The 57,671-nt window shown below is 73.9% G+C and carries 48 protein-coding genes (1 of these 48 running past the window's edge); 30 read left to right on the top strand and 18 right to left on the bottom strand.

Translation table 11 applies throughout. The features are described 5' to 3' along the window. The 3 genes from CFP66_RS42770 to CFP66_RS42760 all read right to left on the bottom strand — a co-directional run. On the bottom strand, positions 1 to 525 hold the 5' portion of the coding sequence (locus CFP66_RS42770; RefSeq protein ID WP_094931091.1) for a maleylpyruvate isomerase N-terminal domain-containing protein. It extends 144 nt beyond the left edge of the window; only the first 525 of its 669 coding nucleotides appear in the window; its start codon is at positions 523 to 525; its stop codon lies off the left edge, out of view. 259 nt (positions 526 to 784) lie between these two features. Further along, positions 785 to 1,870: a right-handed parallel beta-helix repeat-containing protein gene (locus CFP66_RS42765; protein ID WP_094931090.1), complete on the bottom strand. Its 1,086-nt coding sequence runs from the start codon at positions 1,868 to 1,870 to the stop codon at positions 785 to 787. Further along, complete coding sequence (locus CFP66_RS42760; protein WP_094931089.1) at positions 1,870 to 2,922, bottom strand: LacI family DNA-binding transcriptional regulator; 1,053 nt, start codon at positions 2,920 to 2,922, stop codon at positions 1,870 to 1,872. The genes CFP66_RS42765 and CFP66_RS42760 overlap by 1 nt, the downstream gene beginning before the upstream one ends. A 186-nt stretch (positions 2,923 to 3,108) precedes the next feature. On the opposite strand from CFP66_RS42760, the gene CFP66_RS42755 reads away from it, so the two are divergent. The 7 genes from CFP66_RS42755 to CFP66_RS42725 are packed head-to-tail and all read left to right on the top strand — an operon-like array spanning position 3,109 to position 11,043. Further along, entirely contained in the window at positions 3,109 to 4,401 is a 1,293-nt protein-coding gene (locus CFP66_RS42755; protein WP_094931088.1) for an ABC transporter substrate-binding protein, read from the top strand. 4 nt (positions 4,402 to 4,405) lie between these two features. After that, positions 4,406 to 5,335, top strand: a complete 930-nt coding sequence (locus CFP66_RS42750) for a carbohydrate ABC transporter permease (protein WP_094931087.1) — start codon at positions 4,406 to 4,408, stop codon at positions 5,333 to 5,335. Then, positions 5,325 to 6,260, top strand: a complete 936-nt coding sequence (locus tag CFP66_RS42745; protein WP_094931086.1) for a carbohydrate ABC transporter permease — start codon at positions 5,325 to 5,327, stop codon at positions 6,258 to 6,260. Before CFP66_RS42750 ends, CFP66_RS42745 begins: the two co-directional genes overlap by 11 nt. Before the next feature lie 25 nt (positions 6,261 to 6,285). Beyond that, positions 6,286 to 7,053: an SDR family NAD(P)-dependent oxidoreductase gene (locus CFP66_RS42740; protein WP_094931085.1), complete on the top strand. Its 768-nt coding sequence runs from the start codon at positions 6,286 to 6,288 to the stop codon at positions 7,051 to 7,053. Further along, complete coding sequence (locus CFP66_RS42735) at positions 7,050 to 8,561, top strand: heparinase II/III family protein (protein ID WP_094931084.1); 1,512 nt, start codon at positions 7,050 to 7,052, stop codon at positions 8,559 to 8,561. Before CFP66_RS42740 ends, CFP66_RS42735 begins: the two co-directional genes overlap by 4 nt. Beyond that, complete coding sequence (locus tag CFP66_RS42730; protein ID WP_198962064.1) at positions 8,561 to 10,429, top strand: heparinase II/III family protein; 1,869 nt, start codon at positions 8,561 to 8,563, stop codon at positions 10,427 to 10,429. The genes CFP66_RS42735 and CFP66_RS42730 overlap by 1 nt, the downstream gene beginning before the upstream one ends. An 11-nt stretch (positions 10,430 to 10,440) precedes the next feature. Next, positions 10,441 to 11,043 carry a DUF624 domain-containing protein gene (locus CFP66_RS42725; RefSeq protein WP_094931122.1) on the top strand — a complete coding sequence of 201 codons (603 nt, stop codon included), beginning with the start codon at positions 10,441 to 10,443 and terminating at the stop codon, positions 11,041 to 11,043. A 25-nt stretch (positions 11,044 to 11,068) separates the two neighbouring features. Here CFP66_RS42725 and CFP66_RS42720 read toward each other — a convergent pair whose 3' ends face one another. Continuing rightward, on the bottom strand, positions 11,069 to 11,761 hold the full coding sequence (locus CFP66_RS42720; protein WP_094931083.1) for a GntR family transcriptional regulator: 693 nt from the start codon (positions 11,759 to 11,761) through the stop codon (positions 11,069 to 11,071). A gap of 111 nt (positions 11,762 to 11,872) precedes the next feature. Here CFP66_RS42720 and CFP66_RS42715 point away from each other — a divergent pair, with 111 nt between their 5' ends. Beyond that, positions 11,873 to 12,763 carry a dihydrodipicolinate synthase family protein gene (locus CFP66_RS42715; protein ID WP_198962063.1) on the top strand — a complete coding sequence of 297 codons (891 nt, stop codon included), beginning with the start codon at positions 11,873 to 11,875 and terminating at the stop codon, positions 12,761 to 12,763. On the opposite strand, the gene CFP66_RS42710 is transcribed toward CFP66_RS42715, so the two are convergent. Genes CFP66_RS42710 through CFP66_RS42700 form a run of 3 tightly spaced genes read right to left on the bottom strand, consistent with a single transcriptional unit; the run spans position 12,760 to position 15,845 of the window. Next, complete coding sequence (locus CFP66_RS42710; RefSeq protein WP_094931082.1) at positions 12,760 to 14,265, bottom strand: tripartite tricarboxylate transporter permease; 1,506 nt, start codon at positions 14,263 to 14,265, stop codon at positions 12,760 to 12,762. The two genes, CFP66_RS42715 and CFP66_RS42710, sit on opposite strands and share 4 nt — an antisense overlap. A 7-nt stretch (positions 14,266 to 14,272) precedes the next feature. Then, positions 14,273 to 14,815 (bottom strand): tripartite tricarboxylate transporter TctB family protein, encoded by a 543-nt coding sequence (locus tag CFP66_RS42705; RefSeq protein ID WP_198962062.1) that lies wholly within the window; start codon positions 14,813 to 14,815, stop codon positions 14,273 to 14,275. A 10-nt stretch (positions 14,816 to 14,825) separates the two neighbouring features. Then, positions 14,826 to 15,845 carry a tripartite tricarboxylate transporter substrate binding protein gene (locus CFP66_RS42700; RefSeq protein ID WP_094931081.1) on the bottom strand — a complete coding sequence of 340 codons (1,020 nt, stop codon included), beginning with the start codon at positions 15,843 to 15,845 and terminating at the stop codon, positions 14,826 to 14,828. Between the two features lie 101 nt (positions 15,846 to 15,946). On the opposite strand from CFP66_RS42700, the gene CFP66_RS42695 reads away from it, so the two are divergent. The 6 genes from CFP66_RS42695 to CFP66_RS42670 all read left to right on the top strand — a co-directional run bounded on the left by CFP66_RS42695 (position 15,947) and on the right by CFP66_RS42670 (position 22,065). After that, positions 15,947 to 16,840 carry a LysR substrate-binding domain-containing protein gene (locus CFP66_RS42695; protein WP_094931080.1) on the top strand — a complete coding sequence of 298 codons (894 nt, stop codon included), beginning with the start codon at positions 15,947 to 15,949 and terminating at the stop codon, positions 16,838 to 16,840. An 84-nt stretch (positions 16,841 to 16,924) separates the two neighbouring features. Next, the gene (gene kdgD / locus CFP66_RS42690; protein WP_094931079.1) at positions 16,925 to 17,839 is read left to right on the top strand and encodes a 5-dehydro-4-deoxyglucarate dehydratase; all 915 of its coding nucleotides are present in this window, start codon (positions 16,925 to 16,927) and stop codon (positions 17,837 to 17,839) included. Position 17,840: 1 nt separating this feature from the next. Next, positions 17,841 to 19,169 (top strand): enolase C-terminal domain-like protein, encoded by a 1,329-nt coding sequence (locus CFP66_RS42685; protein WP_094931078.1) that lies wholly within the window; start codon positions 17,841 to 17,843, stop codon positions 19,167 to 19,169. 32 nt (positions 19,170 to 19,201) lie between these two features. Further along, complete coding sequence (locus CFP66_RS42680) at positions 19,202 to 20,329, top strand: mandelate racemase/muconate lactonizing enzyme family protein (RefSeq protein WP_233160188.1); 1,128 nt, start codon at positions 19,202 to 19,204, stop codon at positions 20,327 to 20,329. Positions 20,330 to 20,396: 67 nt separating this feature from the next. Further along, a complete protein-coding gene (gene mgrA / locus CFP66_RS42675) occupies positions 20,397 to 21,383 on the top strand; it encodes an L-glyceraldehyde 3-phosphate reductase (protein WP_143517591.1) in 987 nt (328 codons plus the stop codon). A gap of 61 nt (positions 21,384 to 21,444) precedes the next feature. Continuing rightward, positions 21,445 to 22,065: an L-threonylcarbamoyladenylate synthase gene (locus CFP66_RS42670; RefSeq protein WP_094931077.1), complete on the top strand. Its 621-nt coding sequence runs from the start codon at positions 21,445 to 21,447 to the stop codon at positions 22,063 to 22,065. Between the two features lie 102 nt (positions 22,066 to 22,167). On the opposite strand, the gene CFP66_RS42665 is transcribed toward CFP66_RS42670, so the two are convergent. Together CFP66_RS42665 and CFP66_RS42660 are read right to left on the bottom strand one after the other, a co-directional pair. After that, complete coding sequence (locus CFP66_RS42665; protein ID WP_198962061.1) at positions 22,168 to 22,473, bottom strand: MoaD/ThiS family protein; 306 nt, start codon at positions 22,471 to 22,473, stop codon at positions 22,168 to 22,170. Further along, positions 22,470 to 23,585 (bottom strand): sialidase family protein, encoded by a 1,116-nt coding sequence (locus CFP66_RS42660; protein ID WP_094931076.1) that lies wholly within the window; start codon positions 23,583 to 23,585, stop codon positions 22,470 to 22,472. The genes CFP66_RS42665 and CFP66_RS42660 overlap by 4 nt, the downstream gene beginning before the upstream one ends. Positions 23,586 to 23,967: 382 nt before the next feature. Between CFP66_RS42660 and CFP66_RS42655 the strand changes: the two genes are divergently transcribed. The 8 genes from CFP66_RS42655 (at position 23,968) to CFP66_RS42620 (ending at position 32,858) form a co-directional block, all read left to right on the top strand. Beyond that, positions 23,968 to 25,596, top strand: a complete 1,629-nt coding sequence (locus tag CFP66_RS42655) for a hypothetical protein (protein ID WP_094931075.1) — start codon at positions 23,968 to 23,970, stop codon at positions 25,594 to 25,596. Between the two features lie 38 nt (positions 25,597 to 25,634). After that, on the top strand, positions 25,635 to 26,864 hold the full coding sequence (locus CFP66_RS42650; RefSeq protein ID WP_094931074.1) for a cysteine desulfurase-like protein: 1,230 nt from the start codon (positions 25,635 to 25,637) through the stop codon (positions 26,862 to 26,864). Between the two features lie 139 nt (positions 26,865 to 27,003). Beyond that, positions 27,004 to 28,050, top strand: a complete 1,047-nt coding sequence (locus CFP66_RS42645) for a diacylglycerol kinase family protein (protein WP_198962060.1) — start codon at positions 27,004 to 27,006, stop codon at positions 28,048 to 28,050. A gap of 6 nt (positions 28,051 to 28,056) precedes the next feature. Next, positions 28,057 to 28,836, top strand: coding sequence for a precorrin-6A synthase (deacetylating) (cobF, locus tag CFP66_RS42640; RefSeq protein WP_094931073.1), 780 nt, complete (start codon positions 28,057 to 28,059; stop codon positions 28,834 to 28,836). A gap of 5 nt (positions 28,837 to 28,841) precedes the next feature. Beyond that, positions 28,842 to 29,600, top strand: coding sequence for a cobalt-precorrin-6A reductase (locus CFP66_RS42635; RefSeq protein ID WP_094931115.1), 759 nt, complete (start codon positions 28,842 to 28,844; stop codon positions 29,598 to 29,600). A 53-nt stretch (positions 29,601 to 29,653) separates the two neighbouring features. Then, positions 29,654 to 30,817 carry an ABC transporter substrate-binding protein gene (locus tag CFP66_RS42630; protein ID WP_094931072.1) on the top strand — a complete coding sequence of 388 codons (1,164 nt, stop codon included), beginning with the start codon at positions 29,654 to 29,656 and terminating at the stop codon, positions 30,815 to 30,817. After that, positions 30,814 to 31,845 (top strand): iron ABC transporter permease, encoded by a 1,032-nt coding sequence (locus tag CFP66_RS42625; protein ID WP_094931071.1) that lies wholly within the window; start codon positions 30,814 to 30,816, stop codon positions 31,843 to 31,845. The genes CFP66_RS42630 and CFP66_RS42625 overlap by 4 nt, the downstream gene beginning before the upstream one ends. Continuing rightward, positions 31,842 to 32,858 (top strand): ABC transporter ATP-binding protein, encoded by a 1,017-nt coding sequence (locus CFP66_RS42620; protein WP_198962059.1) that lies wholly within the window; start codon positions 31,842 to 31,844, stop codon positions 32,856 to 32,858. Before CFP66_RS42625 ends, CFP66_RS42620 begins: the two co-directional genes overlap by 4 nt. Positions 32,859 to 32,888: 30 nt before the next feature. Here the strand turns inward: CFP66_RS42620 and pip are convergent, their stop codons facing one another. The 3 genes from pip to CFP66_RS42605 form a co-directional block, all read right to left on the bottom strand. Further along, a complete protein-coding gene (pip, locus tag CFP66_RS42615; RefSeq protein ID WP_094931070.1) occupies positions 32,889 to 33,839 on the bottom strand; it encodes a prolyl aminopeptidase in 951 nt (316 codons plus the stop codon). Between the two features lie 128 nt (positions 33,840 to 33,967). Next, positions 33,968 to 34,789 carry a bifunctional 2-polyprenyl-6-hydroxyphenol methylase/3-demethylubiquinol 3-O-methyltransferase UbiG gene (locus CFP66_RS42610; protein WP_198962058.1) on the bottom strand — a complete coding sequence of 274 codons (822 nt, stop codon included), beginning with the start codon at positions 34,787 to 34,789 and terminating at the stop codon, positions 33,968 to 33,970. Positions 34,790 to 34,835: 46 nt separating this feature from the next. Beyond that, positions 34,836 to 35,873 (bottom strand): DNA polymerase IV, encoded by a 1,038-nt coding sequence (locus CFP66_RS42605; RefSeq protein WP_233160186.1) that lies wholly within the window; start codon positions 35,871 to 35,873, stop codon positions 34,836 to 34,838. A gap of 129 nt (positions 35,874 to 36,002) precedes the next feature. Here CFP66_RS42605 and CFP66_RS42600 point away from each other — a divergent pair, with 129 nt between their 5' ends. Continuing rightward, positions 36,003 to 37,673, top strand: coding sequence for a S8 family serine peptidase (locus CFP66_RS42600; RefSeq protein ID WP_233160185.1), 1,671 nt, complete (start codon positions 36,003 to 36,005; stop codon positions 37,671 to 37,673). A 4-nt stretch (positions 37,674 to 37,677) separates the two neighbouring features. On the opposite strand, the gene CFP66_RS42595 is transcribed toward CFP66_RS42600, so the two are convergent. Both CFP66_RS42595 and CFP66_RS42590 read right to left on the bottom strand, forming a co-directional pair. Further along, entirely contained in the window at positions 37,678 to 39,138 is a 1,461-nt protein-coding gene (locus tag CFP66_RS42595) for a hypothetical protein (RefSeq protein ID WP_198962057.1), read from the bottom strand. A 98-nt stretch (positions 39,139 to 39,236) separates the two neighbouring features. Next, entirely contained in the window at positions 39,237 to 41,348 is a 2,112-nt protein-coding gene (locus tag CFP66_RS42590; protein ID WP_143517590.1) for a SpoIIE family protein phosphatase, read from the bottom strand. A gap of 163 nt (positions 41,349 to 41,511) precedes the next feature. On the opposite strand from CFP66_RS42590, the gene CFP66_RS42585 reads away from it, so the two are divergent. Together CFP66_RS42585 and CFP66_RS42580 are read left to right on the top strand one after the other, a co-directional pair. Next, positions 41,512 to 45,960 carry a HAMP domain-containing protein gene (locus CFP66_RS42585; protein ID WP_094931066.1) on the top strand — a complete coding sequence of 1,483 codons (4,449 nt, stop codon included), beginning with the start codon at positions 41,512 to 41,514 and terminating at the stop codon, positions 45,958 to 45,960. Further along, a complete protein-coding gene (locus tag CFP66_RS42580) occupies positions 45,957 to 46,493 on the top strand; it encodes a two-component system response regulator (RefSeq protein WP_233160184.1) in 537 nt (178 codons plus the stop codon). Before CFP66_RS42585 ends, CFP66_RS42580 begins: the two co-directional genes overlap by 4 nt. 205 nt (positions 46,494 to 46,698) lie before the next feature. Here CFP66_RS42580 and CFP66_RS42575 read toward each other — a convergent pair whose 3' ends face one another. Beyond that, positions 46,699 to 47,088: a VOC family protein gene (locus CFP66_RS42575; RefSeq protein ID WP_094931065.1), complete on the bottom strand. Its 390-nt coding sequence runs from the start codon at positions 47,086 to 47,088 to the stop codon at positions 46,699 to 46,701. Positions 47,089 to 47,107: 19 nt separating this feature from the next. After that, positions 47,108 to 48,151 carry an AbrB family transcriptional regulator gene (locus CFP66_RS42570; protein ID WP_094931064.1) on the bottom strand — a complete coding sequence of 348 codons (1,044 nt, stop codon included), beginning with the start codon at positions 48,149 to 48,151 and terminating at the stop codon, positions 47,108 to 47,110. Between CFP66_RS42570 and CFP66_RS42565 the strand changes: the two genes are divergently transcribed. Together CFP66_RS42565 and CFP66_RS42560 are read left to right on the top strand one after the other, a co-directional pair. After that, positions 48,136 to 48,792 carry a hypothetical protein gene (locus CFP66_RS42565; RefSeq protein WP_369805277.1) on the top strand — a complete coding sequence of 219 codons (657 nt, stop codon included), beginning with the start codon at positions 48,136 to 48,138 and terminating at the stop codon, positions 48,790 to 48,792. The genes CFP66_RS42570 and CFP66_RS42565 overlap by 16 nt on opposite strands. 216 nt (positions 48,793 to 49,008) lie before the next feature. Then, positions 49,009 to 49,422, top strand: coding sequence for an STAS domain-containing protein (locus CFP66_RS42560; RefSeq protein ID WP_158228437.1), 414 nt, complete (start codon positions 49,009 to 49,011; stop codon positions 49,420 to 49,422). 24 nt (positions 49,423 to 49,446) lie between these two features. Here CFP66_RS42560 and CFP66_RS42555 read toward each other — a convergent pair whose 3' ends face one another. Then, a complete protein-coding gene (locus tag CFP66_RS42555; RefSeq protein ID WP_094931061.1) occupies positions 49,447 to 53,757 on the bottom strand; it encodes a SpoIIE family protein phosphatase in 4,311 nt (1,436 codons plus the stop codon). A gap of 9 nt (positions 53,758 to 53,766) precedes the next feature. Continuing rightward, positions 53,767 to 54,783, bottom strand: a complete 1,017-nt coding sequence (locus tag CFP66_RS42550; RefSeq protein WP_094931110.1) for an SDR family NAD(P)-dependent oxidoreductase — start codon at positions 54,781 to 54,783, stop codon at positions 53,767 to 53,769. A gap of 76 nt (positions 54,784 to 54,859) precedes the next feature. Here CFP66_RS42550 and CFP66_RS42545 point away from each other — a divergent pair, with 76 nt between their 5' ends. The 3 genes from CFP66_RS42545 to CFP66_RS47660 all read left to right on the top strand — a co-directional run. After that, entirely contained in the window at positions 54,860 to 55,222 is a 363-nt protein-coding gene (locus tag CFP66_RS42545; RefSeq protein ID WP_094931060.1) for a hypothetical protein, read from the top strand. 30 nt (positions 55,223 to 55,252) lie between these two features. Beyond that, positions 55,253 to 56,107, top strand: coding sequence for an SDR family oxidoreductase (locus CFP66_RS42540; RefSeq protein ID WP_094931059.1), 855 nt, complete (start codon positions 55,253 to 55,255; stop codon positions 56,105 to 56,107). Between the two features lie 931 nt (positions 56,108 to 57,038). After that, the coding region (locus CFP66_RS47660; protein ID WP_143517589.1) for a DUF222 domain-containing protein at positions 57,039 to 57,671 on the top strand (633 nt) is incomplete at its 3' end.

Genomic DNA, 57,671 nt, shown 5'->3' with positions numbered 1-57,671 from the left:
GCGCGCCAGCGTGAGCGCCGCCGGGGCGGGCGGCGGGAGCACCAGCTCGGCGCCCAGGTCGAGGTGGTGCACGGCGAGCTCGACCGCCCACGTGGCGAAGAAGTCGCCGGTGGTCAGGGCGTGGCCCTGGAACGCCACCACGCCCTCGGGCAGGGACCCGGCCGCGTGGGCGAGCGCCTCTGCGGTCTCCCGCAGGTGGCCCACCGCGCTGGTGGGGACGCGGTAGGCCGAGGCCATCAGACGGACGAAACGCACGTGCGACACGCCGTCGGCGCCGGTCGGCGGCGGGAGCGTCCGCCAGTAGCCCGCGGCGTCGGTGTCCGGCGCCCCTGCGGCGGGGGTGACGACGCCGAGCAGCATCTCCTGCAGCCCGAGGTGCACGTGGACGAGCAGGTCGACCGCGCTCCAGCCCCGGCAGCGGCTCGGCGCGAGCAGTTGCTGGTCGTCGAGGTCGTCCACGGCCACGCGCAGCGTGCGCAGGCCGTCGAGGAACGCGGCCTTTCCGACGTCGTGCTCCACCCGCATTCGGCGAACCTACCGGCGGTGTGATCGACGCTCCGCTCCGGTGGGCGCGCCGTGCCCGGCTCGTGGCGGCGGACCTGCCGTCCTGATTCGACCGGCCGGGCGATCCCACCTGTTCGCCTGGACCGTCGCGTTCGTGGCGGTGGTCGGGTTGGTCGAACTGCCGGACGGTGGCCTGACCGCGTTCCGCGGAACGCGCAGCACCGGCCCGTCGTCCACGTCCGCAGTGCAGTACCTGGCCCCGCGACTCATCGAACAGGTTCTAGCAGGGCCTCGTCGGGACGCCGATGCGGTCGGCGTGGTCGCCGACCACGTCGCCCCCGGTGTTGGCGTGCATGACGTTTCCGCAGATCGCGCCCTGCGGACCGGGGTCCTGCACCTTGATGCCGCCACGGGCGTTGTCGGTGATCACGTTGTCGCGCACGACGGTGCCGATGGCGTCGCCCGGCCGGTCGCCGCCGATGCGCACGCCGGCGGCGGCGTTGTGGTGGATGTGGTTGGAGCGGAAGGTGTTGTGCGATCCGCGCGTGTCCATCGCCCCGGAGTTGCCGTTGCGCGGCAGCTGTCCGGTGCAGGTGTTGAACGCGACGTCGTTGTGGCTCGCGCCCTCCTTGATGTCGACGCACTCGCCGCCGCGGGTGTCGATGACGTTGTGGTGGACGCGGTTGCCGTTGCTGGCGTCGGGTTCCGGGGAGGGGTTGCGGTCGGTCTGCTCGGGTGCCGTGCCGATGTAGACGCCCTCGCCGTTCTGCCCGGTGCCCGTGTTCGGGATCGCGAAGTCGTATCCGCCGCACGGCCCGATCCTGTTGTGCGCGACCAGGCTGCCGGTGGCGAGGTACTTGATCCGCACGCACTCGCCGCCCAGGTGGGCCAGGCGCATCCCGAGGATCCGGGTGCCGCTCACGCCGTCACCCGCCACCGTGCTCACCACGTAGACGCCCTTGTCGCGGTAGCACGCCTCCACCGGCTCCGCGCACACGCGGCCGTCGATGGTGAACCCGCGCAGCGTGGTGTCGTCGTGGTGGATCTGGAACACCCGTCCGGACGTCCCGGCGCCGCGCAGCACCGCATCGCGCGGTCCGCGCACCGTCACCCCGGGACGGACGGTGACCACGTCCTCGACGTAGGAACCGGGGTGCAACAGCACCGTCTCGCCGGTGCGGGCGTCGGCGAGCGCGCGGGTGATCGTCCGGAAGGGGTGGCCGGCGGCACCGGTGCCGGTGGCGTCGTCGCCGCGGGCCGGGTCGACGTGGTGGGCGCGCTCCGGCGCGGGCGCGGGCACTGCGGGGTCGACCAGACCGCCGACGGCCAGTGCGGCAACCAGGACGCGGACCGCGTGGTGGCGCATCACCGGGTGCCCGGGGCGGGGCCGGTCGAGGAGCGCACGACGAGCTCGGGACGCATCAGCAGTGAGCCCCCGGCGGCGGGCTCGTCCTGCTCGATACCGGCGCGCAGGTGGGCGAAGGCGGCGTTCGCCATGGCGGGCAGGGGCTGGCGGATCGTGGTGAGCGGCGGGGTGGCGAGGTCGGCGAGCACGATGTCGTCGAAGCCGACCACCGAGAGGTCCTCGCCCACCTGCAGCCCGGCGTCCCGGGCGCTCGCGGACACCCCGAGGGCGCACATGTCGTTGATCGCGATGATCGCCGTCGGCGGGTCCGCGGCGGCCAGGAGCTCGCGGGCCGCGGCGCGGCCGAGGTCGGGGAAGTCGAGGTCGCCGAAGTGGTCCTGGGAGCCGCCGGAGAACAGCAGGGTGTCGGCCGAGGTGAGGCCGAACTGCTCCAGCGCGGCCTCGAACCCGCGGAACCGGGCGCGACGGTTGACGCTGCGCAGCGAGCCCGAGACGAACGCGAGCCTGCGGTGGCCCAGCTCCAGCACGTGGCGGGTGGCGAGCTCGGCGCCCACCGCGTTGTCGACGCTGATGTTCACCAGCCCGGCGGGGTCGCCTGCCTGTGCCGTGCGGTCGAACGCGATCAGCCCCATCCCGCGCTCGACCAGCGGCAGCACGTGCTCCAGGGAGGGCAGCGAGGAGCAGAGCACCACGCCGCGGATGCCGTCGGCCCAGAGTTCCTCGAGGTAGTCGCGCTCGCGGACCGGGTCGCGCTCGCTGTTGCACAGCAGTACCCGGTAACCGGCCAGCAGCGCCGCGGCCTCGACGTGGCGGGCGAACGTGCCCCAGAACGGGTTCGCCACCGACGGCACGACCAGGCCGATCACCTGGGTGCGGCCGGTGCGCAGGTGCCGCGCCGCGCCGTTGGGGCGGTAACCGAGGCGGGCGATGGTCTGCTCGACGCGCTCGCGGGTCTGCGGCAGCATGCGCTCCGACCGGCCGTTGAGCACGTTCGACACCGTGCTCGGGGAGACCCCGGCCTCGGCGGCAACCTGGTGGATCGTCACACCCATGGTCGCGTTCCTCCAGGTTCCGATGCCGTGGTGCCCTTACCACCCACGACGGCGAGCGGCATGTTGACCGTTGACACCTTCAGCGAGCGCCCATAGTTTGTGCTGCATCGTTGCACCAGTGCAACGTTCTAGTGAGATCAATCCACTCTTCCGGCCGATCCACACCGCCGTGGAAGGAGTCCAGCGATGACCGTCCGACACCGGTCCGTCCTGCGGGTCGTGGCGGCCGCAGCCGCCGGGCTGATGGCGCTCGCCGCGTGCGGAGGTCCGGCGCCAGGTGGCTCGGACACCGGCGGTGAGGTGAGCGGCGAGATCAGCCTGCTCACGCCGATCTTCGAAGGCGTCGCTGGGGCTGCGGTGCTCGAGGAGCAGCTCGCGGCGTTCCGGGAGCGCTACCCGAACGTGACGGTCAAGCCGGACTACACCTCCTACTCCAAGTTGAACGAGAAGTTGACCACCTCGATCGCGAGCGGTCAGCCCTACGACGTGATGCTGATGGGCGTGGGCTGGGTGCCGCCGTTCGCCGCCAAGGGAGTGCTGGCCGACCTCGGGAAGGACCCGGCCGAGCTCGCCACCCGCTTCTACGAGCCGTCCGTCCAGGCAGGGGTGTACGACGGTAAGGTCTACGCGCTGCCGATCATGCTCGACACCCGGTTCGGGATCTATCGCAAGGACTTCTTCGCCGAGGCCGGCCTCACCGAGCCGCCGAAGAACTTCGACGAGCTGCGCGAGTACGGGCGCCTGCTCACCCAGCGCAACCCGGACGGCACGCTTCAGCGGGCCGGGATGGACGTGCTCTCCCTCGACATCCGACAGACCTTCGAGACGATGCTGTGGGCCAACGGCGGGGAGCTGTTCACCCCGGACGGCCAGGTGGCGTTCAACTCCCCACAGGGCGTCGAGGCGCTCCAGACGATGGTCGACATCATCCAGGTCGACCGCAGCGAGGACATCGGATTCACCCAGAACAAGGCCGCCACCGGGGTCGCCCTCGTGCAGGGCCGCGCGGCGATGATGATCGGGCACCACAACTACTGGACCGAGATGGAGCTGACCGCACCCGAGCTGATCGCGCAGGACAAGGTCGGCTTCTTCATGATCGCCAACGAACGGCCTGCGATGTTCCAGGGCGGCACGCTGGCCACGGTCGCGGCCCAGAGCCGCCAGCCCGCGGCGGCGAAGACGCTGGCCGAGTTCCTGGCGAGCGAGGGGCCCGCGCTGGCGGCCAACGAGCAACGCGGCAACATCCCGGCGCTGAAGTCGCTGGAGTCCTCGGAGTTCGTCCAGAAGAACAAGGCGATCCAGTTCGCGATGCAGAACCTCGACGACGCCCACTCCGAGGGCGGCGACCCGGGGTGGCTGGACATCCGCGGCCTGTTCAAGGCGCCGATCGAGAGCGCGATGCTGGGCGAGAAGACCGCGCAGCAGGCGCTCGACGAGCTCGCCGCGCAAGCCTCCGCGGCGCTCGCCGAGGGCTGAGCGCATGACCACCACCGCAGGCACTCCGAGCGCCGCGTCCGCGCGGCACTCGCGCCGCAGGCTCGGGCACGAGCAGCGCCGCGCCGCCTACCTCATGCTCACGCCTGCGGTCGTGCACCTGGTGTGGTGGATCGGCATCCCGACGGTGGCGACGTTCGTGCTCGCCTTCACCCACTACGACATCCTCGCCGGCACGATGACCTTCGCCGGTCTCGACAACTTCGTGGCGATCTTCGGCGACGAGCTGTGGCGCACGGCGATCTGGCACACCGTCGTCTACACGTTCTTCACCGTGCCCGTCGCCATGGCGATCGCCGTGGTCATCGCGGCGTTGCTGAACACGAAGCTGCGCGCCCGGGCCTGGTACCGCACCGCGATCTTCATGCCCCACATCACCGCCACGGTTGCGATCGCCCTGGTCTGGATGTGGATGTTCGAGCCGAACATCGGCCTGTTCAACTGGGTCCTGTCGTGGTTCGGCATCCGCGGCCCGGCCTGGCTCGTCGACCCGGCGTGGGCGATGCCGGCGGTCATCCTGATGAGCATCTGGAAGGGCATCGGCCTGAAGATGGTCATCTACCTCGCCGCGCTGCAGGGAATCCCGCAGGACCTGTACGAGGCGGCGGAGATCGATGGCGCCGGTCCGGTCCGCCGGTTCTTCTCGATCACGCTCCCGATGCTGGGACCGGTCACGTTCTTCGTCTTCGTCATCTCGCTGATCGACGCGTTCCAGGTGTTCGAACAGTTCTACGTGCTGACCCCGGACGGCGGACCGGCGAACGCCACCACCGTGATGACCTTCGAGATCTACAAGTCGGCATTCCAGCGGTTCGACATGAGTACCGCGAGCGCGCAGAGCGTGGTGCTGTTCGCGTTCCTGCTCGTGCTGACGTTCTTCAGCAGGCGCGCGACCGGGAGGGACGATGTCCACTAGAGCCCCGGACCGGACCGTCACGCCGGGCCCCGCGTCCGGTCCGGCCCCCGTGACCGCGCGCCGGACCCGCCCGCGCGGCAGCCGGATCGCTCTGCACGCCACCCTGATCGTGCTGTCGTTGCTGATGATCGCGCCGTTCGTCTGGATGGCGCTGTCCTCGCTCAAGACGCGCGCGGAGATCGTCGCCTACCCGCCCACCGTGCTGCCGCACGACTGGCACTGGGCGAACTACCCCGACGCGCTGGCCTACGCCCCGTTCGCCACGTACTTCACCAACAGCCTCGTGATCGCCGTCAGCCACACCGTGCTCAACGTCGTGATCGCCGCGATGGCCGGCTATGCGCTCGCGCGCGTCGAGTTCCGAGGCCGATCGCTGCTGTTGATGATGGTGCTGGGCGCGATGATGATCCCGACCTTCACCAAGATCGTGCCGCAGTACCTGCTCGCGAAGACGATGCCGTTCTTCGGCGGCAACGACTTCCTCGGTCGCGGTGGCAACGGTTGGCTGGACTCGTGGTGGGTGCTCATCGTGCCGGGCGCGGTCACCCCACTCGCGATCTTCCTGTTCCGCCAGTTCTACCTGTCGCTGCCGCGGGAACTGGAGGAGGCGGCGCGCATCGACGGGCTCGGTGAGTTCGGCATCTTCGCGCGCGTGATGACGCCGCTGATGAAGCCGGCGATCGCCACCGTCTCGCTGATCACGTTCGAGAACAGCTGGAACAACTTCGTGTGGCCGTTGATCGTCACCCGCAGCGAGGACCTGCGCGTCATCCAGGTCGGTCTGGCCGCGTTCCAGCAGGCCGAGCGGACGCTGTGGGAGTTCCTCATGGCCGGCACGGTGCTGGCCACGCTGCCCATGATCGTGTTGTTCCTGTTCACCCAGAAGTACTTCGTGCAGGGGTTCGCCACTGCAGGGATCAAGTAGGCAGGGTTCGAGTGAGGGAGTACGTGTGAGTTTCGATCTGACGGGCCGGCGCGCCCTGGTCACCGGTGCCGGTCACGGCATCGGCGCCGCGATCGCGGAGTCCCTCGCGGGTGCGGGCGCGGACGTCGTGGTGCACTACGGCCATTCCGCAGGTCCGGCCGCGGAGGTCGTCGAGCGGATCGGCGCGCTCGGGCGCAAGGCCACCGCCATCGGCGCCGACGTCACGGTCACCGCGGAGGTGGACCGCCTGGTGGACGAGGCGGTCGGCTTCCTGGGTGGCCTGGAGATCCTCGTCTGCAACGCGGGGCACCTGATCGCGCGCTCTCCGATCACGGAGATGACCGACGAGCACTACAGCAAGGTGGTCGAGGTCAACCTCGGGTCCACCTTCCGCACGGTGCGCGCCGCCGCCCCGCACCTGAAGGCGGCGGGCACGCGCGGCCGGATCGTCACGATGGCCTCGCTCGCCGGGCACAACGGCGGCGGGCCCGGCGCGGCGATGTACGCGGCGGCGAAGGCGGGCGTCCTCGGGCTGACCAAGGGTCTGGCCAAGGAGCTGGGGCCCGACGGCATCACCGTCAACGCGCTGGCCCCGGGCTTCATCGGGGGCACGGCGTTCCACGACACCTTCACCCCGCCGGCCGCCCAGGAGAAGACGATCGCCGGGCTGCCGATCGGCCGGGGTGGCACGGGTGCCGACGTCGGCGGCGCCGTCGTGTGGCTCTGCTCGGACATCGCCGGCTTCGTCACCGGGTCCACCGTCGACATCGACGGCGGTGCCTGGCCCCGGTGAGCCCGACCCCCACGCCGGTGCCGCCCGCCGAACGCGGCGGGTGGTGGCACCAGTACGTATGCCCGGTGCACGGGGTCGAGCTGGAGCACGTGGGACTGCTCGGCGGGGAGTTCCCCGACGGCGGCGCACCGTGCGTCCACGGGTGCCGCGTCGACACCCCGGAGGTACGCGGCGCCTGGGCGGTTCTCGCCCACCAGGCCTGCGCGCGAGCGGTGCTCGCGCTGGCGGGATCGCCGCAGCACCAGGACCGAGAGGGGGCGGCCCTGGTGCTGCGGCGCTACGCCGCGGCGTACTCCTCGCTGGGCGAGGGCACGCACGACGGCGCCGCCGGGTGGATGCTGCGCGGGCGGCTGTTCCACCAGGCGCTCACCGAGGCGATCTGGGCGGTGACGATCGGGCGGGCGGCCCGCCTGCTCGGTGATCCGGTTCCGGAACTGACTGCCGCACTGGCCGACGCGGCGCGCACGGCCCGCGACTCCCTCGTGGCCGACGGGCGGTTCTCCTCCAACTACACGGCCTGGCTGGACGCGGCCGGTGCGGCCTGCACCGGGAAGCCGGAGTGGCTGGAGGGCCCGCACGGGCTCTTCGCGCACGCGCTGGTCGCCACCCATCCCGACGGGTGGGAGTGGGAGGCCAGCACCTACTACCACTCGTTCGTCCTGCGGGCCTACCGGCTCGGCATCGGCGCGGTGCCGGGGGTGGCGGTCCCCGCGGAGGTGACCTCCCGGCTGGACGCGATGAGCCGCGTGCTGCGCGAGGTCGTCACGCCGGGCGGGCTGGTGCCGGCGCTGCACGACGGGCCCTACCGGCGCGCGGAGTGGGACCGCGAGCTCGCCGACCTGGACATGACGCCGCTGCCCGGCCCGCCGGTCACCGTCCACGCCGACGCCGGGTACACGATCCTGCGGGGGAGCGGGCTGCACGCGATCCTCGACCACGGGCCGCACGGCGGCTCGCACGGCCACCTGGACACGCTCTCGCTCTACCTCTACGGCGACTCCTCGCCGTGGCAGCCCGACCCGGGGCAGGTGCCCTACGGCCACGCGCACTGGCGCCGGTACTACGCATCCACCGCGGCGCACCCGACGTTCTCCGTCGACGGGCTCGACCAGGCCGAGTGCGGCGGGGAACTGCTCGAGGCCACGGCCACCGGTGTGACCGTCGCCTGCGGAACGGCGTACGAGGGGGTGCGGGCCGTGCGGCGGGTGGAGCTCGTGGACGGCGCGCTGCGCGACGAGCTGACCGTCACCGCCGACCGGCCGCGGCGGATCGCGCTGCACCTGCGCCCGGACGTGCCGCTCACGGTCCGCACCGGGGCCGGGGTGGTCACCACGGACTGGGACGGCGCGTTGCGCGGCACGCACGCGGCGTCGGTGCCCGCGCGGTTCGTCGCCCGGCCCGGCCCGGGCCCGGCCGACGACCCGCAGCGCACCCGCACGCACGTCGACTGGGTGGCCGAGGACGCCACCGCGGTGACGTTCACGTCGACCTTCCGGTGGGGGAGCTGATGGAGCCGCTGCTGATCGCCGGGCGCCTCGACGAGCTGCGCGCATCGCTGAGCTCCACCCACGCCGCCCAGTGGCGCCGCCTCGCCGAGCAGTGCGACTGGTACCGCGGCCAGACCCCGCCGCCCGAGCACCCGACCGCGAGCATCACCTACCTCGGCCCGGCGGCGGCGAACCTCGCGCTGGCGTACCGGCTCACCGGGCAGCGCGGGTACCTCGACGAGGCGTGGCGCTGGATCGCCACGGCGATCTCCTACCCGCACTGGGGAAAGGCGAAGCTGCCCGACCACGACCTGGATGCGGGCTGGCTCCTGCACGGCCTGTCGCTGGCCTACTCCTGGTTGCAGGACGACCTGGAGGCGGACCAGGCAGCGGCGCTGCGGGAGAAGCTGGAGTTGCAGGGCGAGCGGCTGTACGGGTTCGCCGTGGAGACCGAGGGCTCCTGGTGGTCGTCGAGCTTCTGGCAGAACCACAACTGGATCTGCTACGCCGGCCTGGCCGCCGCGGGCTACGCGCTGGACCGGCCGGAGTGGGCCGCACGGGCGAAGGAGAACCTCGGGCAGGTGCTCGAGCTGTTGCCCGCCGACGGGTCGGACTCCGAGGGCGTCGTCTACTGGCGCTACGGCGTGCCGTGGCTCGCGATCCACCTGGACCTGCTGGAGCGCACCGAGGGCGTCGACTGGTGGCGGCGCGGGTCGTTCGTGGAGAACACGTTCACCTGGCGGCTGCACCAGTGCGCGCCCGGGTTCGAGGAGAACGTCGACCACGGCGACTGCCACGACCGCCGCTCCGGGCACAGCGTGGCGCTGTACTCCAAGCTGGCCTCGGTCTACCGGGACGGGCGTGCGCAGTGGCTGGCCGACCGCGTGGCGCAGCGGTACTTCTGGCGCGAGGCCTACGCGTCGGGCGTCAAGCCGGGGGTGATGGCGGAGGCGTTCTACGAGCTGCTCTGGCACGACCCGACCGTCGAGCCGATCGACCCGTCCGGCGAGGCGACCACCGCGTACTTCCCGGACCTCGGCCAGGTCACCGCGCGCACCTCGTGGCGCGACGACGCCGCGTTCGTCAGCTTCAAGGCCGCCCCCGGCGGCGGGCACACGGCCTGGGACACCGCGGAGCGGTTCCGCCGCGAGCGGGGCTGGGACACCCTGTCCGCCGGGCACCACCACCCCGACGCCGGCGGCTTCGTGCTCGCCGCGCACGGCGCCTTCCTGGCGGTGGACAGCGGCTACAGCAACGAGAAGCGGGCTGCGGAGCACAACCTGGTGCTCGTCGACGGGCAGGGCTGGGTGGGCGAGGGGCGCTACCACGTCTACAAGGACCTGCCCCACGAGTCGCAGCCGCGGCTGCGCGACGTCCGCATCGCCGACGGGTGGGTCCGCGCGACGTCCGGGTCGGCGGCGATGTTCGACCCCGCGCTCGGCGTGCGCCGGGTGGACCGCACGCTCGTCGTCACCCCGCGCGGGCGGCTCGTGCTGCTCGACCGGCTGGCCGCCGACGTGCCCCGGGAATGGACGTTCCTGCTGCACAGCGACTGGCCCGCGGAGGAGGTGGAGGACCGGTTCGCGATCCGCTCGGGTTCCGGGCAGGCCTGGCTCACCACGATCGCGCCGGGCGACGCGCGCGTGGAGCAGGCGGACACGGTGATCGAGGCGAACCCGACGGGGAGCACTCCCAGCCTGCGGATCACGAAGACGCTGCGCACACTGCGGATCAGCACGCCGCGCCGGAGCGAGGCGGTGATCCTCACCGCGATCGAGCCGACGACGGCGCTGGATCCGCGGCCGGCCCGCGCCGTCGCGCTGCCAGGGGGAGAACTGGGCGTGGACTTCGGAGACGAGCAGGTGCACCTGGGCGAGGCCACGTTGTGAGGACCGGGCAGGTGGACGGGAGGGGCGGGACCCGGGGGTGGGAGGGCGTCGTCCTGCGGTGTCTCGAGTTCGTCGCCTATCCCGCTCTTGCCGGCCTCGCGTTCTGCCTGCTCTGCCTCGGGGTGGTGACCTGGCTGCCGGCTCTCGCCGCGGTCGCCTCCGCGCTGCAGCGGTGGCGTCGCGACGACGACTCCCGCTGCTTCACCGGCACGCTCGCCGCGTTCCCGGGTCAGTGGCGAGCGCTCTGGCGCCATGCGCTGGTCTCCACGGCGGTGCTGGCCGCGGTGGTCGTCGCCATCGGGTTCCTCGCCGGGCGGCCGGAGCCGGCGGCGATCCCGCTGCTCGCGGTGCAGGCCGGGGGCCTGGCCGCGTTCGCCGTGTACCACCTGGCGCTGGCCGTGGTCTCGGGCGACGACCCGGGCGGGCCGGCGCGTCGCCGCGCCCTCGTGCTCGCGTTCGGCTCGGGCCGCCGCGGCCTCGCGCTGCTGGCCGCCGTGGTGCTCGCGCCGCTGCTCACCCTGCCGCTGGCCGTCGGCCCCCTGCTGCTCGGCCCGACCCTGCCGGTCCTGTGCGGGCTGCTGCTCCTGGACCGGGCGCGCGCGACGACCTCGTGATCGTCGATCCTGCTGATCACGGGGGTCAGGGCGTCCGCGGCTCCTCGCGGGCGGCGACCAGCCGGTCGAAGGCGCCCACCAGGTGCTTCTCGATCGCCTCGACGGCGGCGGGGGCGGCTCCCGAGGCGAGGATGTCGCGCACCGCCTGGTGCTCGGGAAGGGCGATCTCGTGGAAGTCGCGGCGGGCGAGGTGCCGGTCGCGCAGGAACATCGCGATCTGGCTGCGGATCTGCTGCCAGGACCGTTCGAGACGTCCGTGTCCGGCCGCGCGCACCAGCACGTCGTGGAAGGCGAGGTCGAGCTCGACGGCGAGGTCGGGGGAGTAGTCGGGGGTGAGGCCGCGCATCCGGTCGAGGGACGCGTCGAGGTCGGCGAGGTCGGCCCGGGTGAGGCGGGAGCAGGCCCGCGCGACGGCGAGGCGTTCCAAGGCCAGCCGGAGCGTGTAGACCTCCTCGGCGTCCTCGGCGGTCAGGGTGATCACCTGGGCGCCGCGGTGCCGGCGCTGCACGACCAGACCCTCGCGCGCGAGCTCGACGAGCGCCTCGCGGACCGGTCCGCGGCTCATGCCCAGCGCGGTGGCGAGCTCGGCCTCCCGCAGGTGAGCGCCCTGCGGGAGCGCACCGGTTGTGATCATCTGCCGGATCGCGGGCACCACGGTGGCCGACAGCGCGGGGCTGGGTTGGGTCTCGATGGTGAGCTGGTCGAGCGGCCCGGGCACAGCGACCTCCGACGGTTGATTGTTGACAATTGACTATCTCGAGAATCCGGGTGAGGCTACCGGCGCAGCCCGTGGCCGTCCATGACAAACGTCCATGACGAAGGGGGACCCATGACCGTCCGACCGCTGGCACCCGGGGTGTGGGGCGTGCTCGCCACGCCGCTCACCTCCGACGCCTCCGCCGTCGACACCGCGTCGCTCACCCGGCAGGTGGAGCACTACGTGCGGATCGGGGCCACCGGCCTCACGATCCTCGGTGTGTTCGGCGAGGCCGCCCGGTTGACGCCGGACGAGCGCCGCACCGTCGTGGGCACGGTGGCTGCGGCGGCGAGTGAGCTGCCGCTGGTGATCGGCCTGTCCGCATTGGATGCCGAGGGCGCGTGCGCCGAGGCGGCGAACGTCCTCGACGTGGTGTCGCGACCGCCCGCCGGGCTGATGGTGCAGGTCGGCTCGCCGGATCCGGACGTCGTGGCGAAGCAGGTGAACACCGTCGCCGAGCGCACCGGGCAGGGGATCGTGGTGCAGGACTACCCCGTGGTGAGCGGGGTGTCGATCGCCACCGACGACCTGGTCGCGGCCGTGCGGCGGATCCCGGCCGCGGTCGCGGTGAAGTCGGAGTCGTCGCCGAGCCCGCCTGCGGTCGCCGCGCTGGTCGCGAGCCTGGACGTGCCCGTGTTCGGCGGGCTGGGCGGCACCGGCCTGCTCGACGAGCTCGCGGTCGGCTCGGCCGGTGCGATGACGGGGTTCTCGATGCCGGAGGGCCTGCTCGCGTGCGTCGGCGCGTACCGCGAGGGCGGGTTCGACGCGGCGCGGGAGGTGTGGCGCGACTACCTGCCGCTCGTCAACTTCGAGTTCCAGGCCGGCATCGCGCTGGCGCTGCGCAAGCACAGCCTCGTGCACAGGGGCCTCATCGACACCCCCGCCGTCCGCCCGCCGGCGCGGCCGGCCCCGGATGCCCTGCTCCCGGTGCTGCACCAGCACCTGCGCTCCTGCGCTCCCTAACGCGAAGTGGTCTCGCGCGGGGTGTGGCGGCGGCGCCAGGCCGCCTGCAGCGGGGGGAGCAGCGCCACCATTACGAACACCGCCAGCAGGGTGCCCGAGATCGGGCGCGTCACGAAGCCGCTCGTGTCGCCCTCGAAGATGATCAGGGAGCGGCGCAGGTTGTCCTCGAGCAGCGAGCCGAGCACGAACGCGAGCACGAGCGGGCCGGGCGCGAAGCCGAGCTTCTTCATCAGGTAGCCCAGGGCGCCGAACACGATCACCAAGACGATGTCGAACACGGCGTTGTTCACCGTGTAGACGCCGATGAGGGTGATCAGCACGGTGATCGGCGCGAGGATCGTGGGCCGCACGCGCAGGATCTTCACGAACAGCCCGACCAGCGGGATGCTCATGATCAGCAACAGGACGTTGCCGACGTACATCGAGTTGATCACGCCCCAGAACAGCTCGGGATCCTGGGTGACCAGCTGCGGGCCGGGGCTCACGCCCTGGATGAGCAGTGCCCCGAAGATGACGGCCATCGTCGCGTTCGCCGGGATGCCCAGCGTCAGCAGCGGGATGAACGACGACGTCGCGGCGGCGTTGTTCGCGGTCTCCGGTGCGGCGACGCCCTCGATCGCGCCCTGCCCGAACCGCTCCGGGTGCTTCGCGCGCCGCTTCTCCACCGCGTAGGCGGCCAGCGACGAGAGGGTGGCGCCGCCGCCGGGCAGGATGCCCAGGGCGAAGCCCAGCACCGAGCCGCGGGCGATGGCGCCCGACGACCGGCGCAGGTCCGCGCGGGAGGGCCACACGTCGGCGACGCGCGCCGGTGCCTGCGCCGCGCGGTGGCGCTCTTCGAGGTTGTAGAGGATCTCGCCGAGCCCGAACAGTCCCATCGCGATCGGCACGAAGTCCAGCCCGTCGGCAAGGGAGAGGTTCTCGAAGGTGAACCGCTCGGCGCCGGTGAAGCCGTCGCGCCCGACGGTGGCCAGCAGGAGGCCGACGCACGCGGCGATCACGGCCTTGAGCCGTCCGCCGCCGGAGATCGTGGCGACCAGCAGGATGCCGAGCAGGGCGAGTGCCGTGTACTCCGGCGGCCCGAAGTCCAGCGCGAAGCCGGCCACCAGCGGGGCGAGCAGCGACAGCGCCACGATCGACACCGTGCCGCCGACGAACGAGCCGATGGCCGCGATGCCCAGCGCGCTGCCGGCCTTGCCCTGGCGGGCCAGCGCGTGCCCGTCGAACACGGTGACCACCGACGACGCCTCACCCGGCAGCCGCAGCAGCACCGAGGTGATCGTGCCGCCGTACTGGGCGCCGTAGAAGATGCCGGCCAGCATGATGATCGCGGTGACGGGCTCGAGCTCGAAGGTGACCGGCAGCAGGATCGCGATCGTGGCCGCGGGGCCGAGGCCGGGCAGCACGCCGACCAGCATCCCGACCAGGACACCGATCAGGCAGAACAGCAGGTTGGTCGGTTCCAGGACGACGGAGAAGCCGTCGATGACCGGGGACAGATCCACATGGCTCCTAGAACAGGTGGGGGATCGGCACCGAGAGCAGCCCGACGAACACCACGTAGAAGGCGACGACGACGCCCACGCTCGTGACGATCGACGTGCGCCAGCCCTCGTGCCCGAGGAACCGCAGCCAGACGAACGTGAGCAGGGCCGCCGGGATCTCGAAGCCGATGACCTCCAGCACCGCCACGAACGCCACCATCGTGGCCAGCCCGGCGAGCACCAGCCCGCCGGCGCGGGAGAACCGCTCCGCGTCGTGCGTGCGGCGCACGGCCACGAGCAGGGCGACCCCGAGGACGACGAGCACGGCGCTGACCAGCAGCGGCCAGGTTCCGGTGTCGGGATCGCCGGGGCTGCCGACGCCGAGGGCGAACGAGCCGAGCAGGGCGGCCACCCCGAGTGCCAGCACGACGAGCGCGGTGAGGACGTTGCTCGTCGTGCCGGCGACGGGTGGGCGGCCTTCGTGCTCGGCCGCCTCGAGCTCGTGCAGGGCGTCGGTCAGGCTCAGCTCCGCGGGCGACGCGTCCTCCGCCCCACCGCGCGGCGCGCTCACCGGACCGCCGTCACTGCGCATCACCCAGCTGGATGCCGTACTCCTCGGTGACCCGGCGGTAGTCCTCGAGGCTGCCGGTCCACTGTCCCCGCAGCTCGTCGCCGCCGACCTCGTTGGGGGTGAGCTGGTTGTCGGCGTTGAACTGCTGGTAGGGCTGCGAGGCGAAGACCTTGCCGAAGGAGGCGCGCAGCGCCTCGAGGACCTCGGTCGGGGTGCCCTTCGGCGCGAACACCGCGCGCGACTGCTGCACCGGCACGTCGTATCCGGCCTCGACGGCGGTGGGGGTGTCGGGCAGGTACGAGGGCCGCTCGGTGGCGAACGTGACGATCGGGGTGAGCGCTCCCGCCTCGATCTGCTCGACGGCCTCGCCGAGCTGGATGGCGCCGACGTCGACCTGGCCACCCAGCACCGCGGTGAGCGTGGGGGAGCCGCCGTCGAAGGGCACCGCGCTGGCCTGCACGCCGGCCTGGGCGAACAGCAGCGCCTGGGACAGCTGGCTGCCGGTGCCCACGCCCGTGGTGCCGTAGGTGACCGGGCGGCCCGCGGCCACGAGGTCCTGCACGGTGGTGAAGCCCGAGCCCGGCGCGGTCACGAGGACGTAGTCGTCCTGGGAGATGCCGGTGACGATCTCGTAGTCGGCGATGTCCACCGCCTCCTCCGGGGAGACCGCGAGCGGCGTGATGTAGGCGAGGCTGCCGTTGTAGATCATCAGCGTGTGCCCGTCGGGGGCCGCGCCGGCGAGCTCTCGGGCGGCGAGCGTGCCGTTCGCGCCGGGCTTGTTCTCCACCGTGATGGCAACGCCCAGGTCGTCCGACGCCGGCTCGGACAGCGCCCGGGCGATCAGGTCGGTGCTGCCGCCGGGGTCCTGCCCGACGAGCATCGTGATCGGCTCGCCGCCGGGGAAGGCCGCGTCCTCGCCGCCACCTCCACCCCCGCTGTCGAGGTTCCCGCCGCACGCGGTGAGCGCGAGCGCAAGGGCGATCCCGAGCCCGGTGGCCGACCACCGGCGTCCGGCGGCGTTGCTGCGCATGTCGTTCTCCTCTTCGAGAAACCGGACCTTGCCGGGGCAGCGTAGGAACCCCGGTCATGCCTGTCCACATCTCTTCCGGCATGGATTGATACCGTCAGAGCATGGCGTACACGCTGGAGCAGCTCCGCGGGTTCGTCGCCGTGGCCGACGAGCTGCACTTCGGGCGCGCCGCCGCCCGGCTGAAGATGACGCAGCCGCCGCTGTCGCGGCAGATCCAGAAGCTGGAGCGCGTGGTGGGCGTGCAGCTGCTGGTGCGCGACAACCGCCGTGTCGGGCTGACGGCGGCGGGCCAGGTCTTCCTCGTGGAGGCCCGGCGGCTGCTCGCGCTCGCCGACGCGGCACCCGAGCTGGCGCGGCGCGTCTCGTCGGGATCCAGCGGGGTGGTGCGCATCGGGTTCACCGCCGCGTCGACCTACGGCGTCCTCGGCCGGCTGCTCAACGCCCTGGCCCGCGAGCTGCCCGACGTCGACCTGGACCTCGACGAGATGGTCACCCGCGAGCAGGTGGCAGGCCTGGCCCACGCGGAGATCGACCTCGGGCTCGCCCGGCCGCCGTTCGACCAGGAGACATTCGACTCGCGGCTGCTGCACCGGGAGGCGATGCTCGTGGCCGCACCGGTCGGCCACCCGTTGCTCGCCCTCGACCGGGAGGTCACCGCCGCCGACCTGGCCGGGGCGCCGGTCGTCATGCACTCGCCGACCAGGGCGCGGTACTTCTACGACCTCGTGGCCGGGGTCGTGCCGGTCGCGCCGGAGAACGTCGTGCACACGGTCAGCCAGGTCCTCACGATGCTCTGGCTGGTGGCCGCGGAGCGCGGCATCGCGTTCGTGCCCGCGTCCGCGAGGCGCCTGGGCATCGACGGCGTCGGTTTCGCGCGGCTGGCCACGCCCGTCGCCGAGCCCGTCGAGCTGCACCTGCTGTGGAAACGCGACTCGGGCAATCCCGCGCTGTGGCGGGCCCTGCGGGTGCTGGAGGGCATCGATGTCGCGACGTGATCATCGCAGCAGATACCGAACCGGTATCGAGTCATGCGGAACTGCTCTTGGACAGGCATCGTCGCTCGTTCCTACCGTAGCGCCGTGACGCTGCTGCCCCCCGACGTGCTCGCCGACCGGCTCCGGTCCGGCCTGCTCTCCTTCCCGGTGACCCACTTCGACGCCGACCTGGAGTTCGACGAGCCCCGCTACCGGGAGCACCTGGCCTGGCAGACCGGCTTCGACGTCGCCGGCCTGTTCGCCGCGGGCGGCACGGGGGAGGGGTTCTCGCTCACGCCGCCGGAGATCGATCGCGTGGTGCGGGCCGCGGTCGACGAGGTGGGCGGCCGGGTGCCGGTCGTCGCGCCCGCGACCGGGGGCACGGCCGCGTCGGCGGCCCAGGCGCGGGCGGCGCAGGACGCGGGCGCCTCGGGGGTGCTGCTGTTCCCCCCGTACCTGACCGAGGCGAGCCAGCGCGGCCTCGTCGAGCACGTCAGCGCGGTCTGCCGGGCCACGGATCTCGGTGTGATCGTCTACAGCCGGGCGAACGCCGTGCTCAGCGACGTCACGGTGGCCGAGGTGGCGCAGCGCAACCCGAACCTGATCGGGCTCAAGGACGGCGTCGGGGACATCGAGCGGATGACCCGCACCTACGCGCGGGTCGGGGACCGGCTGATCTACATCGGCGGCCTGCCGACGGCCGAGACGTTCGCCCTGCCGCTGCTGCAGCTCGGAGTGAGCACCTACTCCTCGGCGCTGTACAACTTCGCGCCCGAGTTCGCGCTGCGCTTCTACGCCGCGGTCCGGCGCCAGGACCGCGACGCGGTCTACGGGATGCTGAACGAGTTCGTGATCCCCTACCTCGACATCCGCGACCGCGGGCGCGGGTACGCGGTCTCGATCATCAAGGCCGGGCTCACGGCGATCGGCCGGGACGGCGGCCGGGTGCGCCCGCCGCTCACCGACCTCACCGACGACGAGCGCGGCGAGCTGGCGATGCTGATCCAGAAGGTCGGCTGAGGTGGGAACGAGCCCCACGGTCGCCCGGGTCGAGACCGTCCCCGTCGCCGGTCACGACAGCATGCTGCTCAACCTCAGCGGCGCGCACGCCCCGTTCTTCACCCGCACCGTCACGATCGTGACCGACAGCGAGGGGCGTACCGGGCTGGGCGAGGTGCCCGGCGGTGAGGCGATCCGGCGGACGATCGCCGACGCCGCGCCGTTGCTCGTCGGGCAGCCGGTCGCGCGGTTCGGACAGCTGCTGCGCGGCGTCGCCGACGCGTTCGGCGACCGCGACGCCACCGGCCGGGGCGCGCAGACCTTCGACCAGCGCACCACCGTGCACGCGGTGACGGCGCTCGAGTCCGCGCTGCTGGACCTGCTCGGCCAGCACCTCGGGGTGCCGGTGGCGGAGCTGCTCGGCGAGGGGCAGCAGCGCGGTGAGGTGCCGGTACTGGGCTACCTGTTCTACGTCGGCGACCGGCGCGCCACCGACCTGCCCTACGTGGCCGAGCAGCGCCCCGCCGACGGCTGGGAGCGCCTGCGTCGCGAGCCCGCGCTCACCCCGGAGGCGGTGGTCGCGCTGGCCGAGGCCGCGCAGGCCCGCTACGGGTTCGCCGACTTCAAGCTCAAGGGCGGAGTGTTCGCCGGCGAGGAGGAGATCGCCGCCGTGCGCGCGCTGGCGGCGCGCTTCCCGGAGGCGCGCGTGACGCTGGACCCCAACGGCGCGTGGCCGCTGGACGAGGCGGTGGCGCTCTGCCGGGACCTGCACGGCGTGCTGGCCTACGCCGAGGATCCCGTCGGCGCCGAGGGTGTCTACTCCGGGCGCGAGACGATGGCCGAGTTCCGCCGCGCCACCGGCCTGCCCACGGCCACCAACATGATCGCCACGGACTGGCGGCAGCTCGCGCACGCCGTGCGCGCCGGCGCCGTCGACATCCCGCTGGCCGACCCGCACTTCTGGACCATGCGCGGCGCGGTGCGCGTCGCGCAGCTGTGCAGCGACTTCGGCCTGACCTGGGGCTCGCACTCGAACAACCACTTCGACATCTCCCTGGCCATGTTCACCCACGTCGGCGCGGCCGCCCCGGGCCCGATCACCGCCCTGGACACGCACTGGATCTGGCAGGACGGGCAGGCGCTGACCCGCGAGCCCCTGCGGATCGTCGAGGGGCGGATCGCGGTGCCGACCGCGCCCGGCCTGGGCGTGCAGCTCGACCGGGACGCCCTGGACGCGGCGCACGAGCGCTACCTCGAGCACGGGCTCGGCGCGCGCGACGACGCGGCCGCGATGCAGTACCTCGTGCCGGGCTGGCGGTTCGACCCGAAGCGCCCCTGCCTCGTCCGCTGACCAGCGTTCCTCCCCCAGCCAAGGAGCTCCCCGTGCTCGACCGGATCACCTCCGTCACGCTCTCCTCGGTGACCCTCCCGCTCGGCGCCGGCATCAGCGACGCCAAGGTGCTCACCGGCCGGCAGCGGCCGATGACCGAGGTCGCCTTCCTGTTCGCCGAGATCACCACGGAGGCGGGCCACGAGGGCGTCGGGTTCAGCTACTCGAAGCGGGCCGGCGGGCCCGCGCAGTTCGCGCACGCCCGCGAGGTGGCACCGGACCTGATCGGGGAGGACCCCAGCGACATCGGCCGGCTGTGGACGAAGCTCGTCTGGGCGGGCGCGTCGGTCGGGCGCAGCGGCGCCGCCACCCAGGCGTTGGCCGCGATCGACGTGGCGCTGTGGGACCTCAAGGCCAAGCGGGCCGGCCTGCCGCTGGCCAAGCTGCTCGGCGCCCACCGCGACTCGGTGCGCTGCTACAACACGTCCGGCGGCTTCCTGCACGAGTCCGTCGACCAGGTGCGCGACAACGCGACGAGGACGCTGGAGTCCGGGGTCGGCGGCATCAAGATCAAGGTCGGGCAGCCCGACCAGGCCGAGGACCTGCGCCGGGTCCGTGCCGTGCGCGAGCACGTCGGCGACGACGTTCCGCTGATGGTGGACGCCAACCAGCAGTGGGACCGCCCCACCGCGATGCGCGTCGGCCGGGCGCTCGAGGAGTTCGGGCTGGTCTGGATCGAGGAGCCGCTCGACGCCTACGACGCCGAGGGCCACGCCGCGCTCGCGGGCGCCCTGGACACGGCGATCGCGTCCGGCGAGATGCTCACCAGCGTGGCGGAGCACGCCGAGCTGATCCGCCACGGCGCCGTGGACGTCCTGCAGCCCGACGCCCCGCGCATCGGCGGGATCACGCAGTTCCTCAAGCTCGCGGCGCTCGCCGAGCACCGCCACCTGCAGCTGGCGCCGCACTTCGCGATGGAGATCCACATCCACCTCGCGGCCGCCTACCCGCTCGAGCCGTGGGTGGAGCACTTCGACTGGTTGTACCCGCTGTTCCCGGAACGCCTGGAGATCCGCGACGGCCGGATGCACCTGTCCGACCGTCCGGGCCTGGGCGTGACGCTCAGCGAGCAGGCGAGGGCGTGGACGGTGGCCGGCGAGACGGTGCGCGCCTCGCGTTAGCTGCACCCGCGGGCGCCACCCTCCCGCGCTGTTGGGATCATGACGTCCCCGACAGTCAGGAGCTCCGGTGCACGTCGCCGATCCCGCGCGCTACGACGCCATGCCCTACCGCCGGGCCGGGCGCAGTGGTCTGAAGCTGCCCGCGGTGTCCCTGGGGCTGTGGCACAACTTCGGCCACGACAAGCCGCAGGACACCCAGCGCGCCGTCCTGCGCCGCGCGTTCGACCTCGGCGTCACCCACTTCGACCTGGCCAACAACTACGGGCCGCCGCCCGGGTCGGCGGAGGAGAACTTCGGACGGCACTTCGCGGCCGACCTGCGCCCCTACCGGGACGAGATCCTCATCTCGACGAAGGCCGGCTACCTCATGTGGCAGGGCCCGTACGGCGAGTGGGGCTCGCGCAAGAACCTGCTCGCCAGCCTGGACCAGAGCCTCGGGCGCACGGGCCTGGAGTACGTCGACGTCTTCTACTCCCACCGCCCCGACCCGGACACCCCGCTCGAGGAGACGATGGGCGCGCTGCACACGGCCGTCCAGCAGGGCAAGGCGCTCTACGTCGGCGTCTCCAACTACTCGCCCGAGCAGACCCGCGAGGCGGCGCGGATCCTCGCCGGGCTCGGCACGCCGCTGCTGATCCACCAGCCCCGCTACTCGATGCTCGACCGCTGGGTGGAGGACGGGCTGCTCGACGTGCTCGACGAGGTCGGCGCCGGCTCGATCGCCTACTCGCCGCTCGCCCAGGGCCTGCTCACCGACCGGTACCTCGACGGCGTGCCGGCCGACTCCCGCGCGGGGGGAGCGAGCCCGTTCCTGAAGGCGGAGGGCATCACGCCCGAGCGCCTCGCCACGGTCCGCGCGCTGAACGGCGTCGCGCGGGGCCGCGGCCAGACGCTGGCCCAGACGGCGATCGCGTGGGTGCTGCGGCGCGGGCGGGTCACCTCGGCGCTGGTGGGTGCGAGCAGCGTGCGGCAGTTGGAGGACACCGTCGCGGCCACGGCGAACCTCGACTTCACCGACGAGGAGCTCGCGGAGATCGAGCGCACGCTGACCTGACGCACACCGGATCGAGCGTCCCGGCCGACGGAAACCGTCCGGGCGTCCTACGCTCCGCGGTATGGCGCGGTACTTCGACGTCCACCCGGTCGATCCCCAACGACGTGCGATCGGCCAGGTGGCCGGCATCGTGCGTGACGGCGGTCTGATCGCCTATCCCACCGACTCCTGCTTCGCGCTGGGCTGCCAGCTCGGCGATCCGAAGGGGATCGAGCGCATCCGCGAGATCCGCCGGCTCGACGACAAGCACCACTTCACCCTCGTCTGCCGCGACTTCGCGCAGCTCGGGCAGTTCGTGCAGATCAGCAACCAGGTGTTCCGCAGCGTGAAGGCAGCCACCCCGGGCCAGTACACGTTCATCCTCCCCGCCACGAAGGAGGTGCCACGGCGGCTGCTGCACCCGAAGAAGAAGACGGTGGGCGTGCGCATCCCGCAGCACACGGCGGCCCAGGCCCTGCTCGCCGAGCTGGGCGAGCCCCTGCTCTCCTCCACCCTGCTGCTGCCCGACGAGCCCGAACCGCTCACCCAGGGCTGGGAGATCAAGGAGCGGCTCGACACCGCGCTGGACGCGGTGCTCGACTCCGGCGACTGCGGCACCGAGCCCACCACGGTGGTCGACTTCTCGGGTCCGGAGCCCGAGATCGTCCGCAGGGGTGCGGGCGACCCGGCGCGGTTCGAATAGGCCCGCGACACACGCGCCCTCAGACCCCGACACGCGGGGTTGGGGCCCCGACCCCCGCGAGTCGGGGTCTGGATGTACTCGTGTCGCGCCCCTCGATCCGGATCAGCCGCCGGCCATCGCGCCCACCACCAGGAACGGCTCCCGGCCTGCCGCCACCGCGGCCGGCAGCGGCGCGTCCGGCTCGTCGTGGGACAGGTCCTCCTCGCACGCGAAGAACCGCACGAACGCGCGGCGGCGCAGGGTGGCGTGGTCGCGGATGGTGCCGCGCAGGACCGGGTGGCGGGCCTCCAGCGCGTCCAGCACCGACCGCTGGGTGACCGGCTCGGCGACGTCCAGCGCGACCTCGCCGTCCACCCGGGCCAGCTTCCGCAGGTGGGCGGGGAGCTTCACCCGCACCGGCCCGGTCACGGCAGCGTCTGGACCTGGACCGACAGCACCGCCGGCAGGTCCCGCACGATCGGTTCCCAGGTGTCGCCGGCATCGGGGGAGGCGTACACCTGCCCGCCCGTGGTGCCGAAGTACACGCCGCACTCGTCGAGCGAGTCGACCGCCATCGCGTCCCGCAGGACGTTGACGTAGCAGTGCTGCTGCGGCAGGCCCGCGGTGAGCGGTTCCCACTCATGGCCGCCGGTGCGGCTGCGGAACACCTGCAGCCTGCCCTCGGGCGGGAAGTGCTCGGAGTCGCTCGTGATCGGCACGACGTAGACGGTGTCCGGGTCGTGGGCGTGCACCTCGATCGGGAACCCGAAGTCGGTCGGCAGGCTGTCACCGATGTCGTACCAGTTCGCGCCGCCGTCGTCGCTGCGCATGACGTCCCAGTGCTTCTGCATGTAGAGGGTGTCCGGGCGGCTCGGGTGCATCGCGAGGTTGTGGACGCAGTGACCGACCTCGGCGTCGTCGTCGGGGATGCCGTCGGAGCGCAACCCGCGGTTGGCCGGGCGCCAGGTCCTGCCGTCGTCGTCGGTGCGGAAGACACCCGCCGCGGAGATCGCCACGTGCATCCGCGCGGGGTCCCGCGGGTCGACGACGATCGTGTGCAGGCACATCCCGCCCGCGCCCGGCTGCCAGTGCGACCCGGAACCGTGCTCGCGCAGGCCGCGCAGCTCCTGCCAGGAGGAACCGCCGTCGGTGCTGCGGAACAGGGCCGCGTCCTCGACGCCTGCCAGGACCGTGTCCGGGTCGGTGGCCGAGGGCTCCAGGTGCCACACCCGCGCGAACTCCCACGGGTGGGGCGTGCCGTCGTACCACTGGTGCGTGCCGGGCACGCCGGCGTAGGCGAACTCGTTGCCGACCGGCGCCCACGTGAGGCCGCCGTCGTCCGAGCGCTGGACCACCTGCCCGAACCAGCCGCCCGACTGCGAGGCGTAGATGCGCTCGGGCGCGGCGGGGGAACCCGCCACGTGGTAGATCTCCCAGCCGGCGAAGTGCGGACCCCGCACCTCCCAGCGATCCCGCTTCCCGTCGGCGCTCAGCACGAACGCACCCTTGCGCGTGCCCACCAGTACTCGTACCGCTGTCACAGCCGCTCTCCTCTCCCACCGCCGGACCGCTCGTACGCCCGGCGCAGACTGGTGACTTCCGGCGGCACCGGAATTCATCGGTCGGCGCGCTCCGGTTTCACTGGACGCCGCGGAGCGGCCGCTCGCCCCCAGGGCATAGGCGAAGGGCACCCGAATGGGCTACGGTGCGTGACGTCCGGCGCTGGTCAGCGGCTGTGGAGGCCGCCCGTCGCAGGAATGCGCGCCCTGAGCGCACTCTCCGGCGTGGCGGTCGGACAGGGCTCCTCGAGCGGTAGCGTGCCTCGCCAGGACACCCGGCAGCGACGCCAGGGCGTGATCGAGGTCATGCCCGCGTGGCGCAGGAACCGACGCGACGCATCGACTCGTGCGAGAGGACCGACTGGTGGGCGACAGAGGTTACGAGGGAGACTCGGGCTACCTCGCGCACCTCGGCGCCGCAGCGCGCTCCGAACGATGGGACCCCGGCCGCGGGGCCTCCGAGCCCCGCGATACCGACCACCGCGATGTCGGCGGGTGGGAGTCGGAGGGGTGGGAGTCCGGACGCTGGGGCGGCGATCAGCGCGGCGGCGACCGGTGGGACATCGAGCGGCGCGATCCCGTTCCCGCCCAGCGGGGGCAGGCCGAGGACGACGCCACCGCCGATGTGGCACGGCGCCTCCAGGACCGCCTTGACCAGCAGGTCCGGCTGCTGGAGCGGCTGCAGGCCGACGGCGTGCCCGGCCTGGCTGAGCTGCAGGACGGCGTCCGTCTGATGCGGCGCGACACCGTCAGCGTGCTGCTGCTCTGCGGTGTCGAGCCCGCGACGCGGGAGTCCGGTCCGCGCCGGCTCGGGGAGGTCGTCGCCGAGGCGGCGGCGTCCGCCGAGGATCCGCGTCTGGTCGAGGTCCGTCCCGGACCCGCCGCCCTCGTCGCGCCGGGCGCCGCCGCGGAGCTGGTGCCGGTGCTCGCGGAGCTCGTCGACCACGCCGCGGCCGTCTACCCGGGGGCGTGGCTCGAGCTCGTCAGCCGGGTGGACGACGATCTCGCCGGCCGGGGTGCCACCGTCGACGTGGTGGTCGAGCAGGCCGCGCGGCACGACCCCGGTGCGGCAGGTGGGCGGCGCACCGCGACGGCCGCCGAGCAGCTCGCCCGCAGCTCTCGATCCGGCATCACGCTCCGTCACCACTCGGGCACGGCAGCCGCCGGTTCCGGGCTCGTGGCGAGTGTGCACTGCCCGCCCGCCACGATCACCGTGGAGGAGCCACCCCCGCCGCCGCGGCGACCGTCGCCGGCGCCGCCGCAGCTCCCCGCGGAGATCACGGGCGTGGACCTCGAACCGCCGTACTCCACTGTCACCGGCGGTGGCGGGGGCCTCGAGAACGCGAACGGCGCTGCCTTCGACGCGGCCTTCGACGCGCCCTTCGACGCCGCTCCCAACGGCACTGCGAACGGCGTCACCAACGGCATCCCGACCAACGGCGCCCTGACCAACGGCACCTCGGCCAACGGCGCCACCAACGGCACTGCGAACGGCGCCACCAACGGCACGCCCGGGCCCACGCTGTCGTTCGACGATGCGCCGAGCTACTCGCCGTCCGCGTCGTCGCAGATCGACGAGCTGTTCGGTCCGCTGCTCGACCTCCCCCTCGAGCCGATCGACGACCGGTACGCCACGCCGATCTTCGAGGCCATCGCCTCCGCCTGGTTCAAGGAGGGCGACGACGAGGGCGCCGCTGCCGGGGGCCTCGGGAGCGGCCCGTTGGACTGGGAGACCCCCCAGGACGACGAGTGGCGCGAGGCCGCGGCCCGTGCGGCTCGTCCGGAGCCGGCCCCCACCACGTCCAGCGGCTTGCCCCGTCGCAAGCCGGGCGACCAGCTGGTGCCGCCGCCGCGGACGACCGAGTCGCAGAACGGCGACCGTGCCGAACGCGTTCCCGACCGCGTCCGCGAACGGCTGAGCACCTACCAGCGCGGGCTGCGCGAGGGCCGCCACCGTTCCGAGGGCGAGATGCCCGAGGGTGAGGACTGGTGATCCTCCCGGCCGTCGGGGGAACGTGACAGGGTGCGGACATGCCCTCTGATGTCCCGCACTCCGACGTCGCCTACGACGTCGAGGCGGTCCGCAGCCATTTCCCGGCGCTGACCGCCGGCTACGCCCATTTCGACGGGCCGGGCGGGTCCCAGGTGCCCGTTGCGGTCGCCGAGGCCGTGGCGCGCACGCTCGTGTCGCCGTTGGCGAACCGGGGCCGGATCACCGCGGCCGAACGCACCGCGGACGAGATCGTCGTGTCGGCGCGCCTCGCCGTGGCCGACCTGCTCGGCGCGGACCCGGCCGGTGTCGTGTTCGGGCGCAGCATGACCCAGCTGACCTACGACGCCGCGCGCACGCTCGCGGCCACCTGGGAGCCGGGCGACGAGGTCGTCGTCACCTCGCTGGACCACGACGCGAACATCCGTCCGTGGGTGCAGGCCGCGGAGGCGGTGGGGGCGCGGGTGCGCTGGGCGCAGTTCGATCCGGCCACCGCCGAGCTCGCCGCCGAGGACGTGGCGCCCGTGCTCTCGCCGCGCACCCGGCTCGTCGCGGTGACGGCCGCCTCGAACCTGCTCGGGACCTGCCCGCCGGTGCGAGCGATCACGGACCTGGCCCACGAGGCGGGCGCGCTGGCCTACGTCGACGGCGTGCACGCCACCGCTCACCAGCCGGTGCACCTGCAGGCGCTGGGTGCCGACTTCTACGTGTGCTCGCCCTACAAGTTCCTCGGCCCCCACTGCGGCGTGCTCGCGGCGGCACCTGCGCTGCTGGAGCGGCTGCACCCGCAGAAGCTCCTGCCGTCCACGGACGTCGTGCCGGAGCGGTTCGAGCTCGGCACCCTGCCCTACGAGCTGCTGGCGGGCACCACGGCAGCCGTCGACTTCCTGGCCGCGCTGGGCGGCGTGGCAGGTGGGCGGCGTGCGCAACTCGTGTCGGCGCTCGGTGTGATCGGGGCCCACGAGGACCGGCTGCGGGAGCGCATCGAGGAGGGGCTCGCCCGGCTGCCCGGTGTCACCGTGCACTCGCGGGCGGCGCACCGCACTCCCACGCTGCTCGTCTCGTTCGCCGGTCGGGAGCCGGCCGCGGCATACGCGTTCCTCGCCGAGCGCGGCGTGCACGCCCCCGCGGGCTCGTTCTACGCGATCGAGGCGTCGCGCCGTCTCGGCCTCGGCGACGGTGGGGCGCTGCGGATCGGTTTGGCTCCCTACGTCGACGACACGGATGTCGAGCGCCTGCTCGACGGACTCGCCGCGTTCCTGGACGGTTAGGTTAGACGTCGCACGCCGCCTTCCCGACTTCCCGCGAGTCGCGCTCCGGATGTACGTGTGTCGCGATCCGGGTGTACTCCGTCCGGACGTGTGGTGGACGCCGCGCGCGGGGGCGGCGCGCGCCGCATAGGGTTTCGTCGTGAACGACTGGTGGGTGCTCGCGGTGGCGGCCCTGCCCGTGCTGGGGATCCTCGTGGTCGTCGTGCTCCGCGGGCGGCTGCGGTCCGCCGACCCGGAAACGCTCAGGGCGGAGCCGGAGGACCGGCCACTGGCCGCCGTCGTCGCCAACCCCACGAAGATCGAGCCGGGCACGCGGCAGCGCATCACCGCGGTGTGCACCGGACTCGGCTGGGCGGAGCCGCTCTGGCTCGAGACCACGGTGGAGGATCCGGGCACCGGGCAGGCCCGGCTGGCCGTGGAGCGGGGCGCCGACGTCGTACTGGCCTGCGGCGGGGACGGCACCGTCCGATCGGTGGCCGAGGCGCTGGCGGGTACGGGGGTCGCGATGGGCCTGGTGCCGGCGGGAACGGGCAACCTGCTCGCCCGTACGCTCGGCACGCCGGAGAACGTGCCGACGGCCGCCCGCCTCGCGCTCACCGGCGACGACCGCGCGATCGACGTCGGGCGGATCCGGATCGACGGTTCCGAGGAGGAGCGGGTGTTCCTCGTGATGGCCGGCACCGGGTTCGATGCCGCGATCATGGTCAACACGCCCGAGGCGCTGAAGGTCCGGGTCGGGCCGCTCGCCTACGTGATCTCCGGGCTGCGCGCCATGCGTGGGCGGCGCGTGCGCGTCACGCTCGCCCTCGACGACGCCCCGCCCCTGCGCCGCCGCACCCGCGCGGTGGTCGTCGGCAACAGCGGCACCCTGCTGGGCGGGCTCGTGCTGATGCCGCGGGCCACGATCGACGACGGCGTCCTCGACGTGGTGAGCATCGCGCCCAGTACGTTCGCCGGCTGGATCGCGGTCGCGCTGCGCGTGATCACGCGCAGGCGCGCCGGGCACGAGCGCGTCGAGCACTGGCAGGCTCGTTCGATCGGGATCCGCACCGAGGCCCCGCAGCCGTGCCAGGTCGACGGCGACCCGGTCGGCGACGCGCAGGAGCTCGCGATCCGGGTGGACCCGCAGGCGCTGCTGGTGCGGGTGCCGACCGTCCCGCCGCCCGACACACCGGACCCGGGGTAGACGGGCGTGCGTACGGTGTATGTCATCGGTATCGGTGCGGGCGACCCCGACCACCTCACGCTCGAGGCGGTGGCGGCGATGAACCGCACCGACGTCTTCTTCACCATCGACAAGGGCGATGCCAAGGGCGACCTCGCGGGCCTGCGCGCCGACCTGCTGGCCCGCCACGTCACCCGCCCGCACCGGGTGGTCACCGCGCGCGACCCGCAGCGGGACCGCAGCGCCGCAACCGCGGGCTACGCGGCGGCCGTGGGCGACTGGCAGGAGCGGCGGGCCGCCCTCTACGAGCGGATGCTCGCCGACGAGCTCGGCGACGACGGGGCCGGCGCGTTCCTGGTGTGGGGTGACCCGGCCCTCTACGACGGCACGCTGCGCATCCTCGACGGCATCGGGGCGCGCGGCGGGGTCGCGTTCGACGTCGTCTCGATCCCCGGGATCAGCGCCGTGCAGGCCCTCGCGGCCGCGCACCGCGTCGTGCTCAACCGGGTCGGGCGCCCGTTCCTCGTCACCACGGGGCGTCGGCTGGCCGACGAGGGCCCGCCGCCGGGCGTGGATGACGTCGTCGTGATGCTGGACGCCGTCGACGCCTTCGCCGCGGTGCCCGCCGACGGCCCGGACTCGCGCTGGGACATCTACTGGGGTGCCTACCTCGGCACACCCGATCAGGTGCTGGTGCACGGCGACCTGCGGGAGGTGCGCGACGAGATCGCGCGGCTGCGGGCCGAGCTGCGCGCCCGCAAGGGCTGGATCATGGACACCTACCTGCTGCGCAGGTACGCCCGGTGAGCGGGGTGCGCAACGTGCTCGTGCTCGGCGGCACCGCCGAGGCCCGCAGGCTCGCCGCCGCGTTGCACAACGACCCCGCGATCGCGGTCACCTCCTCGCTGGCAGGTCGCGTGGCGGTGCCGCGGCTGCCCTGCGGTGACGTGCGCATCGGCGGGTTCGGCGGCGCGGACGGCCTGCTCGGGTGGCTGCGCGGGCACCGGACCGACGCGGTCGTCGACGCCACGCACCCCTTCGCCTCCCGGATGAGCGCGCACGCGGTGGCCGCCACCGCCGCGGCCGGCGTTCCGCTGCTCGTGCTGCGCCGCTCGGGGTGGACGGCCGGGCCCGGGGACCGTTGGCACCGCGTACCGGACGCGGGCGCCGCGGCCGCGCTGCTGCCGGAGCTGGGGGAGCGGGTCTTCCTCGCCACCGGCAGCGGTGACCTCGCCGCGTTCGCGGGGCTCGCGCAGTGGTTCCTGCTGCGGTCGGTCGACCCGCCGCCTCCGCCCCTGCCCGCGCGGCACCACCTCGTGCTGGCCCGCGGGCCCTTCACCGCCGACGCGGAGCGTGCCCTGCTGCGGGAACACCGCGTCGATGTGCTGGTCACGCGCGACAGCGGCGGCGAGCTGACCGCCGCGAAGCTGGTGGCGGCCCGGGAGCTGGGCCTGCCGGTCGTGCTGCTGGACCGTCCGCCCGCCCCCGAGGCCCCCGCCGTCGCCACGGTGGACGAGGCGGTCGCCTGGCTGACGACCACCGCGCCGGGTGGCGGTCCGCCCGCAACGTGATCGCTGCAGCCCGTACCGGCCGTGGTCGCCGCCGCGCTCGCGAGGAGAGAGCCGTGACCCGCCCCGCCCTGCAGGCGCTCGTCGCCGCCCTGACCGCCGTGGTGGTGGCGGCCTGCGCCGCACCGGCCGCCGTGCCGCCCGCGGCCCCACCGGGCTGCCCGCCGGCCGCGCCGGCCGCGCCGGTGCAACTGCGGCACGCCACGAACGTCACGCTCCAGGACGCGGGCGACTACCGCGTGCTGACCGTGGCCCAGCCCTACCCCGGCGGAGCCCCGGAGTCGACCGTGCTGCTGCCCTGCGGCGAGCCCGCGCCGGCGTTGCCGGCCGAGCTGGCCGGGGCGCCGGTGGTCGAGGTGCCGGTGCGCAGCGTGTACGCCGCGTCCACGACCCAGCTGCCCATGCTCGCCGACATCGGCGCGCTCGACGTCCTCACCGGCGTGGGCACGCCCGACTTCGTCTCCGGGCCCGAGGCGCGGGCGCGCATCGCCACCGGTGCGGTGACCGGGTTCGCGACCGGCGGGCAGGTCGACGTCGAGCGTGTGGCCGCGGCCGCCCCGGACGTGCTGCTCAGCCAGGGCACGGACGACCCGTCGTTCCCGACGTTGCGCCGGGCGGGTGTCCCGGTGCTCGGCTGGGCCGACTACCTCGAGAGCGGCCCGCTCGCGCAGGCCGAGTGGATCAAGGTGATGGGTGCGCTCACCGGCCGCGAGGCCGAGGCCGAGCGCGTGTTCGCCGCGATCGAGGCCCGCTACGGCGAGCTGGCTGCCCTGGCTGCGGGCGCCCCGCCGGTCCCCGTGCTGTACGGGCAGCTCTACGAGGGCGGGTGGCGGGTGCCGACCGGCGGCAGCACGTCCGGTGCGCTGCTGCGCGACGCGGGCGGCACCTGGTCGGAGGCCGGCAACCCGGCCGCGGGCGGCATACCGAAGGACTTCGAGAGCCTCTACGTGGCCGACGGCTCCGCCCCCGTGTGGATCGCCGACGGCGGGTGGGCCACGCTCGCCGACGTCACCGCCGCCGACCCGCGCTACGGCGCGCTGGCGGCCGTCCGCGACGGGCAGGTGTGGAACCGCGACCGGCGGATCGGCCCGACCGGTGGCAACGAGGTGCACGAGCGGGGGATCACGCATCCCGACGAGCTGCTGGCGGACCTCGTCGCGGTGCTGCACCCGGACCTGCTGCCCGATCACGAGCTCGTCTACCTGCGACGGGTGACGTGAAGCTGTTGGCGGTGCTGGCCGCCGCGGTGCTGGCGCTGTTCGTGCTGGCCGTGGCGCTCGGGCCGGTGAGCGTGCCGCTGCCGGACACGGTGCGGGTGCTCGCCGGCGCCGCGCCCTCGGACCCGCGGTGGAGCGTCGTGATCGGCACCGTGCGGCTGCCGCGGGCGTTCACCGCGGTGCTGGCGGGCGCCGCGCTGGCCGTGGCCGGGGCACTGGTGCAGACCCTGTTCCGCAACCCGCTCGCCGACCCCTACGTGCTGGGCGTGAGCTCCGGCGCGGGGCTCGGGGTGGCGCTCTCGCTCGTGGCAGGCGGTGCGGCGGGGACGGCGGCGGGCTTTGCTGAGGGGCTGGCCGGCGCGGCACGGCTCGGCGCCGTCGGTGCGGCCGCGCTCGGGGCCGCCGCCGTGCTGGCCCTGGTGCTGGTGCTCGCGCGCTGGGTGCGTTCGGTGGTGACGTTGCTCGTCGTCGGCGTGATGGTCGGCGCGGTGACCACCGCGGTCGTGAGCCTGGTGCTGGTGTGGAGCGACCCGCGCATCGCGCAGCAGTACGTCGTGTGGGGACTGGGCAGCATCGACGGCACGGGCGGGGCCGACCTGCCGGTGCTCGCCGCGGTGGTGGGCGCCGGGCTCGTGGTGGCCGCGCTGCTGGTGAAGCCGCTGAACGCGCTCCTGCTCGGCGAGGCGCACGCCCGCAGCGTCGGCGTGCCGGTCCGGCGGCTGCGGGCCGCGGTCGTGGTGGCGGTGGCCCTGCTCGCCGGTGGCGTCACCGCGTTCTGCGGGCCGATCGCGTTCGTCGGGATCGCGGTGCCGCACCTGGCCCGGCTGCTGGTCGACACGTCCGACCATCGGGTCCTGCTGCCGGTCACCGCGCTCGCCGGCGCCGCGGTGGTGCTGGCCTGCTCGATCGCGGGGCACCCGCCGGGCACCGAGACGGTGGTGCCATTGAACGTCGTGACCTCGCTGGTCGGCGCCCCGGTCGTGATCGCGGTGCTGCTGCGCAGCAGGCGGTTCGCGACGGCGGTGTCGTGAGCGGCCTGGCCCTCGATGGGCTCGACCTCGGCTACCGGCGCGGGCGACGGCGCGCGCCGGGCGTCGTGCTCGCCGGCGTGCAGGCGCGGGCGGCCGCCGGCGAGCTGACGGTGCTGGTCGGCCCCAACGGCACCGGCAAGTCCACGCTGCTGCACGCCGTGGCGGGCCTGCTCCCGCCCCTGGCCGGCACCGTGCGCCTCGACGGTGCCGACCTGCTCGCGCTGCCCGCCGCGGAACGCGCGCGCCGGGTGGCGGTGGTGCTCACCGAGCGCGTCGACCCCGGTCTGCTCGCCGTGGAGGAGTTGGTGGCGCTGGGCCGCCACCCGCACACCGGTCCGACCGGCGCGCTGCGCGAGGCCGACCGGGCGGCGGTGACGGCCGCGATCGCCGCGGCCGGGGCCGGGCACCTGGCAGGGCGTCGCGTCGCGGAGCTCTCCGACGGCGAGCGTCAGCGCGTCCTCACCGCCCGCGCCCTGGCCCAGGAGCCCGCGGTGCTGCTGCTGGACGAACCGACCGCGTTCCTCGACGTCTCGTCGCGGGTGGCCCTGCTGGCCCTGCTGCGCCGCCTGGCCCGCGAGGACGGGCTGTGCGTGCTGGTGTCCACGCACGACCTGGAGCCCGCGCTGCGCCTGGCCGACCACGTCTGGCTGCTGGACCGGGCCGGGCGGCTGCGCGCCGGGCCGCCGGAGCAACTCGTGGCCGACGGTGTGGTGGGGGAGGTGTTCGACGCGCCCGGCCTCGCCTTCGACCCGGTCACGGGCACGTTCGCCCTGCACGGCGACCGTCGCGGGTCCGCGGTGTCGGTGGTGGGCCCCGAACCCGCCGCGGCACTCGCGGCCCGGCTGCTCGCGCGCGAGGGCTGGATCGTCGCGGGCAACGGCGCGCAGGACGCCGCGGCCCGTGTGACGGTGCACGGGGACGGGCGGTTCACGGTGACGGCGTCCGGTGCCACCACCGACCTGGCGGGCTGGGCGGAGCTGGCGACCTGGGCGCGTCGACCCGCCGGAACGTGACGGGGCTGTGGGCGCGTCCGGCGCGGGTGGTCAGCGGTCGGCGAAGCGGTCGAGGGCCTCGACCAGGTGCGCGCGCATCGTGTCGCTGCCGGTGTGCCCGGAGTCCTCGACGATCCGCAGCTCGGCGTCGGGCCAGGCGCGCGCGAGCTCCCAGGCCGTGTGCGGCGGGCCACCCATGTCGAGCCGGCCGTGGACGAGGACGCCGGGGATACCGGCCAGCCGCCCGGCGTCGCGCAGCAGCGCACCCTCCTCCAGCCAGGCGCCGTTCGAGAAGTAGTGGGTGCAGATGCGCACGAATGCCATCTGGGCGTCGGGCGGCCGGTTGCCGTAGGCGCCCGTGCGGGCGTTCGGCTCCGCCGAGATCACGGCGTCCTCCCAGGCGAGCCAGTCGAGCGTGGCACGCTCGCGCACCGCGGGGTCGGGGTGCGCGACGAGGCGGGCGTACGCGGCGACCAGGTCACCGTCGCGTTCGGATTCCGGCACGCCGTCCCGGAAGCGCTCCCACGCCTCGGGGTAGAAGCGCCCGACGCCGCGGTAGAGCCAGTCGATGTCCGCGCGGCGGGTCATCGTGACGCTGGGGATCACGATCTCCGAGACGCGGTGCGGGTACTGCTGCGCGTAGGCGAGGATGAGCGTCGAGCCCCAGGAACCGCCGTGCAGCAGCCAGCGGTCGACGCCCAGGTGCTCGCGCAGCCGCTCCATGTCGGCCACCAGGTGCGCCGTGGTGTTGACGCCCATGTCGGTGGCCGGGTCGGCGGCGTGCGGGGTGCTGCGCCCGCAGCCGCGCTGGTCGAACAGCACCACGCGGTAGCGCTGCGGGTCGAAGCCGCGCCGCTGCCCCGGCGTGCACCCCGACCCGGGCCCGCCGTGCACGACGAGCGCGGGCTTGCCGTCAGGGTTGCCGCAGGTCTCCCAGTGGATCCGGTTGCCGTCGCCCACGTCGAGCAGGCCCTGGTCATACGGTTCGATCGGCGGGTACACACGATCACGCTAGACGGTGGTCACGAACGTCGGCGGGGTGCGCGGGGCGGATCCGGGGGCGTGGCAGGAGACGGGTGCGCGAGCATCTCTCGGCGTTCCGCGGAACGCGGAGGCGGCGGCGAGGCAGCTCAGCGCCGCACGGCGAAGAGGATGTGGGTGCCGCCGTCGCGGGTGCCCGGCTCCGCGCACGCCGCGATCTCGTGCTCGAGGAAGCGGCGCCACCGCTCCCGGTCCGACTCGAGCCGGGCGAGCGTGTCCCGGTCGCCGAGGGAGGCCCAGTTGCTGGCGCTGCCGTCGAGGAGGGTGCCGCCCGCCTCGGTGACGAGCGCGACGACGTCGCCCCACCGGAACTTCCGGCACGGGACGGGTGGCGGGGCGTCGGTGTCCCCGCAGCCGGCCGCGGTCGCGTCGGCGGGGTCGCCGGTGTCGGGGAGGTGGTGGCGCCACGTGCCGAGCAGCGACACCACCGACGCGACGACCACGCCGCCCGGCACCAGGATGCGCAGCAGGCCGCGCAGGGCGTCGCAGCTGGCGACGGGCGTGGACGAGAGCGGCGCGCCGTAGGCGAGCACCGCGTCGAACTCGCCGTCGCGGTAGCGGCTGGTGTCGCGGACGTCGAGCAGCTCGCGACGCAGCACGCCGCGTTCGGCGGGGGTGCCGCGCAGGCGCCGACCGTGCGCGCTCAGGTGGGCGGGGGAGGCGTCGGTGGCGACGACCCGGCACCCCTGTGCGGCGAGCTCGGTGGTGAACCGGCCGGGGCCGGCCCCGACCTCCAGCACGTGCGCGCCCCGCGGTACGAAGCGGCGCAGGAACCGGCGGTGCACCTCGAGGCTGACGCGGCTCGTGGCGTCGGAGTCCTGCCGCGCCCACTCGCGATCGCCCAGCCGGTCGAAGTGCCGGCGCACCGCGCCGACGGCCGCACCATGTCGCGTCCGCCCCCGCAGCTCCACATGACCGAATCTGCGTGGTCGGGGCTGAGGAGCTTCTCAGCCGTTCTCATGGCCGGGCGAACTCGGCGCGCACGCCGAGCAGCCGCACCGGTCGTCGGGAGGTGAACTTCTCGAGGACGTCGAGGGCTGCGGCGGCAACGCGTTCGGCGTCGAAGGTGGGCGCCTCCAGCGTGGCGCTGCGGGTGTAGGTGGAGAACGGTGCGAAGCGGACCTTCACGGCCACGCGCGCCGCCGGGCGGTCCTCGGCGCGGATCTCGGCGGCCACCCGTCGGGCGAGTGCGGCCACCTCGGCGCGGACGTCGGCCCAGTCGCCGAGGTCGGTCTGGAAGGTCGTCTCGTGGCTGCGCGAGCGCGCGACCCAGGGAGTGCCCTCGACCGTGGCCCGCCCGATCCCCCGGCCGAGCTGCACGTACCAGGGCCCCAGCGCCGGGCCGAGCTCGGCGGCGAGTGCCGCCGGGTCGGTGGCGGCCAGCTCCCGCACCGTGTGGATGCCCCGGTCGGCGAGCTTGCGCGCGGTCTTCGCGCCGATGCCCCACAGCGCCCGGGTGGGGCGGTCGAACATCACCTCGGCCCAGTTCGCGGCCGTCAACCGGTAGGTGCCCTCGCCCGTGCCGGGTTTCGCGAACTCCGTGGCGATCTTCGCGCGGAGCAGGTTGTCGCCGATGCCGACCGAGCACTCCAGCCGGGTCGCGGCGAGAACGGCGGCCCGGATCGTGCACGCCAGTGCCTCCGGATCGTCGGTGTCGGCGCCGACGAACGCCTCGTCCCAGCCCAGTACCTCGACGACGACCCCGGGCTGGGCGTGCAGCACCGCCATGACCTGCGCCGACATCGCGTCGTAGTGGGCGTTGTCGGCGGGCAGGAAGACCGCGTCCGGGCAGCGCTTGGCCGCGGTGCGCATCGGCATCCCCGACCGGACCCCGAACTGCCGCGCCTCGTAGGAGGCCGTGGCCACGACCGCGCGCTGCGTGGGGTCGCCCTTCCCGCCGACGACGACCGGCCGCCCGGCCAGCTCCGGACGGCGCAGGACCTCGACCGCGGCCAGGAACTGGTCGAGGTCGACGTGCAGCACCCAGGAGGACACGGGTCCCAGTCTGGCGCGGACGACGCGTCGGCGCGGGGCGTCTTCCCCGGCGGCGTGCATCGGATGACCTAGGGTGACGCCGTTGTCGGCCCCGGCTTCCGGGGTTCTCGGGGGGAACCTGGAGGTCGTGTGAAGAGCCCTCGTGCATTCGGGCGCGCTGTGGTCGCCGCCGTCGCTTGCGTGGTCGTGCTGGGTGCGGCGTCGCTCGGCCCGAGCTCGGCGGTCGAGGCGCAGGCCGCACCGGGCTCGCCGCAGTTCACCGTCCTGCTCGACGCCGGTGCCGCCCACGATGCCGCCGTGGCCGCCGTCGAGGCGGCGGGCGGGCACGTCCTGCGGGAGAACGCCGCCGTCGGTGCGCTGGTGGTCGAGGCACCCGTGGCCGGGTTCGTGGAGCGGGTGTCCGCGGCGGAGGGGATCTTCGGCGCCACGCCGGCTCGTCCGATCGGGGGCACGACGGCGACGCGCCCTGGTGGGGCCGTGCCGGCCGCCTCGACGAGCGGCGCGCAGGGACCTCCGCAGGGCCCCACGGGGCTCGACCCGCTCGACGCGAGGCTGTGGGGCCTGTCCATGATCAAGGCCGACGCGGCGCGGGCCCAGCAGCCCGGTGACCCGCGCGTGCAGGTCGGCATCCTGGACACCGGCATCGACGCGAGCAACCCCGACCTCGCACCGAGCGTCGACGTGGCGTTGTCGCGCAACTTCGTCACCGACATCCCGACCGACCCGAGCGGCGGGGAGCTGGACGGGCCGTGCGAGTTCGACGGTTGCGTCGACCCGCCCGACCACGACGGCGGGGGCCACGGCACGCACGTCGCCGGCACGGTCGCGGCGGCGGCCAACGGGTCGGGGCTCTCCGGCGTGGCGCCGGGCGTCACGCTGGTGAACATCCGCGCCGGTCAGGACGCCGGCCTGTTCTTCCTCCAGCCGGTCCTCGATGCCCTGACCTACGGCGCCGACGTCGGCCTCGACGTGATCAACATGTCGTTCTACGTGGACCCGTGGCGCTACAACTGCACGAACAACCCGGCCGACTCGCCGGAGGCGCAGATCGCGCAACGCACCACGATCGAGGCGATGAACCGGGCGCTGGAGTACGCGCACGGCAAGGGCGTGACGCTCGTCGGGTCGCTGGGCAACGAGAGCGAGGACCTGGGTCGGCCCGGGACGGATCGTGAGAGCCCGAACTACCCGCCCGGCGCGACCTACGACCGCGCGATCGACAACGCGAGCTGCGTCGACCTCCCGGTGGAGGGACCGCACGTCATCGGCGTGTCGGCGGTGGGGCCCTCGGGGGCGAAGGCCGGGTACTCGAACTACGGCACCGAGCAGATCTCCGTGGCCGCGCCCGGCGGCTCGGCGAGCGCCGGCCGGCTGGAGGACCTCATCCTCTCCTCCTACCCGCAGCGCGTCCTGCAGGAGTCGGGCGACGTCGACGCGCAGGGCGCGGTGACCCCGCAAGGCGCGGCACAGGGGGTGCAGAGGGCGTGTCACGGCAACGCGTGCGGCTACTACACCTACCTGCAGGGCACCTCGATGGCCTCGCCGCACGTCACGGGTGTCGCGGCGCTGGTGGTGAGCCGGCACGGCACCGAGGACCCGCAGCACCCGGGGCAGCTGACCCTGTCACCGGACGTCGTCGAGCAGGCGATCACCGCGTCCGCGGCGCAGGTCGCGTGCCCGGCGCCCACGGCCCCGGAAGCCGGAGCGGCCGCGCCCTGCGAGGGCGATCCGGCGTTCAACGGGCACTACGGGCACGGCATCGTCGACGCGCTGGCCGCCCTCACCGCTCCCACGTCCTGACCCGTCACTCCGCAGGCGGCGGCTCGATCTGCCGCACCACCGACGAGGCCATCCGCAGGGAGCCGATGCCGGTGGGGTGGAAGGGGAACGGTTCGGACATGCCCTGCAGGTCCGGGCCGAGCCCGTCGGTGCCCTTCTCGCACAGCAGGCCCAGCGCCGGGTGGGCCACGGCGAAGCCGTACTTCTGCGCACCGGCCACGAGCACGGCGTTGAGCTGTTCGTTGCGGTCGGTGAGCAGATCGATCTTCTCGGGGTTCAGGCCGGGGTAGCCCTCGGCGCGGGTGTCGGCGCAGTCGGCATCGGGTGGGAAGGCGCCGTAGGAGGTCATGACGATGATCTGCGGGCTGCCGGGCAGGTCGTTGAGGTCGATCAGCAGGTCGCCGTACACCCGGTCGAACGCGGCGAGCCGGTAGTCGAACTCGCCCTGGGTGAGCCGGTCCGAGCAGTCGTCGACGCCGTAGCAGTAGCGCAGGAAATCGGTCCAGCCGACGTCGTTGGGGCCGATCGCGACGACGACGAACCGCAGGTCCTGCGCCTGCTTGAGCACACCGACCTGCGGGGGCACCGATCGGCCGCCCTGGTCCTGGGGGCCGCGCAACCCGCTGGTGATGGTGGCGCTGGGGCAGGCCAGGTTGAGCACCTGCGCCGAGGTCAGGTGGCCGATCTCCGCGGCGAGCGAGTCGGTGCTGCGCGCGCAGGCGACGTCGTCGGGGGTGGCGTCGGGAACCGGTGGGCCGCCCAGCCGCACGGCGCGCGAGTCGCCGATCACGGCGCCGTCATAGCCGGTGATCGGCGGGCCGACCGGGTCGGGGGTGAGGTGGTAGGCACCGACGAGCTGGGCGAGCGAGGTGACCCCGCGCAGGCCCGACACGGTGCCGCCGACCGCGAGCGCCCCCGACACCAGCCACGCGAGCACCGCGGTGACCAGCGCGATCACCGTCATCCGGCGGGCCGCCCGCACGCAATAGGAGAAGATCTCGTGCAGCGGTTCGTGGTCGCCCCCGTGGGTGCGGCTCTGGCGCCGCAGCACGACGAGGGTGCGCAGGCCCGCGGCGCCCGCGGCGGCGGTGATCGTGAAGGCGATCAGTCCGAGCCCGCCCAGGACGTACCAGGTCAGGAACCCCCCGGTGACGGCGGAGAGCGCCTCGTCGCGGGCCTGCGGGCCGTCGCTGGGGTCGAACACGCTGGCGGCGGCGGCGTTGCGCTGCACCGGCCCCATCGTCAGCTCGGGGCGCAGCGGGCCGTAGACGTGCATCCGGTCCACGTCCAGCGCGGTGTTGCCGACCTGCACGAGCCGGGCCGGGCCGGCCACCGAGAGGTCCGGCGGCCGGGCGCCCACGCTGATGTGCTGGCCGAACGCCACGAGGTCCTGCGAGGGGGTGAGCGTGACCGTGACCGGGATCCCCACGCCAAGGCAGAACAGCACCAGCAGGAGCGTCGGCCAGGAGCGGAGCTCCCGGAGCACGCTCCGCCTGCTCCGCTTCGCGTCCAGCGGTCCTCCTCCTGGGTGCTCGGGGCCCCCAGGATGCGTCACCCGGGGCCACCGAGGCTACGACCGACTGGTTACGGGGCGGCTCGCACCGCAAGCAGGGCCACGTCGTCGTCCAGGGGTTCTGCGCTGAAGCGCTCCACCGCTTCCCGCACCGCGCCCACCACCTGCACCGCGGGCTTGCCCGCTGCACCCGCCGCGACGGCGAGGAGGCGCTCGGCGCCGAACTGCTCGCGTCCCCTGCGGCGCTCGGTGACGCCGTCGGTGTAGACGAGCAGGGTGTCGGCGGGCCCCATGCGGTGGCGGGTGCAGCTCAGGCGCACCGAGGGCACCAGCCCGACCGCCGTGCCGAACGTGCCGATCAGCTCGGCCGTGCCGTCGGCGCGCACCAGCACCGGTTGGACGTGCCCGGCGAGGGCGAGCTCGACGTCCAGCCCGCCGCGGGAATCGCCGCTCCCGCCCGGGCCCCGCCTGCGCCTGCTCACCATCGCGGCGGCGAGCGTGCAGAACTGCAGGGGGTCGTCGGCCTCGATCATGACCTCGTTGAGCATCTCGATGGCCCGTGGCAGGGAGCGGTCGTCCCGGACCAGCACCCGCAGCACGTCGCGGACCAGGCCGGTGCGTGCGGCGGCCCGCGCACCCTTGCCGCAGACGTCGCCGATCGACACCAGCCACTGCGACGGGTCCACGGTGAGCACGTCGTAGAAGTCGCCGCCGACGTCGGAGCCGGAGCTCGCGGGCAGGTACTCCGAGGCGAACTCGACGCCCGGCACGACCGGCAGGGCGCGGGGGAGCAGGGCCTGCTGCAGCGCCTGCGACACGGCGACGTGCGCGCCCGTGCTCTGCGCGTTGTGGATCGCGAGCGCCGCGCGGCGGGCGACGTCACCGGCGAGCACGACGTCCTCCGGGCTGTGCGGGCGCCCGTCGGGCCGGCCGACGAGGAGGGTGCCCAGGGTCCGGCCCCGCGCGCGCAGGGGGAGGGCGATCCCGTCGGTGGGCACGGCGAAGCGCACCGCCGAGCTGCCGTCGCGGACCACTTCGGCGAGGCGGTGGCGCAGCTCGCCGGGCAGGCCGGGGCTGCCGTTCGGGTCCAGGACGCCGCGCAGTTCGGGGAGGGCGTCCTCGAGGGCGTGCGTGAGGGCCGCGAGCTGCAGCGCGCCGGAGGAGTCGACGAGGTGCACCGCGCACCAGCGGCCCAGCCGCGGCACGACGACCTGCGGGACCACGGTGACGGCGAGGTCGACGTCGAGCGACTGCCCGAGCAGCTCGCTGGTCTCGGCGAGGTAGGTCATCCAGGCACGCCTGCGCTGGTCCACCCCGCGCAGCCACTGCGACTCGACGGCCATCGCCACGCGGTAGGCGATCAGCTCGGTGAGGTCGCGGGTCCGGTCGGGGTCCGAGGACGCGGAGCCGCCGTGGCGGTGCAGCACCCGCAGCACGCCGCGCAACGGGGCGGTGGTCGGCAACCGCACCTCGACCGTGCGGCTCAGGTGCTGGATGCTGCCGCCCACACCGCCCTGGACGCCGTCCCGGGCGACCTCGCGCGCGCCGGTGCCGTCGCCCTCGTCGACCTCGACGCTCACGGACTCGGCGTCGAGCAGCTCGCGCAGCCTGCGGACGAGCTCGGCCACCAGCTCGGCGGGCTCGAGCCGGTCGACCAGCCCCGGGGGGACGTGCAGCAGCCACCGGGCCTGCTCGGCGGTGGTCCACACGCGCTCGGCGTCCGGCGGTGCCGGTGGCACCTCGGGGACGGCGGGCCGGTCCACCCGCGCGAGGGAGAACCACGTGACGTGGCGCCCGTCGGCCTCGTGACGGGTGCCCCACACGGTGGCGAGGCGCTGCACGAGCGCGAGCCCGCGCCCGTGGCTGGCGGCGCGGCCGTAGCGCTGGCGCGGCTGCGAGAGGTGGATCTCGAGCGGCCCGGCACCCCGGTCGGTGACCTCGACGCTGATCTCGGTCTCGGTGACGGTGAGCGCGACCTCGAACTCGGTGCCCGCGTGCAGCACGGCGTTCTCGCACAGCTCGCTGGCCAGCAGGATCACGGTGTCGATGAGGTCGGCGAGCCCGCTGTCCTCGGGGCCGCCGTCCTCGAGCTCGCGCAGCGCCTCCTGGAGCATCCGCCGGGCTCGACCGGCGGATCGGGCGTCCGGCGGCAGCCTGGTCCGCCGCTCGAGCTGAACGGGCACGGCGTGCAGTCTGCACCGTTGCGCCGCCGGGCGCTCGGGGCGGGACCGGAGGGGGTCCGGCGCGGGGTGGATCGTCTAGGGTCGGACAGGTGCGGCGGCCGCGCCGGTGCCACGGCGCGCGCCCGTGCCCGGCCGCCGGTCCGAGCATGGGAGGACAGCCGTCATGAGCACGAGTCCGCGCCAGAGCACCGAGCCGAGCGGCGGTGCGCCACCTCCTGCGGAGAGCGCGCTGCTGGCCGAGCTCGCCGATGCGCTGCGCCAGGTGCGGCAGGGGCGGTTCGACGTGCGGTTGCCGCGGGGCACCGGCCTGCCGGGCGAGGTGATCGACGAGTTCAACGAGCTCGTGGCGATGCAGGAGCGGCGCAACCGCGACCTGCTGCGGATCGGACGCGTGGTCGGCCGCGAGGGGCGGATGTCCGACCGGCTCGACGAGGAGGCCTACGACGGGGCGTGGGCCGAGGGCATCCAGGCCGTCAACAGCCTCGTCGACGACCTGGTCGCGCCCACCGCGGAGATCGCGCGCGTGATCGAGGCCGTGGCCGAGGGCGACCTCTCCCAGCACATGGCGCTGGAGATCGAGGGCCGGCCGCTGCGCGGCGAGTTCCGGCGCATCGGCCGCACCGTCAACACGATGGTCGACCAGCTGTCGAGCTTCGCCGACGAGGTCACGCGGGTGTCGCGCGAGGTGGGCACCGAGGGCATGCTCGGCGGGCAGGCCGACGTCCGCGGCGTCGCCGGTACGTGGCGGGCCCTCACCGACTCGGTGAACACGATGGCGAGCAACCTCACCAACCAGGTCCGCTCGATCTCCACGGCCGCCACGGCCATCGCCCAGGGCGACCTGTCGCGCAAGATCACGGTGAACGCCCGCGGTGAGATCGCGGAGCTGGCCGACACGATCAACTCGCTCACCGACACGCTGCGCCGCTTCGCCGACGAGGTCACGCGGGTGGCGGTCGAGGTGGGCACCGAGGGGCGCCTGGGCGGCCAGGCTGCGGTGCCGAACGTCGCGGGCACCTGGAAGAACCTCACCGACGCGGTGAACCTGATGGCGGCCAACCTCACCGACCAGGTGCGCGGCATCGCCTCGGTGGCCACGGCGGTGGCGAGCGGGGACCTCAGCCAGAAGATCGTCGTGGACGCGCGCGGCGAGATCCTGGAGCTCAAGTCCACCGTGAACACGATGGTCGACCAGCTGTCGAGCTTCGCCGACGAGGTCACGCGGGTGGCGCGCGAGGTGGGCATCGAGGGCAAGCTGGGCGGCCAGGCCGCGGTGCCCAACGTGTCCGGCACCTGGCGGCACCTCACCGAGAACGTCAACGAGCTGGCGGGCAACCTCACGGCGCAGGTGCGCAACATCGCCCAGGTCACCACGGCGGTGGCTCGAGGCGACCTGAGCCAGAAGATCACGGTGGACGCCCAGGGAGAGATCCTGGAGCTCAAGTCCACGGTCAACACGATGGTCGACCAGCTGTCGAGCTTCGCCGACGAGGTCACGCGCGTGGCGCGGGAGGTGGGCACCGAGGGCAAGCTGGGCGGCCAGGCGGAGGTGCAGGGCGTCGCGGGCACGTGGCGCGACCTCACCGAGAACGTCAACCAGCTCGCCGGCAACCTCACGGGGCAGGTGCGCAACATCGCTCAGGTCACCACGGCGGTGGCGCAGGGCGACCTGAGCCAGAAGATCACGGTGGACGCCCGGGGCGAGATCCTGGAGCTCAAGTCGACCGTGAACACGATGGTGGACCAGCTGTCGAGCTTCGCCGACGAGGTCACGCGCGTGGCGCGCGAGGTGGGCACCGAGGGCAAGCTGGGCGGTCAGGCGGAGGTCAAGGGCGTCGCCGGCACGTGGCGCGGCCTCACCGACAACGTCAACTACATGGCGTCGAACCTCACCGGGCAGGTGCGCAACATCGCTCAGGTCACCACGGCGGTGGCGCAGGGCGACCTGAGCCAGAAGATCACCGTGGACGCGCGCGGGGAGATCCTGGAGCTCAAGTCCACCGTCAACATCATGGTGGACCAGCTGTCGTCGTTCGCGGACGAGGTCACGCGCGTGGCGCGCGAGGTGGGCACCGAGGGCAAGCTGGGCGGCCAGGCCACGGTGAAGGGCGTCGCGGGCACGTGGCGCGACCTCACCGAGAACGTCAACCAGCTCGCCGGCAACCTCACCGACCAGGTGCGCAACATCGCCCAGGTCACCACGGCGGTCGCGCGGGGCGACCTGAGCCAGAAGATCACGGTCGACGCCCGCGGCGAGATCCTCGACCTGAAGTTGACCGTGAACACGATGGTGGACCAGCTGTCGTCGTTCGCGGACGAGGTCTCGCGGGTGGCGCGCGAGGTGGGCACCGAGGGCAAGCTCGGGGTGCTGGCGCGGGTGCGCGGCGTCTCGGGCACCTGGCGCGATCTCACCGAGAACGTCAACCAGCTGGCGGCCACCCTCACCACGCAGCTGCGGGCGATCTCCGAGGTGTCCACGGCCGTGGCGAGCGGCGACCTCACGCAGCAGATCACGGTGGCGGCCCGCGGGGAGATCGCCGACCTCAAGGACACGATCAACCAGATGATCGCCGCGTTGCGCGCCACCACCTTGGAGAACGCCGAGCAGGGTTGGTTGGACTCCAACCTGGTGCGCATCGGCGGGCTCCTGCAGGGGCAGCGCGACCTGCGCGAGGTCTGCCAGATGGTGATGAACGAGGTCGCGCCGCTGGTGAACGCCCAGGTGGGTGCGTTCTTCCTGGCCGCGGAACCGGCCGTCATGACCGGCACCGACCCCGACCGCTGGGTGATGTGCGGGGGCTACGCGATGAGCGCGGGCGATCCGCCGCTGTCGTTCGGTCCGGGTGAGGGGCTCGTCGGGCAGGCGGCCGCCACCCGCCAGAGCGTGCTCGTCGAGAACGTCCCGGCCGACTACCTGCCGATCCGCTCGGCCGTGGGCGCCGCACCGCCGCGCGCGGTCGCGGTGCTGCCCGTGCAGTTCGAGGGGGAGTGCCTCGGGGTGATCGAGCTGGGATCGGTGGTGTCGTTCTCGTCGCTGCACCTGTCGTTCCTGGAGCGCCTCGTGGCCACCATCGGGGTCACGATCACGACGATCCGGGCCAACCGGCGCACCGAGGAGCTGCTGTCGCAGTCCCAGGGCCTCGCCATGGAGCTGCAGGACCAGTCGGCGGAGCTGCAGCGCGCGAACGCGGAGCTGGAGGAGAAGGCCGAGCAGCTGTCGAAGCAGAACCGCAACGTCGAGATCAAGAACATGGAGATCGACGCGGCGCGCCGCGGTGTGGAGGAGAAGGCGCAGCAGCTGGCCCTGGCCAGCCAGTACAAGTCGGAGTTCCTGGCGAACATGAGCCACGAGCTGCGCACCCCGCTGAACTCGCTGCTCCTGCTCTCGCGGCTGCTCGCCGACAACCCCAACCACAACCTCACCGACAAGCAGATCGAGTTCGCCAGCACCATCCACAGCGCCGGCTCGGACCTGCTGCGGCTCATCGACGACATCCTCGACCTGTCCAAGATCGAGGCCGGACGCGTCGACGTCGAGCCCGCCCCGGTGGACCTGGGGCAGGTCCGCTCCTACGTGGAGCAGGCGTTCCGGCCGCAGGCCGAGGAGAAGGGCCTCCAGCTGCGTGTGGAGGCGGCGGGCGAGCTGCCCGAGCAGATGACCACCGACGTGGCGCGGCTGCAGCAGGTCCTGCGCAACCTGCTGGCCAACGCCGTGAAGTTCACCGACTCCGGCGAGGTCAGCCTCACTGTCGCGCCCGTGCCCTCGGGCACGTTGCACGGCGTGCCGGCGCTGGACTCGGCCCGCACTGTGATCGGGTTCGCCGTGGCCGACTCGGGGATCGGCATCCCGCAGGACAAGCTCGAAATGATCTTCGAGGCGTTCCAGCAGGCCGACGGCACCACGAGCCGCAAGTACGGGGGCACCGGCCTGGGCCTCTCGATCTCCAAGGAGCTGGCGCGGATGCTGGGCGGCAAGATCGAGGTCACCTCGGAGCCGGGCAGCGGTTCGGTCTTCACCCTGCTGCTGCCCGACGAGCTGCCCCCGGTCACCGCGGCCGCGGCGCGGATGGCACCGCGGCAGGTGCCCGCGCTCGCGCTGCCCGCCGCCACCGAGCCGCCCCGTCCCCCGACCACGGGCAACCCGATCCTGCGCACCGCTCCCGGCGGGCCCGCGGGAGTGCGCTCGGCTCCGGAGCTGGCCGGTGTCACGGTCCTGATCGTCGACGACGACGTGCGCAACGTGTTCGCCCTGACCAGCGCGCTCGAACTGCACGGGCTCACCGTGCTCTACGCCGACAACGGCTCCGAGGGGATCCGGTTGCTCACCGAACACCCCGAGGTGGACGTCGTGCTGATGGACGCGATGATGCCGGACCTGGACGGCAACGAGACGACGCGCCGCATCCGCGAGCTGCCGTTGGGCCGCGAGCTGCCGGTGGTGTTCCTGACCGCCAAGGCGATGCCCGGCGACCAGGAGTCCAGCCTGGCGGCAGGCGCCACCGACTACGTCACGAAGCCGGTGGACCTCGACGAGCTGCTCCGGCTGATGGCGTCGTGGGTGGCGCCGCGGCGGGGGCGGGCGAGCACCGTGGGTGCGGGCGGTAAGCGGTGATCCGCCAGACCGCACGCGTGCTGGCGGTGGACGACCGCCGGGAGAACCTGCTCGCCCTGCAGGCGATCCTCGAGGGCCTGCCCATCGAGCTGGTGCCCGTCACCAGCGGTGAGGACGCGCTCAAGCGGCTGCTCGTCGAGGACTACGCGGTGATCCTGCTCGACGCGCACATGCCCGGCATGGACGGGTTCGAGACCGCGGGCCACGTCAAGCAGCGCGAGCGCACCCGGCACATCCCGATCCTGTTCCTCACAGCCGTCGACTACGACCCGCACCTGGCCTTCCGCGGGTACCAGGCGGGCGCGGTGGACTACATCACCAAGCCGTTCGACCCGTGGGTGCTGCGCTCGAAGGTGGCGGTGTTCGTCGACCTGTGGTCCACGCACACCCAGCTCAGCGACCGGGCTGCGGAGTGCGGTGTGCTGCGCGGAGCGATCGACGACGCGCTGGAGCTGCTGGAGAGCGGCGATCCCGCCGACCTCGCCACGGCCCGCACCCGGCTGGCGGCCGTGCGGGGGTCCCGGTTCGGCTGATCCCATGGAGGGGCCCCGGCCGGTCGGGGGACGGCCGGGGCCCGGTGCGGGGTGGTCAGGGGAGGGGCGTCACCTGCGGAAGGCGTCCTTGACCTTGCCGCCGAGCTCCTCGAGTTTGTGGTCCATCTTGTCGTCGGTGCCCATGCGATCCGGGTTCCCACACCCAGGGGAATACACACACCACAACCCGCTGATCGGGTGAATCTCAGGCGCGAACCAGGCAGAAGGGGTGGCCGGCCGGGTCGAGGTAGACGCGGAACGTCTCCCCGGGCGGCTGGACGTCGTGCTTGCGCGCTCCCAGCGCGAGCACCGCCGGCTCGGCGGCGTCCAGGTCGGGCACCTCGAAGTCCAGGTGGATCTGCTGGGGCTGCTCGTCGCCGGGCCACTCGGGGGACACGTGACCGGGCGCGCGCTGGAACGCGAGCGCCACCCCACCGGTGGGGGCGAGCTGGACCCAGTCCTCGTCGTGCTGCGCGATCGGTGCGCCGATGAGGGAGCTGTAGAAGGCGGCGAGCCCGCGGGGGTCGCGACAGTCGAGCGCCACGACGTCGAGCGTGGCGATGGCGGTGGCGGGAGGGGGTGCGGAGGTCGTCATGGTCGGCGACGGTAGCGCGTCAGGGCCGGGCGGCCAGCCGTGCGACCGCGGGCGCGACCAGCAGCATGACCACGACGCGCAGTACCTGCACGGCCACGACGAAGGTGACGTCGGTACCGGCGGAGATCGCGGTCGCCAGCACCGCGTAGACGCCGCCGGGCGTGGTGGCGAGATAGCCCTCCAGCAGGCTCGCGCCGGTGAGGGCGGACAGCGCCAGCCCCAGCCCGGCACAGGCGAGGACGACGACGGCGATGAGCGCCGTGGCCGGCAGCAGCACGCCGAGCACCGTGCGCAGGCTCTCGCGGGTGAACCGGACGCCCGCCTGCCAGCCGATCACGGCGTAGGCCAGCTCCACGATCAGCGTGGGCGGGGTGGCCCCGAACGACCAGCCGGTGAGGTTCGCCGCGATGGCGAACACCATCGGCCCGAGCAGCGCGCCGGCCGGCACCCGCGCCAGGCGGGCGAGGGCACTGCCACCCACCGCGCAGACCAGCAGGAACCCCACGTCGAGGGCGAACGGGGTAGGGGCGGCCTCCGCTGCCGCGGGGCCGCTCGGTGCCGCCGCGAACCCGATGGCCGCGACGACCGGCATGGTGGCCGTGACCAGCCCGACCCTCAGGTACTGCACGACCGCGACGACACGCTCGTCGCCGCCCAGCTCCCGGCTCACCGCGACCAGACCGGACGCGCCGCCCGCCGTGAGCGCCAGCATCCCGGTGACCGGCGAGACCCCGCGCCGCAGCCCCAGCAGCAGCCCGGCGCCCATGCTCACGGCGAGGGTCCCGGCGACGGCCAGCAGCACGGGCGCCCACTGCGGCGCGAGCCCGGCCAGCGTGCCGGGCTGGGCGAGCACACCGATCACGACGCCGATGACGGCCTGCGCCGCCCCGGTGGCGGGGCGCGGCACCGTGGAGGGCGCGAGGCCACCCAGGGCCAGCGCCGTGGCGACGAGCAGGCCGGCGAACAGTGCGGGGGAGGGTACGTCCAGCGCCGCCATGGCGGCCGTGCCCGCGACGGTGAGTACGACCATCGCGAGCCAGCGCACCGATTCCCGCGACGTCATCGACCTCGATCCTCGACCATCCGCACCCCGGGTGCTCGACCGGTCCGGGTGGTCCTGCTCACCCTCGGCATCGCACGACACCGACGACGCGGCGCGCGCCCTCGCGCTGCGGTGGGCGCAGGCCCGCGCCGGCCTCGCCGAGCAGGGGGTCGACGCCGCGACGCTGGACGCGCTGGCCGCGGCCGTCGACGACGGCCCGCCTGCGGTGGGGCGGGCCGGAGGTCGCGGAGCGGGTGGACCGGCACGTCTCGGCGACGGGTGCGAGCGTCCTGGTCGTCGCGGGCGATCCGCGCTCGCGTTCCCGCCTCGTCGATGCGCTGGGGGAGGGCGTCGCCGCGGTGCTCGCGGCGCTGCGCGCCGAGGCCGTCGACACGCTCCTGCTCGACGCCGGCGTCACCCGCGAGGCCACGGTGTGGATCTCCGACGCGCCGGGCCAGGTGGCCGAGTCCGCCGACGACCTGCGGGCCGCCGGCTCGGAACCGAGCGGGGAGGCTCCGGTGGACGCGGCGCTGCTGCGGGCGGCCGCGGGCACCGGCGCCGCGTTCGTCGCGATCGGCGGCGGCCGGACCGGACCGGTCGGCCGCCCGCTCGACGACGGAGTCGGCGCCCTGCTGCGCTACCCGCTGCCGACCGGCGCGTGAGGCGCCATCCCGAGGTGTCGCCCATCGGGGAATCGATCAAACCGGAGGCCGGAACGGCGACCGAGAGTGACGACCGGGGCACTCACTCGCGTGATCAACTGCTCCAGCCGGGTGGGCGTCACTTGCCACACCCCCCGGGCGGGTGCAATGTGGGCCGCGCGAGCACGTCCCCGCAGCGCACCACTCGCGCGCCCCGCGAGTACGGAACGGGATGGCATGACCCACGGATTCGAGCTCCCCGCCGGCGCCGGCCGCTGCGGCGGACGCGAGTCAGGCTCCGCGGGCCTGCTGCGCGTCGTGGTGTCGGAGTCGCGGCCCGGGGTGCTCGTCGTGTCGCCCATCGGCGAGATGGACGTCGGTACCGCCGACATCCTGCGCGACGCCGCGCGCGACGCGGTGGCGTCGGGGCCGCGTTGCCTCGTCGTCGATCTCACCGGCCTCACCTTCTGCGGCTCCACCGGCCTGGTCGTGCTGCTCGACGCCTGCCGCTGGGCCGAGGCGGCCGGCGTGCGCTTCAGCACCGTGGACGGCCCGCGGATCGTCCGTCGGGTGCTCGAGATCACGCAGCTCGGACCGGTGCTGGGCCACCGGGAGTGCCTCGACGATGTGCTGTGCGAGCTCGACTCCTGATCCCCCGGTCCGTTCGGTGGCCGGTCAGCCGTCCGAGTCGTCGACCTCGAGCAGGTCGTCCACCCCGCTGAGGGCCAGCGCCCGCCGCACGACGTCGGCCGGGGCGACGAGCAGGCGCAGCCGCCCGCCCGCGGCACGGATCGCCCGGTCGGCCTCCACGAGCAGCGCGATCCCGGCGCTGGCCAGGTAGGTGGTGCCCCGCAGGTCCACCGTGAGCTCGTCGCCCGCGGCCGCGGCCGCCAGGAGCTCGTCGCGCACGCACCGCACGCCCGCCAGGTCCAGCTCGCCGTGCAACCGGACGGACCGGGTGCCCCGGTCCGTCCCGGGGTGCAGCGCCGCCGGTCCGGCCGGCGCGGGCCGTGTCGCGGGCTCGGGGGGCGGTGGCCGGCGATCCGAGGGCGGCACGGTGAACCGCACCTCCGTGCCGCCCGGGCCGTGACGCAGCTGCATCCGGCTGCTCACGTCCCGGATGAGCTCCAGCCCGCGGCCCCGGTAGCCCTTGTCGTCAGGCATGGGTCGCCAGCTGCCCTCGTCGCGCACGTGCGCGCGGACCCCTCCGTCGGGATCGCGCTCGAGCTCGACGGCCATCGGGCCCGCCGCGCGCCCGCGGTAGGCGTGCTCCACGGCGTTGGCGGCCGCCTCGCCCACGGCGAGCTGCAGGTCGTAGACGTCCTCGTCGTCCATGCCTGCCGCAGCGGTCCACGAGAGCAGCACGGCCCGCAGTTCCCGTAGGACCGCGGCCTCGGCGGGCAGCTCCACGCGCAATGGCGCGGGCGCGAGCCGCGCGACGATGAGCGCGACGTCGTCGGCCGGATCGGGCTCCTCCCCGCCGGCGTCGGGATCGGGGGCGAGCGCCCCGGCGAGAAGGGCGTCGGTCAACGGGCCCGGGGCGAGCGCGTGGTTCTGCGCCGCGAGCGCGGCGAGCCGGTCGATCCCGTCGTCGACGAACTCCCCGCGCCGTTCCACGAGGCCGTCGGTGTAGAGCACGATGGTCTCGCCGGGCTCGAGGGAGCCCGTGCCCGCGGTGTACGCGGGCCTGCCGCGCACGCCGAGCACCGTGCCGGACGCGTCCTCCAGCGGCCGGCAGCCGTGCGGGCCGGCGATGAGCGGCGGCGGGTGCCCGGCGCGGGCCCAGCGCAACCGTCCGGTCCCGGGATCGAGCACGAGGCAGGCCACCGTGCTCCCGGTGGCCCCCTGCACGCGGCCGGCGAAGCGGTCCAGCCGTTCGAGGGCCTGCTCGGGTTCGTGGCCCTCGAGGAGGTAGCCCGACAGGGCGCTGCGCAGCTGCCCCATGATCGCGGCGGCTCGCGCGCCCTGGCCGACGACGTCACCGACCGCGATCGCCACCCGGCCGTCGTCGAGCGGCAGTACGTCGTACCAGTCGCCGCCGGCCTGCGCACCCCGCGCGCCGGGCAGGTACCGGGAGGCCAGCGGGAGCCGGTCGAGGCGGGGCAGGGTGGGGGGAAGCAGGCTGGTCTGGAGCGTCTCGGCGATCAGCCGCCGCTCGTCCGCCGTGGCGGCGCGCTCGAACGCGGGTGCGGCCTGGGCGACGAGGGCGAGCATGAAGTCGCGCTCGTCGGCGGGGAAGGTCCGCTCCGTGCGGAAGGCGAGCCCGATCGTGCCGACCACGCGCCCAGCGGCGGTGAGGGGCAACGTCGCGGCGGCGTGCTGGCCGTCCGCGGTGGCCTGCGCGACGAGGTGCGGCCACCCCTGCGTCCATTCGTCCCGGCCACGGATCCACACGGGTTCCCCGGTGCGCACGGCCTCGGCGACCGGACCCTCGTCGTCGGGGCGCGCCACGGCGATCACCTCGTACTGGGCCGGCCCGTAGCCGTCGGCGTGGACGAGGCGGATGCCGCGCTCGGGGTCGGCCAGGTGCACGCTGACGGCGTCGGCACCCAGCACACCGGGCAGCCGCGCGACGAGCAGCCGGGCCGCCTCGGCGACGCTGCCCGCCGACGCCAGGTCGGCGCTGACCTGCTGCAGGTGCCGTTCCCGGGTGCGCTGGCGGTCGGCGGCCAGCATCAGCGACGCCCGCCGGCCCAGCTCCGCGGCGAGGTCCAGCTCGCTGGGGTGGTAGTAGCGGCTGCCCGCGAAGTTCAGGAAGCCGAGGAGGCCGACGACCCGCTCGCCGATCCGCAACGGGACCGCGAGGACGTTGTTCACCCCCAGCGTGGTGCGCGCCGCCGCGTCAGGTGCCGACGATCGGCGCAGCTCGTCGGTGATCGGCACGACGACCGGGAGGCCGGGCTCGAGCGCCGCCTGCACCGAGGGAGGCAACCGGGTCGGGTCGAGCGCACGCAAGGCGTCGACGACCGACGGGTCGTCGTGGGCGACGGCCACCAACCGCAGGAGCCCGTCCGGCCCGACCATCGACACCACCGCGGCATCGCCCAGGTCGGGAACCACGAGGTGGGCCAGCCGGCGCAGCCGTTCGTCGGCGCTGCCCCCGTCCGCGACGAGGCGCCCGCTCTCGGCGAGCACCGCGGCCGAACGCTCGGCGCGGCGCTGCTCGGTGACGTCGACGGTGAGACCCTGCGCCGCGACCGGGGTGCCGTCCGCGCGGGTGACGACGTGCACGACCTGGTGCAGCCACACCACCCTGCCGTCGATCGACACGGCGCGGTAGGTGAGGTCGTGGTCGAGGCCCGCGGCGGTGCGGTCGCTCGTGGCCGCCAGCGTCTCGGCGCGATCATCGGCATGGATGATCGCGGGCCAGAACTCCGGGTCGTCGCACCAACGGGCGGCGGGATGGCCCAGCAGCTCCTCGGCCCGGTCGGACACGAACGTGAACCGCAGCCGGCGGGTGTCGGGCTGCCACTGGGCCTCCCAGACGATCGCCGCCAGACCCTGCACCATCGCGCGCATGCGGGCGGCCGCCGCCTCGGAGGCCGCGTCGCGGCGGATCCGCTCGGCGTGGCGCTCCTCGGTGACGTCGACCGTGGTGCCGAGGAATCCGGTGACCGTGCCCGCGGCGTCGCGCAGCGGGCGCGCGGTGGCGCGGACGTCGCGCACCGCGCCGTGGCCGACTATGCGATAGGTGGCGTCCCAGACGGCGCCGTCGCGCACGGCGGCGTTCCACCCCGCCACCGTCGCGTCCCGGTCGTCGGGGTGGATCCCCTCGGTCCATGCCGCGCCGGAGAGCCCGTGCGCCGGCAGGCCCCACAGCTGCGCCACCTGCTCGTTGACGAACGTCGTGGCCCCCCTGCGGTCGGCCACCCAGATCCCGACCGGCGCCTGGGACAGCAGCGTGCGGTAGCGCTCGCCGTCGTCGGAGGGGTGCGCGCCGGAGTGGCCGCGCCGCACGGAGGCGACGCGGTCGGCGTCGGCGATCGTCGCGGAGGCCGCGGCCGCGACGTCCTCGAGGAACCCGAGCTGGGCGTCGTCCAGCGGGAGATAGGGGGTGGTGCCGAGGACGAGTGCCCCGGCGGGCGGGCGACCGTCGGCCCCGCCCAGCGGCAGCACGACCGCGGTGTCCGGGGTGAGGGGGCCGGGCGCGTGCGGGGGCGCTGCGAACGTGCCGGGGAAGCGCTCGCTCAGCCCGCCGACCACCACGCGGCGGCCGGTGTGCAGCGCCTGCTGGACCGCGGACCCGGCGCCGTCGGGCCCGGGGAGCACCGGTATCGGACCCGTGACCCCGTACGCCGCGGCCACGCGCAGGGGCGCGGTGCCGTCGGGCCCGTCGGCCCGGTACGCCACGGCGAAGGGGACGTCGCGGCGGGCGCGGGAGAGCGCGTCGAGCACGGCGCTGGCGATGGCGTCGGTCGCGGGGTCCCCCACACCGGGCCCCGCCGCGTCCAGCCGCACCGGCGAGAGCCCGCCGATCGCCCCGATGGTGGCGCGCCTGCGCTCGCCGAGCACCCGCTCGGTCGTCTCGGTGGCCGTGGTGAACACGCCGAGCACCGTGCCGTCCTCGTCCCGGACCGGTGAGTGCGCGAACGTCCAGTAGGTCTCCTCCGGCCGGCCGCCCCGGTGCAGCAGCAGCGGCCGGTCCGTGCCGGCGGCGGCGCCGTCGTCGGCGAGGACCTGGCGCAGCGCCGGTCCGAGCATGGGCCAGGCCTGCGCGAAGCCGTGCTCGCCCGGGGCACCGAGCGCCGCCGGGTGCGCATCCCCGGCGTGCGCGGCGAACGCGTCGTTGTAGAGCACCAGGAGGTCGGGGCCGCACCAGACGAGCATCGGGGACCGCGACTCCAGCATCAGCGCGACGGCCGCGCGCAGCGGGCCCGGCCAGCCGGCGACCGGGCCCAGGGGAGTGGCGGACCAGTTTCGGCCGCTGACGAGCCTGCCCAGCTCTCCGGCCGCGGCACCGAAGGGGAGCTGCCGGGCGGCGGTCACGCCCGGAGTCTAGGACCGACCTCCCGGGCGTGCCCGGCGGCCGTCGGTGGCGCGCCACCGACGCGCCGCGGTGACGCACAGGGCGCCCGCTGCCGCCGCGACCCATCCCGCCGTGCGCCTGCGCCGCTCCCGGCGCGCGCCGCCCCACCCCCCGTCGACACCGGCCGGCGCGGCGCCCGGGACGTGCAACGCACCCGACGTCGGGGGCACCGCGCCGTCGTGGCGAAGGGACCGTTCCACGTCGAGGGCGAGCACCCGCTCCGCGAACCGCGGCGCCACGATGTGCTGCAGCACGAACGCACGGCCGAGCACCCCTCCCGCCACCACCTCGCGCCGCGGCCTGCGCAACTGCCCGACGATCACGCGGGCGACGCGTTCGGCGCTGTAGACCGGTGGCGGGGGCTGCGGCACCCGCCCGCTGTGGTTGGCCGCGGCGGCGTAGATCGGGGTGTCGACCGCCGCCGGCAGCACCGTGGAGATCGAGACCCCGCGGACGGCACGCAGCTCCTCGCGCAGGGCGACGCTCAGGCCGCGGATCGCGAACTTCGACATCGTGTACGCCGAGCCGTAGGGCTGCGCGATCCGCCCGAGCAGCGAGGAGACGTTCACCAGCACCCCGGCGTCCTGCGCCACGAAGCGGGGGAGCGCGGCCCGTGCCCCGTGCACGTAGCCGAGCAGGTTGATCTCCAGCACCCGGCGCAGGTCGGCGAGCGGCACGTCGAGCAGCGAGCCGAACATCGTCACCGCCGCGCAGCTGACCCACCCGTCCAGCCGGCCGAAACGCTCCACGGTGGCGCGGGCGGCGGCCTCGACCGCGTCCGCGTCGCTGACGTCGGTCGGCACGACGAGCGTGCGCCCGTCCGTCCCCGCCGCCGCGGCGCACTCGGCCGCCACCTGCGCGAGCGCCTCGTCGCGGCGCGCCAGCAGCGCGAGCCGCGCGCCCTGTGCGGCCAGCTCCACCGCGGTCGCGCGGCCGATACCGCTGGACGCCCCGGTCACCACGATCACGCTGCCGTCGATGCGCACGCCGTGGCGATACCCCGGGGCGCGCACCCCACACGCCCGGGTTTGATCGGCCGGGACGGAGGGCACCTCGACCGGCATGCGCTACCTCCCGCGGGTCCTGGGTGTGCTCACTGCCACCTACAGCGTGGCGATCGCGGTGCGGCCGGTGCTGCTCGCGCGGCCCTGCGGGCTGACCCGCGGCGCGAACGTCGACCCCGGCGTCCGCGTGCTCGTCGGCGGCATCGGCGCCCGCGATGCCGCGATCGGCACGGCGATGGTGCTCGCCCCGCGCGGCCCGGCCCTGCGGGTCGCCCTGGCCGCGCGGGTGGCCGCCGACGCCGCCGACGCCCTGGTGTTCGGCACGCAGCTGCCCGCGCGCGACCGCAGGCCGAAGGTCGTCGCGTTCGCGCTGTCCTGGGCGGCGCTGTGCGCGCTGTCGGCGCGCTGGGCCGACCGCTGACCCACCCGTCTCGAGAGAGGACACGACCGGATGTCAGACCCGACACCTCCCGCGCAGCAGCAGACCCCGCCCGGCGAGACCGGCGAGATGGCGCCCGAGCCCCGTGACGAGATGCGCGACTGGACGGGCCGCGGCCTACTGGCCGGCAAGGTCGCGCTCGTCACCGGGGGTGACTCGGGCATCGGGCGCGCCGTGTGCGCCGCCTTCGCCAAGGAAGGCGCCGACGTGGCGCTGGCCTACCTGGACGAGGACGCCGACGCCGAGCACACCGCGACGCTCGTGCGGGCGCAGGGCAGGCGCTGCCTGCTGCTGCGGGGCGACCTCGCCGAGGCCGCGCAGTGCGTCGACGTCGTCGAGCGCACCGTCGCCGAGCTGGGCCGGCTCGACGTCGTGGTCAACAACGTCGCCACCCAGGAGCCGGTCGACTCCCCCGAGGAGATCACCGACGAGCGGTGGACGCACACGTTCGACATCAACATCCACAGCTACTTCCGTGTGACGAAGGCGGCGCTGCCGCACCTGGGCGAGGGCAGCGCGATCATCAACACCAGCTCGATCAACGGGCTGCGCGGCAACAAGAGCCTCATCGACTACTCGGCCACGAAGGGCGCGATCAACGCCCTGACCTACTCGCTGGCCCAGTCGCTCGTCGACCGCGGGATCCGGGTCAACTGCGTGGCCCCCGGCCCGGTGTGGACACCGCTGATCCCGGCGACGATGCCGCCCGAGAAGGTGGAATCGTTCGGGAAGCAGGTGCCGATGGGCCGAGCCGCGGACCCCGACGAGATCGCCCCGTCGTACGTGTTCTTCGCCGCCGGCCGGCTCTCGAGCTACTACACCGGCGAGATCCTGGCCCCGATCGGCGGGGAGACGCTCCCGGGCTGAGCCGTCCCCTTCGCGCCGCGTCGGCGGCTGCGGCAAGCAGGGCGGCAACCACGCGAGGTGCTCGATCCGGCGGCCCCGTTGCGTCTCTGCGCGACGAGCGGGACGTGAGCGGGGTCGCGCCCGTGATCGTGCGGTGGGCGGGCCGTGCCCGGCTCGCTGCACCCGGTCCGCCGTCCTGACCCGGCGTGCCGGTCGATCCCACCCGTTCGCCTCGACCGCCGCAGCGCCGGGGTGGTCGGGTTGGTGGAACTACCGATTAGCGTGGTGGTCCGGGCAGCCGTTCCCGACTTGGGCGCAGGCCCGTTGGGGGACGAGCACGTTGCGGCCGGGTGCCTGCGCCCCTGGCTGTGGTCCCGCTCCACCCTCCCCGCACTATTGATTAGTGTCGTCGCGTTCCGCGGAACGCGGCCGTCGAGCGACCCGGGTCCCGCCGTCGCGTTCCATTCGCGCCGGGGTGTGATCGTCTTTCGACGGCCCTTTCCCGTGTGTGCGCGACGAGCGAGACGTGAGCGGGGTTGCGCCCGTGATCGAACCCCGCTCACGTCTCGCTCGTCGCGAGAACTTGCAGTGGGCGGGCCGTGCCCGGCTCGCAGCACCCGGCCCGCCATCCTGACTCGGCCTGCCCGGCGATCTCCACCTGTTCGTCTCGACCGTCGCGTTTGCGGGGTGGCCGGGTTGGTGGAACTGCCGGATATAGCGTGGGTCGTCCGGGCGGCCGTTCCCGGGCCGTTCCCGACTTGGGGCAGGCCTGTTGGTGGACGAGCACGTTGCGGCCGGGTGCTGGCGCGCCTGGCGGTGGTCGCGTTCCTTCCCTTCCTGTTGTGATCGTAATTGTGTCGCGTTCCGCGGAACGCGCTCGCCCAAGAATTGTCGGACCCCGATGCCATCCTGAACAGGAAAACAGCAGTTCACACTCCTGTGGAGGTTCCCGGTGTCGGTGATCGCGCTCCTCACCCCGTTGCAGGCGATGAGCCTTCGTGATCTGGAAACGGAACTGCTCAGCCTGGCCGGGCACATCGCGGCTGCGGAGTGCCGGTTCCTGCAGTTCCTGGCCGAGTTCGATGATCGGGAGGGTTGGGCGGGGCCGGGGATCCGGTCGTGTGCGCACTGGTTGTCGTGGCGGGCGGGGATGAGCGTGCGTACCGCGGTCGAGTACCTACGCGTCGCGCACGCCCTGGCGCGGCTGCCGCGGATCAGTGAGGCGTTCGCTGCGGGGCGGGTTTCCTACTCGAAGGTCAGGGCTTTGACCCGGGTCACCGGTACCGACACCGCGGCGTTGACTCGGATCGGGGCGGCGATCGCCGCGGGTGAGCCGGAACTGCGTCATGTCGCGGTCGCGGACGCGGAGACCGCGGAGCAGGTGCTGCTGGACCTGGCGTTGTCGGGGACTGCCGGTCATGTGGAGACGGTGGTGGCGGCGGTGCGGCGCCGCTGCACCCCACCGGTCGACGCCGCGGCGCGGCGAGGCGTGTCCTGGCATTGGGACGGTGACGGGTCGTTGGTCGTGCGGTCCAGGTTCACCCCCGAGGTTGGTGCCGCCCTCATCGCCGCCATCGACGCCCAG

This window comes from Pseudonocardia sp. MH-G8 (genome assembly GCF_002262885.1).
Classification (GTDB): Bacteria; Actinomycetota; Actinomycetes; order Mycobacteriales; family Pseudonocardiaceae; genus Pseudonocardia.
This window is presented reverse-complemented; position numbering and strand designations above follow the sequence as displayed.

What these genes read in the sequence shown, in the direction of transcription:
- CFP66_RS42765 (WP_094931090.1), bottom strand. Translation starts at nt 1,870, where the DNA reads ATGCGCCACCACGCGGTCCGCGTCCTGGTTGCCGCACTGGCCGTCGGC.
- CFP66_RS42760 (WP_094931089.1), bottom strand. Translation starts at nt 2,922, where the DNA reads ATGGGTGTGACGATCCACCAGGTTGCCGCCGAGGCCGGGGTCTCCCCG.
- CFP66_RS42755 (WP_094931088.1), top strand. Translation starts at nt 3,109, where the DNA reads ATGACCGTCCGACACCGGTCCGTCCTGCGGGTCGTGGCGGCCGCAGCC.
- CFP66_RS42750 (WP_094931087.1), top strand. Translation starts at nt 4,406, where the DNA reads ATGACCACCACCGCAGGCACTCCGAGCGCCGCGTCCGCGCGGCACTCG.
- CFP66_RS42745 (WP_094931086.1), top strand. Translation starts at nt 5,325, where the DNA reads ATGTCCACTAGAGCCCCGGACCGGACCGTCACGCCGGGCCCCGCGTCC.
- CFP66_RS42730 (WP_198962064.1), top strand. Translation starts at nt 8,561, where the DNA reads ATGGAGCCGCTGCTGATCGCCGGGCGCCTCGACGAGCTGCGCGCATCG.
- CFP66_RS42715 (WP_198962063.1), top strand. Translation starts at nt 11,873, where the DNA reads ATGACCGTCCGACCGCTGGCACCCGGGGTGTGGGGCGTGCTCGCCACG.
- CFP66_RS42700 (WP_094931081.1), bottom strand. Translation starts at nt 15,845, where the DNA reads ATGCGCAGCAACGCCGCCGGACGCCGGTGGTCGGCCACCGGGCTCGGG.
- CFP66_RS42695 (WP_094931080.1), top strand. Translation starts at nt 15,947, where the DNA reads ATGGCGTACACGCTGGAGCAGCTCCGCGGGTTCGTCGCCGTGGCCGAC.
- CFP66_RS42670 (WP_094931077.1), top strand. Translation starts at nt 21,445, where the DNA reads ATGGCGCGGTACTTCGACGTCCACCCGGTCGATCCCCAACGACGTGCG.
- CFP66_RS42650 (WP_094931074.1), top strand. Translation starts at nt 25,635, where the DNA reads ATGCCCTCTGATGTCCCGCACTCCGACGTCGCCTACGACGTCGAGGCG.
- CFP66_RS42585 (WP_094931066.1), top strand. Translation starts at nt 41,512, where the DNA reads ATGAGCACGAGTCCGCGCCAGAGCACCGAGCCGAGCGGCGGTGCGCCA.
- CFP66_RS42575 (WP_094931065.1), bottom strand. Translation starts at nt 47,088, where the DNA reads ATGACGACCTCCGCACCCCCTCCCGCCACCGCCATCGCCACGCTCGAC.
- CFP66_RS42570 (WP_094931064.1), bottom strand. Translation starts at nt 48,151, where the DNA reads ATGACGTCGCGGGAATCGGTGCGCTGGCTCGCGATGGTCGTACTCACC.
- CFP66_RS42560 (WP_158228437.1), top strand. Translation starts at nt 49,009, where the DNA reads ATGACCCACGGATTCGAGCTCCCCGCCGGCGCCGGCCGCTGCGGCGGA.
- CFP66_RS42545 (WP_094931060.1), top strand. Translation starts at nt 54,860, where the DNA reads ATGCGCTACCTCCCGCGGGTCCTGGGTGTGCTCACTGCCACCTACAGC.
- CFP66_RS42540 (WP_094931059.1), top strand. Translation starts at nt 55,253, where the DNA reads ATGTCAGACCCGACACCTCCCGCGCAGCAGCAGACCCCGCCCGGCGAG.